Genomic DNA, 52174 nt, shown 5'->3' on the forward strand with positions numbered 1-52174 from the left:
GTGGCCTTCCGTGCGGAAGGCCACCGGCCGCCGTCGTGCGGTCTGGAAAACCGCGGGCCGGACCCCGCCCCGTGGGTCCCGCGGGCCCGGGAACCCGGCAGGCGCTAGCCCGCGTAGCCGCGGAGGGCCTCCAGCTGCCCCTTGAGCGCGTCCAGCTGCGCGGCGACGGCGGACGGCGCGGTGCCGCCCTGCGCGCTGCGGGCGTTCAGCGACCCCTCGGTGCTGAGCACGGTGCGGACCTCGGGGGTCAGCGCCGCGGAGATTCCCGCATAGTCCTCATCGGTCAGGTCCCACAACTCCACGCCGCGGGACTCGGCCAGCTTCACGGCCGCGCCGGAGAGCTCGTGCGCCTCGCGGAACGGCACGCCCTGGCGGACCAGCCATTCGGCGATGTCGGTGGCCAGCGCGAAGCCCAACGGGGCAAGTTCGGCCATCCGCGCGGTGTTGAACCGCAGCGTCGCGATCATCCCGGAGACGGCCGGAAGCAGCAGCTCCAGCGTGTCCGCCGCGTCGAAGACCGGCTCCTTGTCTTCCTGCAGGTCGCGGTTGTAGGCCAGCGGCAGGCCCTTGAGCGTGGCCAGCAGCCCGGTGAGGTCGCCGATCAGGCGCCCGGCCTTGCCGCGGGCCAGCTCGGCCACGTCGGGGTTCTTCTTCTGCGGCATGATCGAGGACCCCGTGGAGTAGGCGTCGTCGAGCGTGACGAAGGAGAACTCCTTGGTGGCCCAGAGGATGACCTCCTCGGAGACCCGGGAGAGGTCCACGCCGATCATGGCCGCGACCCAGGCGAATTCGGCGAAGACATCCCGCGCGGCGGTGCCGTCGATCGAGTTCCAGACGGCCGAATCAAAGCCCAGGTCCGCGGCCACTGCGTTGGGGTCCAGCCCCAGCGTGGAGCCGGCAAGGGCACCGGAGCCGTACGGGGAGACCGCGGCGCGCCTGTCCCAGTCCGCCAGCCGCTGCACGTCGCGCAGCAGCGCCCACGCGTGGGCCAGCAGGTGGTGGGACAGCAGGACCGGCTGCGCGTGCTGCAGGTGGGTCCGGCCCGGCATCGCCGCGTGCGGGTGCGCCTCGGCCTGCCCGACCAGCGCATCGACCGTGGCCAGCACGCCGCGGGCGATGATCCGCGCGTGGTCGCGCAGGAACATGCGCCCCAGCGTGGCGACCTGGTCGTTGCGGGACCGGCCGGCGCGCAGCTTGCCGCCAAGGGCGGGACCGGCCCGTTCGATCAGGCCGCGTTCCAGCGAACCGTGCACGTCCTCGTCGGACTCCGCCGGAACGTACGCTCCGGAGACGACATCGGCGTCCAGCCGGTCCAGGGCGTCCAGCATCCCGGCCAGTTCGGCGTCATCGAGCAGCCCCGCGGTGTGCAGGACGCGCGCGTGGGCCTTGGAGCCGGCGATGTCGTAGCGGGCCAGCCGCCAGTCGAAGTGGGTCGACTTGCTCAGGGCGGCGAGGGCGTCCGCGGGGCCGCCGGCGAACCGGCCGCCCCACAGCGCGCCCTCATTCGTTCCCGAGCGCGCCGGGCCGTCCGCGGCCACTTACTTGGCCTCTCCGGCCACGCGCTCGTCGCGCTCGGTGGCGACCTTGGAGGTCAGGCCGAAGATGTCGATGAAGCCGCGGGCGCTGGACTGGTCGAACGTGTCGCCGGTGTCGTAGGTCGCCAGGTCGAAGCGGTACAGGCCGGTGTCCGAGCGGCGGCCGTTGACCACCGCGCGGCCGCCGTGCAGCTCCATGCGGATGTCGCCGGAGACGTAGCGCTGGGTGTCCTCGATGAAGGTGTCCAGCGAGCGCTTCAGCGGGGAGAACCACTGGCCGTCGTAGACCAGTTCGGACCAGCGCTGGGAGACGGTGGCCTTGAAGCGGGCCTGCTCGCGCTCGACGGTCACGTTCTCCAGGTGCTTGTGGGCCTCCATGAGGACCATGGCGCCGGGGGCCTCGTAGATCTCGCGGGACTTGATGCCCACCAGGCGGTCCTCCACCATGTCGATGCGGCCGATGCCCTGGGCGCCGCCGCGGCGGTTCAGCTGCTCGATGGCCTGCAGCGGGGTGACCGCGACGCCGTCGATGGCCACCGGGATGCCCTCCTTGAAGGTGATGGTGACCTCGTCGGGGGCCGGCGGGAACTCCGGCGAGTCCGTGTAGCTGTAGATGTCCTTGGTCGGGGCATTCCAGATGTCCTCGAGGTAGCCGGTCTCGATGGCCCGGCCCCAGACGTTCTGGTCGATCGAGTAGGGGTTCTTCTTGGTGGTCTCGATCGGGAGGTTCTTCTCCTCCGCGTAGGCGATGGCCTTGTCGCGGGTCAGCGCCAGGTCGCGGACCGGCGCGATGCACTTCAGGTCCGGACCCAGGGTCTGGATCCCGACTTCGAAACGGACCTGGTCGTTACCCTTGCCGGTGCAGCCGTGGGCGACGGTGGTGGCGCCGAACTGCTTGGCCGCCTTGACCAGGTGCTTGACGATGACCGGGCGGGAGATCGCCGAAATCAGCGGGTAGTGGTTCTGGTACAGCGCGCCGGCCTTCAGGGTGGGCATGCAGTACTCGTTGGCGAACTCGTCGCGGGCGTCGGCCACGTAGGCCTCGACGGCGCCGCAGCCGAGGGCGCGCTGGCGCACCGTCTCCAGGGACTCGCCGCCCTGTCCCACGTCGACGGCCACGGCGATCACCTCGGCGCCAGTGGCGTCGGCGATCCAGCCGATGGCGACGGAGGTGTCCAGGCCGCCCGAATAGGCGAGGACGATGCGTTCCTTCACGGTGTTCTCCTTGCTCAGTAACTGCCTCCCGCGCGCGCGGATGCCCGCGGGACAGTGTCGTTTCTTATTCACAAGTCTACATAAATATGCAGAAAGGGCGATCCGCGGCATGCCGGGGCCGAATTGGGGGGCGGGCGGTACCCTGTTCATCATGACTCAGGATTCCGCCGCTGGCACCCCCGCCCAGGGGGGCGCCCCGCTCGCCGAGACCCCGCCCGCCGAAACCCGGCCCGCCGAGACCCAGCTCACCGACGATGAGCTCGCCTTCCTCCACTCGACCTTCGACATGGCGCGCAACGGAGAGGCCGAGCGCCTGCTCGCCCTGGTCGACCAGGGGCTGCCCGCGGACCTCACCGACTCCAAGGGCGACACCCTGATGATTCTTGCCGCCTACAAGGACCAGGACGCGATCGTCCGCGGGCTCGTCGAGCGCGGCGCGGACGTCAACCGGCTCAACGACAAGGGCCAGGGGGCGCTCACCTGCGCGGTCTTCCGCCAGAACGAGCCCCTGACGCGCTTCCTGCTGGAGCACGGGGCCGACCCGCGGCTGGGGGCGCAGAACGCGCTGGCGGTGACCGACATGTTCGGGCTGCCGGAGCTGCGGAAGGTCATCGGGGAATACCTCTAGCCATGCGCATCACGGTCCGCCGCGGGGACATCACCGTCCAGGACACGGACGCGATCGTCAACGCCGCCAATTCCGCGCTCGCCGGCGGCGGCGGGGTGGACGGAGCCATCCACGCCGCTGCCGGCCCCGAATTGGCCGCCGCCTGCCGCGAACTGCGCCGGACCGTGCTGCCCCGCGGACTGGCCGTGGGCCAGGCCGTGGCCACCACGGCCGGACGGCTGCCCGCGCGCTGGGTCATCCACACCGTGGGACCCAACCGCCATGCCGGCCAGACCGATCCGGCGCTGCTGGCGTCGTGCTTCACCTCCAGCCTGGATGTCGCCGCGGGGCTGGGCGCGCGCAGCATCGCCTTTCCGGCGGTCAGCGCCGGGGTCTACGGGTGGGACGTGGAGGAGGTGGCGCGGATCGCGCTGGACGCGGTGCGCGGCTGGCGCGGGGCGCCCGGCCACGCCCTGCAGGAGCAGGAGGACGGCGGCATCGCCGAGGTGCGGTTCGTGCTGTTCGGCGCCGCGCAGGAGGCCGCTTTCCGGCGCGCCGCCGGCGGATAGGGCCGGCCGCCCCGCCCGGCCGGCGCTGTTCCCGCCCGCCCGGCCCTCCGCCTCCGGAATCCCCGAGCTGCCGGAATCCCCGACGGGTCACTTCCAGGCGGTCAGTCCTCGAGGGGTCAGTCCTCGGCGAGAAGGCTCCACGCGGGGGCCTCGGGGACCGGGCCGCGCTCCAGGAACTGGCGGGCGACGGCCAGTTCGATGATCCACCCCTCGGTGTTGTCCTCGCGGGTGTGCCGGCGGGTCTCCTCCGGGACGGGGAGGGACTCGAAGCCGCTCTCGGAGACGGTGAGCCGCACGGTGCCGTCGCCGCAGTCCTCCAGCTGGAATTCGATCAGCGTCGAGCCCTCGTCCCCTGCCTGCCCTGCCTCCGGCACGGCAGCGTGCGCGGTTTCGGAGGCCGGTTCGAGCGGAAGTCCGCCGGACGCCCGGGGTTCGGGGATGGGCCCGACGGGAAGCCACCGGAACGCCGCACGGTGCGGCTCCTCCAGCGCCACCGTGCGGATCAGGAACGTTCCGTGGTCGGGGTCGGTGACGCGGGCGAGGTCGCCGTCGTGTTCCACCTCGTGCCGGGTGATGCCGCCGTCGTTGATGAACCAGCCGGGTTCGGACACCAGGGCCCAAGCCGCGGCGAGATCCGTGCGGATCAGGATCGAACGTTCAATGCGGTCGGTGGATGCGGACACTGTGGCCTCCCCTGCGTTAGGCGGCACCGTACCCCCTGTGGCACGGCCCGTTCCTGCTACCCCATGCTTGCACCCGGCCCCGCCGGGCGCAAACCCCCTGCCCGGCCGTGCAAGGGACCGGGCCACCCCTGCTTTCCGGGGCGGGAGGTGCCGCTATTGGGGGTCGGCCAGTTCCAGGAACCGGGCTGCCACGTCCTCCCCGCCCCGGGCATCGCGGGTGACCAGCAGGACGGTGTCGTCCCCGGCGATGGTGCCCAGCACGTCGGGCAGGACCGAGTGGTCGATGGCCAGGGCCAGGAAGTTCGCGGCCCCCGGCGGAGTCCGCAGCACCACAATGTTCCCGGAGGCCTCGGCGGTCACCAGCAATTCGGCGCACAGCTTGGCCAGCCGCGCGTCCAGCACCTCCTGGGTGGGCCCGGTGCGCGGGGTGCGGTCCCCGCCCTCGGCGCGCACCGCGTACACCAGCCCGCCGTCGACGCCGCGGACCCTGATCGCCCCCAGCTCCACAAGGTCCCGCGAGAGGGTCGCCTGGGTGACCTGGATGCCCTCCCCCGCCAGCAACGCGGCCAGTTCGGCCTGGGACCGCACCGACGCGGCCCCCAGGATCGCCTTGATGCGCGCCTGCCGGGCGATCTTGGTGCCCGGCTGGGTGGAGCTGGGCTGGGCGGAAGAGACGCTCATCGGTTGCGGGCCGCCGTCGTGCCCTCCAGCTCGGCCAGGCCGGACTCGGCCATCAGCCAGGCCATGAGCGCCTTCTGCGCATGCAGGCGGTTCTCCGCCTCGTCCCACACCACGGACTGCGCGCCGTCTATGACCTCGGCGGCAATCTCATAGCCGCGGTAGGCCGGCAGGCAGTGCAGCACCACCGCGTCCGGCGCGGCCAGCCGCATCGCCGCGGAGTCCACGGCGTAGGCGCGGAAAAGCTGCAGGCGCGCCTCCTTCTCCTCCTCCTGGCCCATGGAGACCCAGGTGTCCGTGGCAACCACGTCCGCCCCGGCCAGCGCGGCCTGGGCATCGGAGGTGACCAGCACCGACCCGCCGGTCTCGGCCGCGCGGGCCTGGGCCGCCGCCACGATGTGTTCGGCAGGCAGGTAGCCCTCGGGACCGGCGATGCGCACGTGCATGCCCGCGGTGGCGCCGGCCAGCAGGTAGGAGTTGGCCATGTTGTTGGCGGCGTCGCCCAGGTACGTCATGGTCAGCCCGGCCAGGGTGCCCTTGTGCTCGCGCACGGTGAGCAGGTCGGCCAGCAGCTGGCAGGGGTGGTAGTCGTCGGAGAGGGCGTTGATGACCGGCACGCCGGAGTTCGCCGCCATCTCCTCCAGCCCGGACTGGGCGTAGGTGCGCCACACGATGGTGGAGACCATCCGCTCCAGGACCTTGGCCGAGTCGGAGATGGACTCTTTGTGGCCCAGCTGGGATTCGCCGGCGTTGATGACCAGCGGCGAGCCGCCCAGTTCGGCGATCCCCGCGGCGAAGGAAACGCGCGTGCGGGTGGAGGTCTTGTCGAAGATGACGGCCACGGTCTGCGGGCCGGCGAACGGCCGGTAACCATAGCGGTCGGCCTTCATGGCCAGGGCCAGGTCCAGTACCTGGGCCTGCTCGACGGGGCTCAGGTCGGTGTCGACCAGGAAGTGGCGGACGGGGCTGGTGCTCACGGGGTCTCCTTGGCGGCGGCATGGATGGCGGGGACGGCGTCGACGAAGCGCATCAGCTGCTCCGCGGTGACGATCAGCGGCGGGGCCAGGCGCACGGTGCGCGGCCCCGGGGCGTTGACGATGAACCCGGCCTCCAGGGCGCGCTGGACGAAGGCGGGGGCGATGTCGGCGTCCAGGTCGAAGCCGACGAGCAGGCCCTGCCCGCGCACCTCGGTGATCACCCCGACGGCGGCCAGCGCGGCGCGGACGGCCTCGCCGGTCTCGGTGACGTGGCGGAGCAGGTCCTGGGACTCGATGGCGTGCAGGGTCGCCAGCGCGGCCGCGGTGGCGACCGGGTTGCCGCCGAAGGTCGTGCCGTGCTGGCCGGCAGCCAGCAGCGTCGAGGCCGCTTCGCCGAAGGTGATCAGGGCCCCGATCGGCAGGCCGCCGCCCAGGCCCTTGGCCAGGGTCATGGCGTCGGGCAGGACCCCTTCGGAGGCGAACCATTTGCCGGTGCGCCCGACGCCCGTCTGGACCTCGTCGAAGACCAGCAGGGCGCCGTGCTCGCGGGTCAGCTGGCGGGCGGTTTCCAGGTAGCCCTCCGGGTAGCCGCGCACGCCGGCCTCGCCCTGGATGGGTTCGATGAAGACCGCCGCGACCGTGTCGTCGACCGCGGCGCGCAGCGCGTCGGCGTCGCCGGCCGGGACCCACTCGACCCCGCCGGGCAGCGGCTCGAACGGCTCGCGGTAGGCCGCCTTCCAGGTCAGGGCCAGGGCACCCATGGTGCGGCCGTGGAAGGAGTTCTCCAGCGCAATGATGCGGGTGCGCGGCTTTGCGGCGGTGCCGGCGTTGCGCCGGGCCAGCTTGAACGCGGCCTCGTTGGCCTCGGCGCCGGAGTTGGCGAAGAAGACCCTGGACCCTTCCGGTGCGCCGGAGAGGGCCAGCAGCTTCTCGGCGAGGGCGATCTGCGTGGGGCTGGTGAAGAAGTTGGAGACGTGGCCCAGGGTGGCCAGCTGGGAGGAGACCACCGAGGTGAGCAGCGGGTGGGCGTGGCCCAGCGCGTTCACGGCAATGCCGCCGAGCAGGTCCAGGTACTCCTTGCCGTCGGCGTCCCAGACCAGGCAGCCCTGGCCGCGCACCAGCACGCGCTGGGGGGTGCCGAAGACACCCATCAGGGAGCGGTTGTAGCGCTTCAGGAGCTCGGGTCCGTGCAGGCCGGCCAGGCCGGCAAGTTCCGCGGTTGCGGCCAGTTCGGTCATTTCTTTTCCTCCGGGACGACTTGGGTGCCGACGCCGGCGGAGGTGAAGACCTCCAGCAGCATCGAATGGGGCTGGCGGCCGTCGACGATGTGGGCGCGGTCCACGCCCTCGTCCACGGCCTTGAGGCAGGCGGCCATCTTCGGGATCATTCCCGACTCCAGGTCCGGGAGCATGGCGCGCAGTTCCCCGGCGGTGAGCGAAGAGATCAGCGAGGACTTGTCCGGCCAGTTCGCGTACAGGCCCTCGACGTCGGTCAGGATCACCAGCTTGCTCGATCCCAGCGCCACCGCGACGGCGGCCGCGGCGGTGTCCGCGTTCACGTTGAGCACCTGGCCGGTGGGGGTGCCCCCGGGGTCGACCTCGGGGGCCACGGTGGAGATGACCGGGATGCGCCCGGCCTCGAGCAGGTCGATGATGGAGCTCGGGTCCACGCCGGTGACCTCGCCGACCAGGCCCAGGTCCACCTCCTCGCCGTTAATGACCGTTCCGGTGCGCTCGGCGCGCAGCAGCGCTCCGTCCTCGCCGGAGAGGCCCACGGCGTAGGGGCCGTGGGAGTTGATCAGCCCGACCAGCTCGCGGCCCACCTGCCCGGTGAGCACCATGCGGACCACGTCCATGGCCTCGGGGGTGGTCACCCGCAGCCCGCCCTTGAACTCGGATTCGATGCCGAGCCGCCCCAGCATGGCGTTGATCTGCGGGCCGCCGCCGTGGACCACCACCGGGCGGATGCCGGCGTGGTGCAGGAAGACGATGTCCTCCGCGAAGGCGCGCCGGAGGTCGTCGTTGACCATGGCATTGCCGCCGTACTTGATCACCATGCGGGAGCCGGCGAAGCGCTGGATCCAGGGCAGGGCCTCGATGAGGGCCTCGGCCTTGCGCTGGGCGGCGTCCGTGGGCGTGGGGGGCGTGCTGCTCATGGGGCGGGCCTTCCTAGCTGGAGTACGCGGAGTTTTCGTGGACGTAGTCGTGGGTAAGGTCGTTGGTCCAAATCGAGGCCTCGGCGCCGCCGGCGGCGAGGTCGATCTCCACCAGGACCTCGCGCCCGGACAGGTCCACCAGGCTGCGGTCTTCGCCCACGCCGCCGGAGCGGCAGACCTGCACGCCGTTCATCCACACGTTCAGGTTCTCCGGCTCGAAGGCGGCCTTGGTGGTGCCGACGGCGGAGAGCACGCGGCCCCAGTTCGGGTCCTGCCCGAAGATGGCGGTCTTGAACAGGTTGGACCGGGCGACGGCGCGTCCGACCTCCTCGGCGTCCGCTTCGCTGGCGGCGTTGAAGGTGCGGATGGTGATGTCGTGGGAGGCGCCCTCGGCGTCGCGGATCAGCTGCAACGCCAGGTCGGTGCACACCGTGGTGAGGCCGGCGGCGAACTCGTCGGGGTCCGGCACGGCGCCGGAGGCCCCGGAGGCGAGCAGGATGACGGTGTCGTTGGTGGACATGCAGCCGTCGGAGTCGGCGCGGTCGAAGCTCACCCGGGTGGCCCCGCGCAGCGCGGCCTCCAGCGCCGCCGGTTCCACGACGGCGTCGGTGGTGAGGACCACCAGCATGGTGGCCAGGCCGGGAGCCAGCATGCCGGCGCCCTTGGCCATGCCGCCAATCGAATAGCCGGTGCCGGCGAAGCCGGACTGCTTGGACACGGTGTCGGTGGTCATGATGGCGGCGGCCGCGGCGGATCCGCCGTCGAACCCGCTGCCGGTGCCCAGCTGCGCGGCCGCCGCGTCGACCCCGGGCAGGAGCTTGTCCATCGGCAGCTGTTCGCCGATCAGCCCGGTGGAGCAGACCAGCACGTCGCCGGAGCTGACGCCGAGCACCTGCGCCACGTGCTCGGCGGTGGCGTGGGTGTTTTGGAAGCCGAGCGCGCCGGTGCAGGCGTTGGCCCCTCCGGAGTTGAGCACCACGGCGTCGGCCCGGCCGTCGCTGACGGCCTGGCGGGACCAGTGCACCGGGGCGGCGGCGACGCGGTTGGAGGTGAAGACGGCGGCGGCGTGCCGGAGCGGGCCGTCGTTGACCACCAGGGCCAGGTCCGGCTTGCCGGAGGCCTTCAGGCCGGCGGCGACGCCGGCGGCGCGGAAGCCGGCGGGGGCGGTGACGCCAAGCGGGGAAGCGGTCACGGGGCGACTCCTTCGATGCCGAGCCCGGCGGTTTCCGGCAGGCCCAGGGCGATGTTCATGGATTGGACGGCACCGCCGGCGGTGCCCTTGGTGAGGTTATCGATGGCGCAGGCAACGATCACGCGTCCGGCGTGCTCGTCGAAGGCCAGCTGGAGGGTGGCGTGGTTGGAGGCCACGACGTGCTTGGTGTGCGGCCACTGGCCGGCCGGCAGCAGGCGCACGAACGGCTCGTCCGCGTAGGCCTGCTCCCAGGCGGCGCGCAGCGCGGCCGCGCCCACGCCCGGCCTGACCCGTGCGGTGGCGGTGGTGAGGATGCCGCGGGACATCGGTGCCAGCGTGGGGGTGAAGGAAACGGAGACCGGCTCCCCGGCGGCGTTGGAGAAGCCCTGCTCCATCTCCGGGGTGTGGCGGTGGGCGCCGCCGACGCCGTAGGGGCTCATCCCGCCCATGACCTCCGAGCCGAGCAGGTGGGTCTTGGCGGACTTGCCGGCGCCGGAGGTTCCCGAGGCGGACACGATGACCACGTCGTGCGGCTCCAGCAGGCCGGCGGCGAAGCCGGGAACCAGGGCCAGCTGGGCGCTGGTCGGGTAGCAGCCGGGAACGGCGATGCGCTTGGCCCCGCGCAGCTTCTCCCGCTGTCCGGGCAGTTCGGGCAGCCCGTAGGGCCAGGTGCCGGCGTGGGCGGAGCCGTAGAACTTCTCCCAGGCGGCGGAGGATTCCAGCCGGTGGTCGGCGCCGGCGTCGATCACCAGCGTGTCTGCGGGCAGCTGGGCGGCGATCTCCGCGCTGGCCCCGTGCGGCAGGGCCAGGAAGACGACGTCGTGCCCGGCCAGGTTCTCCACCGTGGTGTCCACCAGGACGCGGTCGGCGAGCGCGTGCAGGTGCGGCTGCAGGGCCCCCAGGCGCTGGCCGGCGTTGCTGTGCGCCGTGATGGCGCCGATAGTGGTGTTGGGGTGGTGGGCAAGCAGGCGCAGGACCTCGCCGCCGGCGTACCCGCTGGCTCCGGAAACCGCTACTGAGATGGTCATGCCGTCCACTCTAGACCCGTTTATGCATTGTGGCTAATAATTATTCACGCCTTTTTGCCGTCCGGGGCGGCCAGGACCGGCAGCCTTCGTGGGATGCCCCACACTGGCGCCCGGTGGCGTGCTCCATTCATACTCCGTTAACCGCCCGGTCCTACAGTTGTCCAGATTCGCCCGCCCCTTCCCGAGGAGCCCCCATGCCGTACGCCATTTTCGCCCCGCGCCCCGGTGGGCCCGACGTCCTGGAAGCCGCCGAGGTCCCGCGGCCGGTTCCGGGTCCCGGACAGCTGCTGGTGAAGGTTGCGGCCGCCGGGGTGAACTTCATCGACACCTATGAGCGTTCCGGCATCTACCCTGTCGACTTCCCCTTCTGCCCCGGCCAGGAGGCGGCCGGCACCGTGGAGGAAGTGGGCCAGGGGGTCTCCGGGTTCGCCCTGGGGGACCGCGTTGCCACCGCCACGGGCGCGCGCACCTACGCCGAGTATGTGGTGCTGGACGCGGACCGGGCGCTGCCGGTTCCGGAGGCACTGGAGCTGGAGACCGCGGCGGCGCTGGCACTGCAGGGCCTTACCGCCCACTATTTGGTCAATTCCAGCTTCAACGTCTCCGCCGGCGACACCGCGCTCACCTACGCCGGAGCCGGCGGGGTGGGCCTGCTGCTCACCCAGCTGCTGAAGCTGCGCGGGGCCACGGTCATCACCACCACCTCCACCCCGGAGAAGGCGGAACTGGCCCGCGCCGCGGGGGCGGACCACGTGCTCGGCTACGCCGACGTGCCGGAGCGCGTGCGCGAACTGACCGGGGGGCGCGGCGTGGAGGTGGTGTACGACGGCGTGGGCCGCGACACGTTCGAGGGCTCGCTGCGTTCGCTGCGCCTGCGCGGCACGCTGGTGCTGTTTGGCGGCGCCTCTGGCCAGGTGCCTCCTCTGGACCTGCAGCGGCTGAACGCCCTGGGATCGCTCACCGTGACCCGCCCGAGGCTGGCGCACTTCCTGAGCACCCCGGAGGAGCGCAGCTGGCGCTCCGGGGAGATCTTCGGGCTGGCCGCGGAAGGCACCCTCAAGGTGCGCATCGGCGGGCGCTACCCCCTGCGCGATGCCGCCCGGGCCCATGCCGACCTCGAGTCGCGCGCCACCACCGGCAAGCTGATCCTGGTCCCGTGACGCAGGAGCCCGCAGCACCCCACGCGCAGCACCGCGGCCTGCTGGATCCCCGCCTGCCGGGTCCCCGCCGCGAAACCTACCTGCCGCAGCTGCCCGGAGGCGCGCTCGCCGCCGGGCCGCGCACGCTGGTCGACATCCTCGCGGCCAGCGCCGCATCCCACCCCGACTCCCCCGCGCTCGACGACGGCACTGCCTCGCTCAGCTACGCCGAACTGCTGGAAGCCGTGCGGGACAAGGCCCGCGCGCTGCACGGGGCCGGGTTCGGGCCGGGCGACCGGATCGGCATCCGCATCGCCTCCGGTACGCGCGAGCTGTACATCGCCATCCTGGCCACGCTGTCCATTGGCGCCGCCTACGTTCCGGTGGATGCCGACGATCCCGACGAGCGCGCCCGGCTGGTCTTCGCCGAGGCGAAGGTCGCCGCCGTCCTGCAGGACGGGGGCAGGATTGTCCCCGCCCCCCAGGGCGGCGGACGGAAGCGGCCCGCCCCGCACCCGGCCCCGCGGGGCCCGCTCCCCCAGGACGACGCCTGGATCATCTTCACTTCCGGCTCCACCGGGACCCCCAAGGGGGTGGCCGTTTCCCACCGTTCCGCGGCCGCGTTCGTGGACGCCGAGGCCCGCCTGTTCCTGCAGGCCGAGCCGCTGGGACCGCAGGACCGCGTGCTCGCGGGGCTGTCCGTGGCCTTCGACGCTTCCTGCGAGGAGATGTGGCTGGCCTGGCGCCACGGCGCCTGCCTGGTCCCGGCCCCGCGCGCCCTGGTGCGCTCCGGCATGGACCTGGGCCCGTGGTTGGTCACCCGCGGCATTACGGCCGTCTCCACGGTCCCCACGCTGGCCGCGCTGTGGCCGGCCGAGGCGCTGGAGAACGTGCGGCTGCTGATTTTCGGGGGCGAGGCGTGCCCGCCCGAACTGGCCGCTCGCCTGGCCGTGCCCGGCCGCGAGGTCTGGAACACCTACGGGCCCACCGAGGCGACGGTGGTGGCCTGCGCCGCGCCGATGGACGGGAAGGGGCCGGTGCGGATCGGCCTGCCGCTGGACGGCTGGGACCTGGCCGTCGTGGACGAGGCCGGCGTTCCGGTTGCCGCGGGCGAGACCGGGCAGCTGATCATCGGCGGCGTCGGCCTGGCCCGCTACCTGGACCCGGCCAAGGACGCGGAGAAGTACGCGCCAATGGAGACCCTGGGATGGGACCGCGCCTACCGCTCCGGGGACCTGGTGGTCTTCGATCCGGAGGGCCTGCTCTTCGTGGGACGCGCGGACGAGCAGGTCAAGCTCGGCGGGCGGCGGATCGAGCTGGGCGAGATCGACGCCGCCCTGCAGTCCCTGCCGGACGTCGCCGGTGCGGCCGCGGCCGTGAAGACGACCGCCGCGGGGAACCAGGTCCTGGTGGGCTACCTCGCCGCTCCCGAAGGGTACGACACCGCCGCCGCGCGCGGCCTGCTGGCGGGCCAGCTGCCGGCTCCGCTGATCCCGCTGCTGGCCGTGGTGGACACGCTGCCGACCAAGACCAGCGGCAAGGTGGACCGCAATGCGCTGCCCTGGCCGCTTCCCGGCGCCGGCGCCGAGCCCGAGGGCGCCCTGCCGGACCTGGACCCGGAGGCCCGCTGGGTGGTGGAGCAGTGGGGCTCCGTGCTCGGAGCCCCCGCCGGCAGCCTCGACGCGGACTTTTTCGCCGCCGGGGGCGGGTCGCTCTCCGCCGCGCAGCTGGTTTCCGCCCTCCGGGCCAAGTACCCCACCGTCACGGTGGCCGACGTCTACTCCCACCCGCGCATCGGCGCCCTCATCGAGCACCTGGGCGGCACCGCCGCCGCCGGGCCCGTCTCCGCGCGCGAGGTCGCCCGCACCACCCGCCGCGCCCAGGTCTTTCAGACCCTGATGGGCATCCCGCTGTTCATCCTCGCCGGCATGCGCTGGCTGACCTACCTGATGGCGCTGAACAACGTGCTGGCCGCGCTGGGGCTGCTCACCGGAGCGCCCGCCGTGTCCTGGTGGTGGGTCGCGGCCGCGTGGCTGGTCTTCGTCAGCCCGCTGGGACGGATGGGCCTGTCCGTGGCCGCCGCCCGGGTACTGCTGCGCGGGCTGCGCCCGGGCTCCTACCCGCGCTCGGGCAAGGTGCACCTGAGGCTGTGGCTGGCACAGCACATCGCCGACCTGGTGGACCCCGTCAGCCTCGCCAGCGCCCCCTGGGTCCAGTACTACGCGCGGGCACTCGGGGCCCGGATCGGCCGCGGCGCGACCCTGCACTCAGTGCCCCCGGTCACCGGCATGCTCACCCTGGGCCCCGGTGCCTCGGTGGAGCCGGAAGTTGACCTCTCCGGGTACTGGATCGACGGAGACCGGGTGCACGTCGGCCCCGTGGAGGTGGGCGCCGGAGCCACGGTGGGCTCACGCAGCACGCTGCTGCCGGGGGCCGCGGTGGCCGATCGCGCCGACGTCGCCCCGGGTTCGTCCATTGTCGGGCAAACCAGGGCAGGCACGGCCTATTCCGGATCCCCCGCCCAACGCACCGGTAAGGCCAAGCCGGCCTGGCCCCAGGAGTTCCCCCACCGCGGCCGCTGGAGCGCGTTCTGGTTCGGGACGGCCTCCGCGGCCCTGTCGCTGCTGCCCTACGGCGGCATGCTGGCGGCCGTGGCGGTGCTCGGCGTGGCGGCGCGCGGCCACGGCAGCCTGGGGCAGGCCCTGCCGGATTTGCTGTTGGCGGTCCCGCTGGCGGCCCTGGCCTGGTTCGTGGTCAATGCGGCGCTGATCGTGCTGATCGTGCGCCTGCTTGGCGTGGGCATCACCGAGGGCTGGCATCCGGTGCGCGGCCGGGTCGGCTGGCAGGTGTGGGCCACCGAACGGGTGCTCGACATGGCCCGGGACCGCCTGTTCCCGATCTACGCCAGCCTGTTCACCCCGGTGTGGCTGCGGCTGCTGGGGGCAAAGGTGGGCCGCAACGTGGAGGCCTCGACGGTCCTGCTGCTGCCCAAGATGACCACGATCGGCAGCGGGGCGTTCCTGGCCGATGACACCATGGTCGCCTCCTACGAACTCGGCGGCGGTTGGATGCGGGTGGGCCGGGCGAAAATCGGCAAGCGCGCGTTCCTGGGCAACTCCGGCATGGCCGGCGCCGGCCGGCGGGTTCCCAAGGACGGGCTGGTGGCCGTGCTCTCCGCCACCCCGGCGAAAGCCAAAAGCGGGTCCTCCTGGCTGGGCAGCCCGCCCGTGCGCCTGCGCCGGACCGCCGTCGCCGCCGACGAGTCCCGCACCTTCGAGCCGCCGCGGCGCCTGAAGGCCGCCCGCATGCTGTGGGAGCTGTGCCGGTTCGTGCCGGTGGCCGTCACCGTGGCCATCGCCGTCCTGGTGTTCGCGGCCCTGGATGCGCTGGCCGGGTCCTTCGGCTACGCGGCGGCGGCCGCGGCCAGCGGCGCCGTGCTGCTGGCCGCCGGCGCCCTCGCCGCCGCGGTCTCGGTGCTCGCCAAGTGGGCCCTGGTGGGACGGATCCGCGCGGGCGAGCACCCGCTGTGGAGTTCGTTCATCTGGCGCAACGAGGTCGTGGACACCTTTGTCGAAATGGTCAGCGCCCCCTGGTTCGCCCGGCTCGCCTCCGGCACCCCCGCACTGGTGTGGTGGCTGCGCGCGCTCGGTGCCCGGATCGGGCACGGCGCCTGGTGCGAAAGCTACTGGCTGCCCGAGGCCGACCTGGTCACCCTCGGCGATGCCTCGACCGTCAACCGCGGCTGCGTGGTCCAGACCCACCTGTTCCACGACCGGGTCATGTCCATTGATACGGTGGAAATCGCCGACGGAGCCACCCTGGGTCCACAAGGCGTGATCCTTCCCGCAGCGGTGCTGGGGGCCGGGGCCACCGTGGGCCCGGCGTCCCTGGTCATGCGCGGCGAAAACCTCCCGCCATCCTCCTACTGGATGGGCAACCCCGTGCAACCCTGGAGCCGGCCCGCCGCATGAGTCCCAAAAACCGACCCACCCGCCAGAAGAACGAGCCCGTGATCCCGGACCCCTACCTCCCCGGGGCCGGCAGCGCGGATTACACCGTGGCCCACTACGACCTGGACCTCGAGTACAAGCTGGCCACCAACCGGCTGGACGGCCGGGCCCTGCTCCGGGCAACGGCCCTGGTCCCGCTGCAGCGCCTGGAACTGGACCTCGGAGACCTGCAGGTGGTCCGGGTCGGCGTGGAGGGCAAGCGGGCCCGCTTCACCCACCGGCAGGGCCGCCTGTCCGTGGTTCTGCCCGGCCCCGTCGCCGCGGGCGTCCGCGTGGAACTGGACATCCGTTATGGCGGGTATCCGCATCCGCTGGACGGGACCTGGGGGGAGGTCGGCTGGGAGGAACTCACGGACGGGGTGCTCGTCGCCGGCCAGCCCAACGGGGCGCCGTCGTGGTTCCCCTGCAACGACCACCCCAGCCAGAAGTCCACCTACCGCATCCGCGTCAGCACCGATGCCGGCTACCGCGCGCTCTGCAACGGGGAACTGGTGGAGCACGCCCGGCGGGCCAGCCGGGAAAGCTGGACGTACGTGCAGCGCGAACCGATGGCCACCTACCTGGCCACGGTGCAGATCGGCCGCTACAACCTGCACCGCCTCCCCGAGCCCGCCGGCGGCGGGTCGGGCGCCCGGCACGCCGCCCCGCTCCGGATCCCGGCGCAGTTCGTGGCGGTGGGCGCGCACCTGGCCCCGGCGGCGCACGCCGCGCTGACCCGGATGCCGGAGATGATGCAAGCGTTCATTGAGGCGTTCGGCCCCTACCCGTTCGAGTCCTACGGCGTGGTGGTCGCCGACGACGACCTGGAGATCCCGCTGGAGGCGCAGACGCTGTGCATCCTGGGACGCAACCACCTCTCGCTGGAATGGGAGTCCCAGCGCCTGATCGCCCACGAACTGAGCCACCAGTGGTTCGGCAATTCGCTCACCGTGGCCCGGTGGGACGACATCTGGATGCACGAGGGCTTCGCCTGCTATGCGGAATGGATCTGGTCCGAAGCCTCCGGGGGCGCCGCCGCCCAGGCCCACGCCCGGGAGGCCTGGACCAGGCTGGGGCGGCTGCCCCAGGACCTGTGCGTGGGCGACCCGGGCCCGGAGAAGATGTTCGACGACCGCGTCTACAAGCGCGGCGCGCTGGCCCTGCATGCCCTGCGCGTGGGGTTGGGCGACCAGCGGTTCTTCGGCATGCTCAAGGACTGGACCCGGCGCAAGCGGCACGACAGCATCACCTACCGCCAGTTCGTGGCACACGTGGAGGCCCACGCCCCGGAAGGTTTCAGGGCCAAGGCGTTCCTGAAACCCTGGCTGTTCCAGGAGGGGCTCCCGGACTTCCCGGCGCCCGTCACCGCCGCCGGCCTCCCCTCCGGGGCCGGCGGCGCAGGTGCGGCTCAGCCGACCCAGACGTAGGAGAGTTCCTCGATGGCCCGGTGGACAGCCACGGTGGCCCAGTTGCCCACGGCCAGCTCGGTCACCCGCTCCTGAGGGGTGGCGTCGAGTTCCCTGTGCAGGAGGCCCGCTGCCCGGCACAGCGCCACCAGGGTCGCATCCCCGGGGGCGGGGTCGGCGGTGCCGTCCAGGACGGCGAGCAGCCGGGTGCGCAGCCGCCTTTCCGGAGCGGGATCGGCCTCCGGGAACCGTTCGGACGGAAAGATCCCCAGCACGCGGACCTCCTCGGCCCGCACCTCGCCCTGCTGCACCAGTTCGCGCAGGACGGCCTCGCGCAGGCCCACGCTGCCCAGCCGCAGCACCCACCACACGGGGTACCGCGGTTTGCCTTCGGCCTTGATGCGCTCCAGGGCCCGGTCCGGCAGCGCGGCGCCCAACGGAGAGCCGTCCAGCACCACGACGCGGCCGTCCTTCAGCCCGATCCGCCCCGCGGCGTTCAGTTCCGCCAGCAGTGCCCCGGCGAGGCCGCAGTCGAACGCCGCCGCGGAGACGGCCAGCCGGCCGTCCCTGCGCAGCCCCAGCAGCGCGAAGGAATGGACGAGGTGAAGCTGGCTGTCGGTCATGGCGAACCTTCCGTTGCTTTGCCTGCCCCCACTTCACCAAGGCGGGAACGGCACGTCAATTCCGGCCCGGTCCCGGTCCCGGCGCCCCGGGCGGACGCCTTCCGTTCACGGCCGGTTAACCGGCATTCACTAGGTTGGACAAATGAATCTGCTGGACCTTGCCTTCGCCGGCTACACCGTAATCGACGATGAAGACGATCCCATTCTGGTGACCCCGGACGGGCAGCGCGTGGATACCTGGCGCGAAGGCTACCCCTACGCGGAACGGCTCTCCCGCGAGCAGTACGACGCCGAAAAGCGGCTGCTGCAGATAGAACTCCTGAAACTGCAGCGCTGGGTCAAGGAGACCGGCCGGCGGGTCCTCCTGGTCTTCGAGGGCCGCGACGCCGCCGGCAAGGGCGGCACCATCAAGCGGTTCACCGAACACCTGAATCCGCGCGGGGCCCGCATCGTGGCGCTGGAAAAGCCCACCCACCGCGAGGAAACCCAGTGGTACTACCAGCGGTACATCGGGCATTTCCCCAGCGCGGGCGAGATCGTGCTCTTCGACCGGTCCTGGTACAACCGCACCGGCGTCGAACGGGTCATGGGCTTTTGCACCAAGGAGCAGTACGACGGGTTTGTGCAGCAGACCCCCGCGTTCGAGAAACTGCTGGTGGAGGACGGGATCGACCTGGTCAAGTTCTGGTTCTCCGTGTCCCGCTCGGAGCAGCTCACGCGCTTCATCATCCGCCAGGTCGACCCGGTCCGGCAGTGGAAGCTCTCCCCCATGGACCTGGCCTCGCTGGACAAGTGGGACGGGTACACCGCGGCCAAGGAGGAGATGTTTAAGCAAACGGACACGGAGTGGGCGCCGTGGACCGTGGTGAAGTCCAACGACAAGAAGCGCGCCCGCCTCGCGGCGATGCGCCACGTGCTCAGCCTGTTCGAGTACACGGGCAAGGACCGTGACCTGGTTGGCTGCCCCGACCCGCTGCTGGTGGGCCCGGCCGCCGCGGTCATGGCCGAGGGCGAGGAATTCTGAGCGGGGCCGCTCCCGAACGGAGCTGATTCCCGAACGGGGCTGATTCCCCGCGCGGCGCGTGCCCAACGGCGGCGGGCCCGCACCCTTCACATGGAAAGGTGCGGGCCCGCCGGAAGCTGCGCCGCGGGCGCAGGGTGCAGGATGCAGTGCGGCCGCGTCCTACCGCTGCACGGCCCCGAAGCGCTCGGCCGCGAGGGCGACCGCCCCGGCGCGGGCCTCGGAGGCCTCGTCCGCGGTCAGCGTGCGGTCGCTGGCGCGGAAGCGCAGGCCGAAGGCCAGGGACTTCCGGCCTTCCCCGATGCCGGGTCCGGCGTAGACGTCGAACAGCGCCACGTCTTCGAGCAGCTCGCCCGCGCCTTCGCGCAGGGCCTCCAGCACGTCGGCGGCCGCGATGTCCGCATCCACGACCAGGGCCACGTCCTGCGTGGTGACCGGGAAGGTGGAGATCGGCTTGGCCACGACTACGTCGGGGGCGGCCGCGCACAGCGCGTCCACGTCGATCTCCATCGCCACGGTGCGCGCCGGAAGGTCCAGCTCGGCCAGCAGCTTCGGGTGCAGTTCGCCGGCGTAGCCGACGGCCCGGCCCGAGCGCAGCGACAGCACAGCGGTGCGGCCCGGGTGGAACGCCTGGTGCGAGCCCTGGGACACCACCAGTTCGACGCCGAGCACGTCGCCGGCCAGGCGGGCCGTATCCAGCGCGTCGGCCCAGTCGTAGGGGCGCGGGGTGTGCGCCGGGGCGGCCGGGGAATCGTGGCCGGTCAGCACCGCGCCAAGGCGCAGCGGCTGGTCCGGCAGCCCGTTGTAGAGCTCCTCCAGGACCTCTTCGGAGGGCTTGGCCCCCAGCGGCGGAATGGTGGCGGTGCCCAGCGTCTCGCCGGGCAGGAACACCAGCCCCGCCTCGTACAGGGCCAGGTCGCGGAAGCCGCGGCCGTGGTTGCGCCGGGCGGTTTCCAGCAGGCCCGGCAGCACGGAGGTGCGCAGGAAGCCGAACTCGTGGCTGATCGGGTTGGCCAGCTTTACGGCCCTGACCTCGGCGCCGGCCTCGGCCGTGCCGAACGTGTTGTTCTGCGCGGCGGAAACGAACGGGTAGGACAGCACCTCGACCAGCCCGGCGTCCGCCAGGGCCTGCAGCACGCGGCGGCGCTGGACCTGGGCCCGGCTCAGGCCGCGGCCGGGGGGCGCCACCGGCAGGGTTGCCGGAATCTGGTCGTAGCCGACCAGGCGGGCGATCTCCTCGGTGAGGTCCTCGCGGGTTTCCAGGTCCGGTCGCCAGCTCGGTGCCGTGACCAGGTAGCCGCCGTCGACGGCCTCCACCGCGGCACCGAGCTCGGTGAGGGTGCCTTCGATCTGCTCCGCGGTGAAGTCGATGCCGATGCGGGTGGCCGGGTAGCCGGCGGGCAGTTCGATGGCCTTCGGCTCCGGACGGGTTCCGACGTCGGTGGCCGTGGTGTCGGCGGTCCCGCCGGCCAGCTCCACGAGCAGGTCCACGGCGCGCTGGGCGGCCTCGTCGGCGATTTCCCAGTCGACGCCGCGCTCGAAGCGCTTGGAGGCCTCGGAGGGCAGGCGGTGGCGGCGGCGGGAGCGGGCGATCGAGACTTCTTCGAAGTGGGCGGCCTCGATGAGGACATCCTTCGTGGTGTCCGAAACCTCGGTGGCGGCCCCGCCCATCACCCCGGCGATGCCGATGGGTCCGGAAGCATCGGTGATCAGGAGGTCCTCGGGGTCGAGGGCGCGCTCCCTGCCGTCCAGGGTGGTCAGCTTTTCGCCGGCCGCGGCGCGGCGGACCACGATCTCGCCCTGCAGCTTGTCCAGGTCATAGAAGTGCAGCGGCTGTCCCAGCTCAAGCATCACGTAGTTGGAGATGTCCACGACCAGAGAGATGGAACGGATGCCGGCCAGGCGCAGACGCTGGGCCATCCACGGCGGGGTGGGCCGGGAGGGGTCCACCCCGCGGACGGTGCGCGCGACGAAGCGGTCGCAGCCGGGCTTGCCGTAGATGCCGGCCGTGTCCTCCAGCCGCACTCCGTAGCCCGGGCCGGTCGGCTCGGCCACCACGACGCCGGCGGCCGGGTCCGTGAACACGGTGCCGGTGGCGTGGGCGTATTCGCGGGCCACGCCGCGGATGGAGAAGCAGTAGCTGCGGTCCGGGGTCACGTTGATCTCGGCGGCCTCGTCATAGAGGCCCAGCAGGGCCATCGCGTCGGAGCCGACCTCGGGGTCCAGGCCCAGCTCGGAGAGCACGATGATCCCGTCGTGGTCATCGCCCAGGCCCAGTTCGCGGGCCGAGGCGATCATGCCGGCGGAGAGGTGCCCGTAGGTCTTGCGGGCGCTGATGGCGAAGTTGCCGGGCAGCACGGCGCCGGGCAGGGTGACGACGACCTTGTCGCCTTCGACGAAGTTGTGCGCCCCGCAGACGATGCCCTGCACGCCGGAGGGGTCGATCCCCTTGCCGGTCAGGGTCTGTTCCTGCCCTTCGGGCACGACGCGGACCTGGCACCAGTTGATGGTCTTGCCGTTGGACTGGGGTTCCTTGACCAGGGACAGCACCTGGCCGACGACGACCGGGCCGGTCAGCGTGTCGGAGGGACGGTGCACGTCCTCTTCTTCGAGACCGACCTTGACCAGTTCCGCCATGACGTCTTCGGCCGTGGCGTCGGCCGGTACCTGCGCGTACTCGCGCAGCCAAGAAAGGGGAATACGCATTGGGTTAGATCTCCATCCCGAAGTGTTCGCTGAAGCGCACGTCGCCCTCGATCATGTCGTGCATGTCGGGAACCTCGTTGCGGAACATGAGCGTGCGCTCGATGCCCATGCCGAAGGCAAAGCCGGAGTACACCTCCGGGTCGATGCCCGCGGCGCGCAGCACGTTCGGGTGCACCATGCCGCAGCCGCCCCACTCGATCCAGCGCGGGCCGCCCTTGGCGCCCGGGTGCCAGATGTCCAGTTCGGCGGAGGGTTCGGTGAAGGGGAAGTAGTTCGGGCGCAGCCGGATGGAGGCCTCCTCGCCGAACATCTGGCGGGCGAAGTGCTCCAGCGTCCCGCGCAGGTCCGCCATGGACAGGTTCCTGTCGATGGCCAGTCCCTCGAACTGGTGGAAGACCGGGGTGTGGGTGGCGTCGAGTTCGTCGGTGCGGAACACCTTGCCCGGGCACAATACGTACACCGGCAGGTCGCGCTCGAGCATGGAGCGGATCTGCACCGGGGAGGTGTGCGTGCGCAGCAGCAGGTGCGCTTCGGGTGGCTCCACGAAGAAAGTGTCCTGCATTTCGCGGGCCGGGTGGTCCGGCTTGAAGTTCAGGGCGTTGAAGTTGAACCACTCGGACTCGACCTCGGGGCCCTCGGCGATTTCCCAGCCCATGCCCACGAAGATGTCGGAGACGCGTTCCTGCAGCGTGGAGAGGGGGTGGCGGGCCCCGGCCCGGCGCCGGCGCGGGGCAGCGGTGACGTCCACGGCCTCTTCGACGAGGATGCGGGCGGCGTGCTCGGCCTCGAGCACGCCGGTGCGCTCGGCGAGCGCCTTGTTCACCCGGCCGCGGGCGGCACCCATGAGCTTGCCGGCGGTGGCCTTCTCCGACTTGTCCAGCCGGCCGATCTCGCGGTTGGCCAGGCTCAGCGGGGACTTCTCCCCGGTGTGCGCCAGGCGGGCTGCCTTGAGCTGGTCCAGGTCGGTGGCGGCGGCGAAGGCCTGCAGGGCCTGCTCGACCGCGGCGTCGAGCGCGGCACCGTCCGTGGGCTGGGGGACGGCCGGTTCCGCCGCGCCGGGGGCGACGTCAACCGGTGACGTGGGTTCAGACATGGGTGTTTTCGGCCCTTTTCACTGTGGTTCGGGAGTCCTTTTGTTCCGCGGCTAAGTCTACCGGGCGAGGGACCCGCCCCGAGCGCAGCGAGGGAAGAGAGCGGCCAGGGGTCCCCGCGCGCGAAGCGTGTGGGGCAGGCCGCGAACGGGGAGCCCGGTGGACGCTACCGGGCGAGGGAAGAGAGCAGCCAGGGGTCCCCGCGCGCGAAGCGTGTGGGGCAGGCCGCGAACGGGGAGCCCGGTGGACGCTACCGAAGCGACGGCGGCTGGGCCGCCGTCGGAGGCTGGTGCTCCCCGCCGGCGTGGGTGGCGGGCTTTGCCGGGCGCAGCGCCAGGGCCAGCGCGAAGATGCCGCCGGCCAGGATGATGGCCCCGGCCAGCAGCCACAGCGGCCCGCTGATGCCCGTGGCGGAATCCTCGGCCACCGCCGTCATCCGCGTCCCGGGGTTGTCCAGCAGGTTGAAGTTGACCTTGTTTCCCTCGATCACCGCACCGGGGGAAGCCTCCAGGACCTGGCCCGGGAAGGTGACGCTCACCCGTGCCTCGCTGTACAGGGCGCGGGCCTGCTGGTCCTGCATCCCCAGGGCGGCGCCGTCGGCGGTGAAGTAGAACCTGCCGTCGAGGTGGTCCAGCGACCAGCCCCCCGTGGCCCGGGAGAACTCCGCGTTGGGCACCTGGTCCGCCATGGTGAACCGGTAGCCCGCGTATTCGGCGTCCTCGTAGTCCGCCCGCGCGGTCGCGGCGGGCATGCCGGCGAACGGGTCGGAACCGTTGCCGACCAGCGCGAACATTTCCTCGACGCTCCGGCCGCCGAGCGCTTCCTTGCTCACGGCGATGACCATTGAGGAGTCGGCTGACTCGGCAGAGTTCACCACGAGGTCGACGTTGAGCTTCACGCAACCGGTCAGCGCCAGCAGGAGGGCAAACAGCAAGGGTACGGCGGTGAAAACCTTTTTCATGGGAACCCCATCCGGGACGTGTGCTCCATCACTTTGAGACTACCGGGCCGGGCTCTTCAGCGGACCACTTATGGCTACACTATGGCCATGACCGGGTTGCCGGCCGGGCGCCTGCTCCCCGGGAAACAAATGCGCACCGGAAAACAGGTGCGCCCCGGAGAACGGCTGCGCACCGGGGAACGGCTGCGCACCGGGGAACGGCTGCGCGCCGTGGCCAATTGGGCCAACCTCAGCACGCCGGCCGGCCTGGTCCTGGCGCGGATCACCGGATGCCGGGTCCGCCGCGGCGCCGGGGGCCTGCGCTACGCGCTCGGCTACCGCCCGCCGCTTCCCGCCGCGGGAGCATTCACGGTGGGCAACGTGGTCTTCTTCCGCCCCGCCCTCGCCCGCCCGGAGTCCCACCCCGTCCTGCTGGCCCATGAAGGACGGCACTGTACCCAGTACGCGCTCTGCCTGGGCCTGCCGTTCCTGCCGCTGTACTTCGCCGCGGCCGGGTGGTCCTGGCTGCGTACGGGTGACCCCGCCTCCCGCAACGTCTTCGAGCGCGCGGCCGGTTTGGAGGCCGGCGGGTACGCCGAACGCCCGCCGCGCCCCCTGGCGGCACTGTGGCGGAGTCGACGGCCGGGACCGCCGGACCACCCCAAACGGCCGGAACGCTCCCAACGCCCCCTTGGATGATCATTCGAAGATGTGTTCTAATCGGGGGGTGAGATGGGAAGCTCAGCCGCCCCGGCCCACACCGGGCGGAGAAGCACCGCTTGGGGAAGCACCGCTTGGGGAAACACCGCCTGGAGAAGCACCGCTGGTGATGAACCGACCCGGTGACGAACCCAGCCGGTAACGAACCGCCCGGTGCACGCCGGAAGCGGCCGGGGGCGGGGGCCTGGCGGACCGCATGGTCCGTCAGGTCCCCGCCCCCGCACTTCCCCTCCCGATCCGCTTCCGGCCCGGACCGCTCCCGGCCCGATCCGCGCCTATCCCGGACCGTTCCCGGTCCGGCCGGCCTCGCCCTTCGTTACCTCGCGGTTGCGGCCGCCGCCTCCAGCAGGGCTTCCACGATGGGGCGGTCTGCCGGGATCCAGGCCAGGGCCTCCAGCGCCACGGCGTCCAGCTCCACCCAGCGCAGCTCGTCGTGGTCCTGCAGCGGCGCCGGCTCGCCGGAGATGACCTCGGCCATCCACACGCGCATGGCAGCGGTACCGTTCAGCGCCCAACCCTGTTCCAGCGGACCGGGGACCTCGGCGCCCAGGCGGGCCTCCACCCCGAGTTCCTCGTCGAGCTCGCGGAGCAGGGCCTCCTGGCAGGACTCCCCCGGCTCCACCTTGCCGCCGGGAAACTCCCACATCCCGGCATACTGCTCCGGCTTGGTGCGCCGCGCCACCAGGAGCCGGGTCGGGCTGCGCAGTGAGTCCACGATCGCGGCGCCGACAATCTGCTTGAGCGCGCTCACGCGCCGCTCCCGGCCGGGGCGCTGCCCGGAGCGGCCGCGGTGTGGGGCTCGCGGTAGATGTCGGGCTCGATGTAGATGACCTGGGCGATCGGGACGGCCTCGCGCACGCGCGCCTCGGCGGCGTCGATCGTCTGGGCGATCCGTTCGCTGCTGATTCCGGGCTCCACGGACATCTTGGCCGCCACGAGCAGCTCGTCCGGTCCCAGGTGCAGCGTCTTGAGGTGGATGATGCGACCGCCGCCGGCGGTCAGGGCGTCCTCGATCAGCCGGACGTGCTCCCTGGTGGCGGACTCGCCCAGCAGCAGCGACTTGGTCTCGACGGCCAGGACCACCGCGATGGCCACGAGCAGCAGGCCGATCATGGCGGTGCCGAGCGCGTCGAAGAAGCCGTTGCCGGTGATCAGGGTCAGCGAGACGCCGAAGAGCGCGAAGATCAGGCCCAGCAGCGCACCCAGGTCCTCCAGCAGGATCACCGGCAGCTCCGGGGCCTTCGCGTGGCGGATGAAGGAGACCCAGGACTGCTTGCCGCGCACGAGGTTCGATTCCCGGATTGCGGTGCGGAAGGACAGCGTTTCGGCGATGATCGCACCCACCAGGACGGCCACCGGCACCCACCACCAGGGACCTTCAATGGCATGCGGGTGCAGGAACTTCTCGTACGCCTCGTATAGGGCGAACAGGCCGCCGACGCTGAAGAGGACGATCGAGACGATGAATGAGTAGATGTAGCGTTCGCGTCCGTAGCCGAAGGGGTGCTCCCGGCTGGCCTGCCGCTGGGCGCGCTTGCCGCCCACCAGCAACAGGACCTGGTTTCCCGAGTCGGCCACGGAGTGGATCGACTCCGCCAGCATCGAGGAGGAGTGCGTGACCATCCACGCAATGAACTTGAAGACCGCAATGGTCAGGTTCGCCGCCAGCGCGGCGACCACTGCTTTGGTGCCCCCGGAGGCTGCCATGTGTTTCCCCTCTGGTCGGGTGCCCGTGCGGGCAGGTGGTTGTCCCCGCCCCACGCTATACCGGGCTCGCGCGGCGCTCCGAGCCCTGCCCCGCCGCGCCGGCGCGGGCCCTCTTTTGCGGACGTTCCTTTCCGGACCCGTTCAGGCGCGGCGCTGGGCGCGCGCGGAGGCGTAGAGGCAGACGGTCGCGGCGGTGCCCACGTTCAGCGATTCGGCCACCCCGTACAGCGGGACGGCGACGCGGCAGTCGGCGGCGGCCAGTTCCTCCCGGTCCAGGCCCTGGGCCTCGTTGCCGAACAGCCAGGCGCTGGGCGCTTCCAGGAGCACGACGCCGGCGGCCGGGTCAGGGACGGCCTGCGGGTCCGTTCCGGACCCCGCCCCGGCGAGGCGGCGGGCGGCCGAGGCGTCCTGCAGGGCATCGAGGTCGGTGTCCCCGTACCCGTCGGCGGCGAGCACGGCCAGGCCCGCTCCGCGCAGCGCCGCGGAGAGGTCACCGAAAGGCACGCCGGAGACGATGGGCAGGTGGAAGATGGACCCCGCCGTGGAGCGCACGGCCTTGGGGTTGTAGATGTCGACGCTGCCTTCGGTGAGCACCACCGCGTCGGCGCCGGCGGCGTCCGCCGCGCGCAGGATGGTGCCGGCGTTGCCCGGGTCCTGGACGCGGCACATCACCGCGACCAGCCGGGGCCTGCCGGCCAGGACTTCCTCCAGGGTCGTGGCGGGCAGGTGGCAGACGGCGAGGATGCCCTGCGGCGAGACGGTGTCCGCCATCGCGGCGAGGACCTCTTCGGTGGCCACCCGCAGCCGGGTGCCGGCGGCCACCTCGGCCAGTTCGGCCAGTTCGGGGCTGCGCTCCAGGAAGTCGGCGGTCGCGTACACGGATTCCACGACCGGGGCCCCGCTGGCGGCAAGGCGCTCGCGGTGCAGGGCCAGCGCCTCACGGACCGCCTGCGGCCCCTCGGCCAGGAACAGCCCGCGCTTGGCCCGCCCCGCGCGCGTGGCCAGCCGGGCGACATCGCGGACACGCTCGGCCCGGGGGTTGGACATCACGTCGGGTACGGAGAAACTCATGGCACGACTCTAGCCCCGAACGCGGAAAGGGGCGGAATTGCGCGGGAGTGGGCCTCCGCCCGGGCACAGGCCGGGCACAGGCCGGGCACAGTCCGGGCACAGTCCGGGGACACCCGTCCGGGAATGCCGCACATCCCCGGCAGGCCGGCCGGCGTTCGGTGCGCGAAGGGTCTTCCGTCCCGGGCCCGGGAGGCGTACCGTGGGACCACCTGCCGGCAGTAACCATGGACTCCGGCGGACGAAAAGGAAGGCCTGCGGCCGGGGAAGACCGCAGGCCTTCCTGATGCCCGCGCTCAGGCCCGCCCCAAGCGGCCCCTGGCCCCTGGCAGGCGAGGCCCTGGCCCCTGGCAGGCGAGGCCCTGGCCCCTGGCAGGCGAGGCCCGCCGGCGAGCCCGCACCCGCAGCGCAAGGGGCGGAACCTTGGATGGGTTCCGCCCCTGGCCCGGGGACGGGAGGCTGCCGGGCAGGCAGCGCGCAACGGGGCGCCTTCCTGCCCGGCGGGTCCGGTCAGGTGACGGTGCGTGCGGTGGCGGTGGCGCCGGTGATCTCTCCGCCTTCGGTGACGGTCAGCTGGAAGTCGACGGTCAGCTCACCCAGCTCCTGGCACACATCGCCCGGCCGGACAGGGTTGGGCGGGGCGGCGAAGGGGTAGGTGCCGGTGAACGGATCCGTGGCGGTGTCCAGGGTGAACTGCTGCGCGCCGCGGGCATGGCAGGTGACCTGGTCATTGGACGCGGTCACCCGGGACAGGTTGGTTTCGACCCGGATGGGGTTCGAGGGAATGATCGGGCTGGGGGGAAGGACGATGTGGACGGTGCCGCTGAGTGCGAGCGGGCCGGCGCTGGAGGAAAGAGTCCCGGCCAGGGGAATGCGCACGGTGACCGCCCCGGCAGCATGGGAGGGAACAGCCACCGCTCCGGCCAGGAGGGCGGCACACAGGGCGGCCAGGAACAGGCGGAACAGGCTCGTGGTTTTCATGGGTCCTCGCTTGGAATGTGAGCGTGGGAGCAGGCACCCAACCGCCCCGTGCGGGCGAAGGGAGACTGCGGGCCTTGCGGGTACACGGGGCGCCTTCAGGTACGGGGATGCCTTGTTCGAATACGGGCCAGGGCCCTGACAGCGGCTTCGGCGCAGGCCGCTCACCTGCTGGTCGACGCTGACCAACTGCGCCGAGCATAACGCCGGCATCCCATGCGGCACCACAAGAAATACCCGGACTTTTCCGGCGGCGGGGCACGGCCGGAACCCCCGCCCCCACCTCCCCGGAACGGCCGCCCTCAGCGGTCCTTCTCGGGGCCGGTGCGCCGGGCTGGCCGGGATCCGCTGCGAAGGCTCGCCCTGAGGCCGCGCCCAAGGTGGCGCGACCGGAAGGCGTGACTCGCGCGAACATCTGGACCTGATCCTGGAACCGGCCGGTGAGGGGCGCCCGTCACGGGCGCCGTCACAGATTTCGTGCCCCGGTCACTGATTTGGTCACAGATTATCCGGGGCATCACGGCCTCAGGCGAGGATCCCAGGACATGGGGCGTCCGGAAAATCCCCAGAAAGCGGCGGGTTTTTCGCGGAATGGCGGGGCACAAAAAAAGGAAGGGGGCGGAACCCCGTGGGGTTCCGCCCCCTTCACGGGTGCGTGCCAGTCATGGCGAGCCGGTCTTCGAAAAGACGATCCTGCTGGAGGGTCCTGCCCTCCAGGGGACTAGGCTTTCAGAGGACTAGGCTTCCTTGATCTGCTGGCGAGCCTCGCCACCGGCCGGCTCGAAGCCGGCGGCCTTGGCGGCCTCGACGGAGTCGAACCAGTACTCGGCGGTGGTCTGCTCGTACCAGGTGGAGCCCGGCACGTGGTACTTCTTGGACTGGTTGCCCTTGATCACGAAGCCCTCGGGGGCGTCCTGGCCCTCGATGGCCTTGATGGCGCCGGGAACCTGGGCGGTGGACGGGGCAGCGGCCGGGGCGGCGGCCGGAGCGGCGGCCTTCGGGGCGTTCACGTCGGCCGGCAGGGCGGCCTTGGCCACGTTCACCAGGGCCACGAAGGCGTTGTTGTCGGAGATGGCCAGCTCGGCCAGCATGCGGCGGTCGACCTCGACCTGGGCAGCCTTCAGGCCCTGGATCAGGCGGTTGTAGGTCATGCCGTTGGCGCGGGAAGCAGCGTTGATGCGCTGGATCCACAGGCGGCGGAAGTTGCCCTTGCGCTTGCGGCGGTCGCCGTAGCTGTACACGAACGAGTGCAGCAGCTGCTCCTTGGCCTTGCGGTACAGGCGCGAGCGCTGGCCGCGGTAACCGGACGCGCGGCTCAGGATGGTCCGACGCTTCTTGTGGGCGTTTACCGCCCGCTTCACACGTGCCACGTGTGTACTCCTTCTTTTCTGCCCCCGGCGCCTCGGCAACCGTTCACGCGGTGCGGGCGGGGGAAAACTTGGTAATGGGTGGGGACGCAGGCCCCCGGGGGGAATGCTTAGAGGCCCAGCATCCGCTTGATGGTCTTGGTGTCCGCCTTCGAAACGATGCGGTCACCGGCCAGGCGGCGGGTCAGCGTGGAGGACTTGTGCTCCAGGTAGTGGCGGCGGTTGGCCTGCTGGCGCTTGAGCTTGCCGCTACCGGTCAGCTTGAAGCGCTTCTTGGCGCCACTGTGGGTCTTGAACTTCGGCATGTCCGCCGTTCTCCTTACGTGCTCCCGAAACCCTTCCGGGCCGGGGATCTTTGTCGTGCTTCCGGTACCGGAAGCACGTGGTGTGCGGTTCGGTGCCCCATCTCGGGGCAAGCCTCGCCGGGTCCTGCTGGGCAGGGCCTTACGGGGCGGGTCCTACTTGGCCGTCTACTTGGCAGGGCGCGGTGCCGGCCTGGGGGCCGGCCTCGGGATGCCCGGCTTCGGAGCCGCGGCCGCCGGCTTCGGTGCTGCCACCGGCTTGGGCGCCTCGGCCGCCGGCTTCGGAGCCGCAGCCTTCGGAGCCTCAGCCACAGGCTTGGGCGCCTCGGCCTTCGGGGCCGCAGCCTTCGGAGCCTCGGCCACGGGCTCGGGTGCCTCCACCGCCGGAGCGGCTTCCTCGACAGCCTCAACCACGGGGGCCTCGGCCGCCGGAGCAGCTTCCTCCACCTCAGGGGCCTCGGCTGCCGCCGCGGCCTCGGCCGCCTCGGCGGCTTCCCGCGCCTGGACCAGCTTGGCCTGCAGGTCGTCCCCAAGCGCATCGCCCAGGGACTGGGTCATGGCCGGCTGCTCCGAGGTGTCGACGCGCGCCTTGGCCTCGGCGGCCTTCGCACGGTCGGTTTCCCGCTGGGCCTGGCGACGGGCCTCGGCCTTCGCCTCCGCCTTGTTCTTCAGCGGCCCGACGACCATGACCATGTTGCGGCCGTCGATGCGCGGGGCGGACTCGACGATGCCGACCTCGGCAACGTCCTCCGCAAACTTGTTGAGCAGGCGGATGCCCATCTCCGGGCGCTGCTGCTCGCGGCCGCGGAACTGGATCATTGCCTTGACCTTGTCGCCCGCCGCGAGGAAGCGCAGGGCGTGGCCCGTCTTCGTCTCGTAGTCGTGCTTGTCGATCTTGAGGCGGAAACGGATTTCCTTCAGGACCGTGTTGGTCTGGTTCTTACGGGCCTCACGAGCCTTCACCGCGGCTTCGTACTTGTACTTGCCGAAGTCCATCAGCTTGCAAACCGGAGGCTTGGCCGTGGGCGCCACCTCGACGAGATCAAGATCGGATTCGAGGGCGAGGCGCAGCGCGTCTTCAATGCGGACAATGCCGACCTGCTCGCCGTTCGGTCCGACCAGCCGCACCTCGGGGACGCGGATTCGATCATTAATGCGTGGATCGCTGATGTGTAGCTCCTGTTGACTCGGGGTCCGTAAGCCCCCGCAACATGAGAAGGCCTCCGGTTGCGGGGCAAACGGAGGCCTGGTTTTTTTCGGTGCGGACCATGCCGCGTGCCCGGGACGCTGGTCCCGTGCAACCGAAGTGACCCGGCGGCCTGAGGCGGCTGCAGCGGGTGGGAGTTAGGCCTCCACTTGCATACCGGACCCGCTACGCTTGCTCTCCCCCGGCGTGCCGGGAGGCGCAACCGAATACGCGGATCCAGTCGGTCTATGGAAAGCTTAGCAGCATGAGTACCCCTGAAACCAATCCCGAGTCCCCCGACACCGCGGCCAACCAGGTCCGCGACATTGCCGAGGTTGCCGCGGTGGAGATCATCACGACGGCGGCGGTGCACCTCATGAGCGCCGCGGCGGTCAAGTGCGGGCTCGCCGCCGGCGACGACGCCGAGGAGCTGAAGGACCTGGACGAGGCCCGCAAGCTGATCACGGCCCTGGCCGGCCTGATCACCGCCGCCGCGCCCGAGGTCGGCAGCCAGCATGCCGCTCCGCTGCGCGACGGCCTGCGCTCCCTGCAGCTGGCCTTCCGCGAGGCCTCCCTCATCCCGGACGAGCCGGGCAAGGGCCCGGGAGAGAAGTTCACCGGCCCGGTCAACTAGCTCCCGGCCCGCCAGCTTTCCCGTTCCACCGCCAAGGGGCGGTGCGCCTCCGGCCCCCAGGGGTCCGGACCGCGCACCGCCCCTTGGCATTGGGGGCTGGATGCCGGGTGCCGGATGCAGCGTGGCCGGCTAGTCCGCGGCCGAGGCCTGCCGGGCGGGCTGGCGGCGCCGCGCTGCCTGGGCCGCGAGTGCGGCGAGGCAGACCAGGACGCCCAGCCCGCCCGCCGCCAGGAAACCGGCGGGGGCGCCCCGGGCGTCGATCACCACCCCCACCAGCGGGGCGCCCAGGGCGGTGCCGGCCGTCATGGACGATCCGTACCAGCCCATGGCCTCGCCGCGGCGGCGCTCGTCGACCAGCTCGGTGACGCGCTCGGACGCGGCGGCAAGGGTCGGCGCGCACAGCAGCCCCGAGGGAATGCACAGCAGCGCCAGGGTCGGCGTGTCCGTGGCGAACATCGCCGGGACGGTGAGCACCGACATGGCCAGCAGCAGGAACACCGGCGGCGGCCTCCGGCGCGTGGCCCCGTACAGCAGCCCGCCCACCAGCGAGGCCCCGCACCAGGCCAGGAACACCCAGCCCAGCTCGCCGACGTTGTCCGCGTCCTCCAGCACCGCGACGATCCCCACGTCGGTGCCGGCCAGCAGCAGCCCGGCTCCGGCGGCCGTGGCGAACACGGCGACGACGGCGCCGGTGACCCACCCGAAGCGGCGGCGCAGGCGCCGCCCGCGGTGGCGGATCCGGCGGCGCGGGGCCGGGCCTCCGGCGTCGACCAGTTCGCCCTCGACCTCGGCCAGGTGGGCCGGGGCGGCGGAGACCACCTGGAGGAGCGCCTCGCGCCGCTTCTCCTCGGCGTCGGGCCGGGAGACGGCCCCGGGCTGGTCGGACCGGGTGGGCGGGTTCTGCAGCATCAGCAGCAGGCCGGCGCCGGAGGCCGCGACGCCCACCGCTGTCAGCCCCACGGTGGTGGAGACCTGGGTGGCGACCAGGGCGGCGAGCGCCGGACCGGTCATGAAAATCAGTTCGGTGACGATCGAATCCAGGGCGAACGCCGAACGCCGTTCCTCGCCGTCGGTCATCACGCCCAAGGACTGCCGCAGGACGCTGAAGACCGGCAGCGTGAACACCCCGCCAATGAAGACCACCGGCAGCAGCCACTCGTAGGGCAGGTGCGGGACGGTGCCCCAGACGATGATTTCCGCGACAATCGACGGGACCAGGGCGCGCCGCAGGCCCCGCGCGTCGACCTGGCGCCCGCGCCAGGGGGCGCCCAGGGCGATGCCGACGGTCATCACCGCGGCCGCCGTTCCGGCCGAGGTCCAGTCCCGGCCCAGGGTCAGGACCACGTGCAGGGTCAGCAGCACGCCGGCCGCCGAATGGGGGAAGCGGGCCACCATGCCCACCAGCAGCAGCAGCGTGAGCTCGCGCCGCCTCAGCAGCGCCTTGTAGCGGGCGAAATCCATCCGGGCTCCTCCGGTCGGGGTCTGGGGGCGCGGGAGCGCGGTGCCGGAACTGCCTGAACTGCCGGTGCGGCCGGAGCCTGCCCCGCGCGGCCCCCGGCGGGGCAGGCGCCTCAGGCGGGTGCGGAGGCCAGGGCCAGTTCGATCGAGTCGACGCCTTCAGCAAAGGCACGGTCCGCGCCCAGCGCGGCCTGGATCCGCGACGCGCAGGCCTGCGCGGCGGCGGCGGTGGTGCCGGGACGGAAGGTGAGTTCCAGCCGCAGTTCGGGGCCGGGGCCTCCGCCGGGCAGCACCCGCCCGTCGGCGGCCCGGCTGGCCACGCCGCGGCCGGGGGCCGCGGTGAGGCCCACGAGGGCGGGTTCTCCGGCAGCCAAGGAGCGCAGCAGCGGCAGGTGGGATTCGTCCTTGTAGCTGGGGGTCCATTCGCGCTGCCGGGCCAGCGCCCAGACCGCGGGGCGGCGCAGCACGAAGGTGATGTCCGCGCCGGGGTCCACCACCACCAGCTGGGCTCCGTCGGACACCGCCGAAAGGGCGGCCCGGGCCGCATACACGGCCACCGGGCGCGCTTCGGGGTGCCAGGACTGCAGCCGCGCCACGGAGGTGAAGGCCGGCAGGGCAATGCGTCCGTCCGGGGCGGTGATGGTCACCAGGGCCATGTCCGCCTCCTTGTCCTCCACAAAGCCGTGCTCGCCCATCTGGTCCTCCGCAAGCGAGGCAACGACCGGGATGAACACGCGCGCGGTGGCCAGCGCCCGGTGCACGGCCTCCTCGGAGCCGGTGCCGGCGGCCAGGTCGGCGATGGCCGCCTCGTAGCCGGGGTCGGCCAGTCCGTTGTCGTCGTCGAAGTTGTGCAGCGGGTTGCCCTCCCCGCTCAGGTCGCGGCCTTCCCAGGGCTGGCCGGCGGAGTCGGTGCCGCTGCCGGCGCGCGCCAGCGCAGCGGCGATGTGGCCGGGCAGGTGGCGCGGGGCGCTGGAGCCGTGGGGAGCGTGCGGGTGGTCGGCGTGGTCGTGCTGGGGATGTTCGGCCTTTAGCGGCGGCCGGCCACGTCCAGGGCCTGCGGCAGGGTGAACTTGCCCGCGTACAGCGCCTTGCCGACAATGGCGCCCTCGACGCCGGCCGGGACAAGCTCGCGCAGCACGCGCAGGTCCTCGAGGCTGGAGATGCCGCCGGAGGCGACCACGGGCTTGTCGGTGCGCTCGCACATCTGCTTGAGCAGTTCGACGTTCGGCCCGCGCAGGGTGCCGTCCTTGGTGACGTCGGTAACGACGTAGCGGGCGCAGCCGGCGTCCTCGAGGCGGGCCAGGACTTCCCAGAGGTCGCCGCCCTCCTTGGTCCAGCCGCGGGCGGCCAGGGTGGTGCCGCGCACGTCCAGGCCAACGGCGATGGCGTCGCCGTGGCGCTCGATCGCGCGGGCGGTCCACTCCGGATCCTCCAGGGCGGCGGTGCCCAGGTTGACGCGGGCGGCGCCGAACTCCAGCGCGCGCTCCAGGGACTCGTCGTCGCGGATGCCGCCGGAGAGCTCGACCTTGATCTTGAGCTCGTTGGCGACCCGGCGCAGGACCTCGGTGTTGTTGCCGCGGCCGAAGGCGGCGTCCAGGTCCACCAGGTGTACCCACTCGGCGCCGTCGTTCTGCCAGGCCAGGGCGGCCTCAAGCGGGTCGCCGTAGCCGGTCTCGCTGCCGGCTTCGCCCTGGACCAGGCGCACGGCCTGGCCGTCGGCGACGTCGACGGCGGGAAGGAGTTCGAGGATGGGGGCGGTGTCGTTGGTGCTCATCGCGGGGCTTTCCTGTCGGTGCGGGCGGGGGTCGGCGCGCACCGGGCGGCGCGGGCCGTGGGTGTCACGGGTCAGAGGGTGTCACAGGTCAGAGGATGTCACAGCTCAGAGGGTGGCGGCGTAGGCGGCAAGCAGGGACATCCCGGCCAGGATCCAGCACGTCACGATCCAGCTCTTGTGGGCCTTCTGCTGGCGGAGGGAGATCGCCCCGCCGGCGAGGACGCCGCCGAGGGCCATCAGGAGGATGCTCCACATTTCTAGAGCGTCCCCAGCCAGTTCTTCAGCAGTTGGGCGCCGGCGTCGCCGGACTTTTCCGGGTGGAACTGGACCGCCGAGAGCGGCCCGTTCTCCACGCCGGCAACGAACCGGGCGCCGTGTTCGGCCCAGGTGACGGCCGGCGGCTGCATGCGCGGCTGGGTAACGTCGAACTGCCACTTCTGCACGGCGTAGGAGTGCACGAAGTAGAAGCGTTCGTTCTCGATGCCCTTGAAGAGCCGGGTGTTCTCCGGCGGCTCGACCGTGTTCCACCCCATGTGCGGGACGATCGGGGCCGGCAGCAGCTCCACGGAGCCGGGCCACTCCCCCAGGCCGGGGGTGCGGATGCCGTGCTCGACGCCTTCCTCGAACATGACCTGGTGGCCGACGCAGATGCCCAAAACGGGGCGGTTGCCGGCCACGCGGCGCCCGATCCACTGGAGGGCACCGACGTCCTTGAGCGCCTTCATGACGGCGGCGAACGCACCGACGCCGGGGACCAGGAGGCCCTCGGCCTCAAGCACGTCCTCGGCGCGGCGGCTGAGCGTCACGTCGGCGCCGACGTGCTCCAGGGCCCGGACGGCGGAACGGATGTTCCCGGAGCCGTAGTCCAGGACCGTGACCTTCTTGGGTGTGGCCATCTAAAGCGCCCCCTTCGTGGACGGAATGGCGTCGCCGATGCGCGGGTCCGGCTCGACGGCCGCGCGCAGGGCACGGGCCAGGGCCTTGAACTGGGCTTCGACGATGTGGTGCGGATCGCGCCCGCCCAGTACGCGCATGTGCAGGCAGATGCCGGCGTGCAGGGTGAGCGACTCGAAGATGTGGCGGGTCAGCGAACCGGTGAAGTGCCCCCCGATCAGGTGGTACTCCTGCCCGGCGGGCTCGCCGCCGTGGACCAGGTAGGGGCGGCCGGAGACGTCGACGACGGCGTGGGCCAGCGCCTCGTCCAGCGGCACGGTGGCCTCCCCGAAGCGGCGGATGCCGGCCTTGTTGCCCAGGGCCGTCCGCAGGACCTCGCCGATGGTGATGGCCACGTCCTCCACGGTGTGGTGGACGTCGATGTGCGTGTCGCCGGTGGCCTTGACGGTCAGGTCGACCAGCGAGTGCTTGGACAGCGCGGTGAGCATGTGGTCGTAGAAGGGCACGCTCGTGGAGATGTCCGACTTTCCGGTGCCGTCAAGGTCCATCTCGACGACGACGGAGGATTCACTGGTGATGCGCTCCATGCGGGCGCGGCGGCCACTGAGCAGTTCGGCAGACATACGTGTTCCTTCTGGCCTGGGTGGGGTTCGGGGTCCGGGGCGTCAACCCCACAAATCAAGTTTAGCTGCGGCCGGCCGTGGCGCCGCCGCCGGTCAGCAGCTCTTCGAGGCGGACCAGGAACGCCGTGGTTTCCGCCTCGGTGCCGGCGGTCACCCGCAGGTGTCCCGGAATGCCGACGTCGCGCACCAGCACCCCGGCCTCCAGCAGTCCCTGCCAGATGCGCCGGGGGTCCTCGAGTCCGCCGAAAAAGACGAAGTTGGAGTCGCTGGCCGCGGGCTTCAGGCCCATCCGGGTGAGCTCCTCAACGATCCGGTCGCGCTGGCCCTTGATGTCCTCCACGTTGGCCAGCAGCGCACCCACGTGCTTGAGCGCGGCGTTGGCGGTCGCCTGGGTGACCGCGGAAAGGTGGTAGGGCAGCCGGACCAGGCGCAGCGCGTCGCAGACCTCGGGCGCGGCGGCCAGGTAGCCCAGGCGGGCCCCGGCAAGGGCGAAGGCCTTGCTCATGGTCCGCGACACGATCAGGCGCTCGCGGCCGGGCAGCAGGGACAGCGCCGACGGGGTTCCGGTGTGCGCGAACTCGGCGTAGGCCTCGTCGACGATGACGATGGTGCTGCTGGCTTCGCCGGCCGCGTAGACGGCCTCGACGACGTCCAGGCCCAGCGCGGTGCCGGTCGGGTTGTTGGGGGAACAGAGGAAGACCAGGTTCGGGGCCTGCTCGCGGACCTGGCGGGCCGCGTCGTCCGCGGTCAGCCCGAAGTCCGCGGAGCGGACTCCCGCAAGGTAGGCGGTGTCGGTGCCGCTGGCCAGCAACGGGTACATCGAGTAGGTGGGCGGAAAGCCCATGACGGTGCGGCCGGGGCCGCCGAAGGCCTGGAGGATCTGTTGAAGCACCTCGTTGGAGCCGTTGCCGGCCCAGATGTTCTCTGCCTGGAGCCCGTGGCCCAGGTAGCCGGCGAGGCGTTCGCGCAGTTCGGTGAACTCGCGGTCCGGGTAGCGGTTCAGGCCCATGGCCGCGGCGGAGACCTCGGCGACGATGGCCTGGTGCACCTCCGCCGGAAGCGGGTGGGTGTTCTCATTGACGTTGAGCAGGATGGGGACGTCCAGTTGCGGGGCGCCGTAGGGTTCAAGGCCACGCAGGTTGTCGCGCAGGGGCAGCCGGGACAGTCGCTCTAGCAGATCACTCACCATACAAGTCTAGTTCCGCCGCTGGCCTGACCCTGAATCGGCCGGTCCCGGCGGTAACATTCCCGGCGCGGCCCCCGCAGTGGACCCCATTCCGCAGCGGGCGGGCGTCAGCCTCCGGCGGGGATGAAGATGCGCTGGCCGGGCTCAAGGCGGGAGGTGGCGAGATTGTTGACCTCGATCACCTCGGCCACCACCTCGCGCGGGTCGCGCTCGGGTGCAAGTTCAGCAGCGAGTCCCCACAGCGTCTCGCCGTCCAGGACGGTGACGGTCTGGCCCTGCGCGGCGTCGGCCGGGGCGGTACCACTGGCCATGACCGGGGCGGTGAAGAGGCCCGCCAGCACCAGCAGCGCTGCCACCCCCAGCATCGTCGGCATCCCGATCAGCACGAACCGGCCGCGCCGGGTCAGCCGAAGCCTCGGCGGCGCCGCCTCAGCGCGGCGGACCGGTTCCAGGTGTTCCAGGTCGGGGACCAGGCGCAGGTGGCCCCGGGAGCCGGCCGGCGGGCGGACCGTTCGCGGGCCGGCGGCCCCTGCGGCCGACCTCCCGGAGACAGGGCGGCTGGAGGTGCTGCGAGTGGAGCGGGTACGGCTGGAGGCGCGGGGTGCGGCCAGGGAAGCGCCGGGACGGGCAGAAAGCTGGATAGGGGCGGAAAGCTGGACGGGGGCGGAAAGCTGGACGGGGGCGGAAAGCTGGACGGGGGCGGAAAGCTGGACGGGGGCGGAAAGCTGGACGGGGGCGGAAAGCTGGACGGGGGCGGCGAGTTCGACGTGTGCCAACATCTTGCCTTTCTCCATAGTCCGGCCCGCGGCCTGGAAGGGGGGTGCGGGGCGGAATCGTTTTCGAAAGTATGTTCCGAAAGAATGTTCGAACTTTTCTTATCCATTCTTAGCATCCACCAACGATGGATGTCGAGGCTCTTCGAACAAACCTTTGAACAGACTGCGGTTATCCAGTACCTTTGGAGGGAGCGGGCCCGCGGGACACAGCCCACCAGCCGCCTCCGACGGTTTGGGGCGGCCGGGGCGCCTGCGACGACCAGGACGGAGCAGACCATGAGCACCACGGAGATTTCGGCGGCGAAGAAGACGCCGAAGGGCCTGACCATCCGTCAGAAGAAGATTCTCGAGACCATCCAGCGGGCCGTAGCGAGCCACGGGTACCCGCCCTCAATGCGCGAGATTGGGGACACCGTGGGGCTGGCCAGCCTCTCGAGCGTGACCCACCAGCTTTCCCAGCTGGAGCGGCTGGGCTACATCCGCCGCGACCCGCGCCGGCCCCGCGCCATGGAGATCCTCAAGCCCCTGACCCTGAACGACGCCCCGGTCGTCGAGGCCGCCCACGAGGCACCCGAGCTGTCCGTGGTGACGGAACTGTCCACCTCCGCCGACACCGCCCTGGTGCCGCTGGTGGGCCGCATCGCCGCAGGTGGCCCGATCCTGGCCGAGCAGACCGTGGAAGACGTCATGGCACTGCCGCGCCAGCTGGTGGGCCATGGGGAGCTGTTCATGCTCAAGGTCTCCGGCGATTCCATGGTGGACGCCGCGATCTGCGAGGGCGACTGGGTCGTGGTGCGCCGCCAGCAGACCGCGCAGAACGGGGACATCGTCGCGGCCCTGCTCGACGACGAGGCCACGGTGAAAACTTTCCGCCAGCGCGACGGCCACACCTGGCTGCTCCCGCAGAACAGCCGCTACGAACCCATCCTGGGCGACCACGCCACCCTCATGGGCAAGGTGGTTTCGGTGATGCGCTCGCTCTGAGGCCCCCGCGCCTGGCCCGGCTCCCGGGCCACAACGTAAGGCCTCCGCGCCCTCCCTGTCCGTCAATCGGAGGGTGGCGCGGAGGCCTTACGTATATGCCGGTTCGGGCGGCCACGCGGCTCCGCCGGACGCCACTCCGCCGGACGCCACTTCGCCGGAGCCGCTACGCCGTCTGCAGCGAGGCCAACCGCTCCAGCGCGGCCATGACGGTCGGCTTGTCGGTCGTGGGCCACATTGGCGGCAGCGACGCGCGCAGGAACCCGCCATAGCGTTCGGTTGCCAGCCGGGAGTCCAGCACGGCGACCACGCCGCGGTCCCCGGTGGCGCGGATGAGGCGCCCGGCCCCCTGCGCCAGCCGGACCGCGGCGTGGCTGGCCGAAACGGACATGAACCCGTTCCCCCCGTTGCGTGCGATGTCCCGGCTGCGGGCGGTGGCGAGCGGGTCGTCCGGACGCGGGAAGGGGATGCGGTCGATGATGACCAGCCGGCAGGAGGGCCCTGGCACGTCGACGCCCTGCCAGAGCGTCATCGTGCCGAACAGGCAGGTGTCCCGCTCCTCGGCGAACTGGCGCACCAGGGCGGCCATGCTGGATTCTCCCTGGACAAGGATGTCCTGGTCCAGCCGCGTGCGCAGTACGGCGGCCGCGTCCTCGGCCGCCCTCCGCGAAGAGAAGAGCGCAAGCGCTCCGCCGCCCGAGGCGCGGATCAGGTCCTCGATCTCCTGCAGGCTCTCCTCCGAGACGTTGCGCCCGGGCTTGGGAAGGTGCCGCGCCACGTAGAGCATGCCCTGGCGCGGATAGTCGAAGGGGCTGCCGACGTCGACGCCGGTCCACGGCGGCGCCCCCTCCCCGACCAGCCCCAGGGCCCCGGCGACCGGCTCGAACGCCGCGCCGATCGCCAGCGTGGCCGAGGTCAGCACCACCGTGCGGCCGTCGAAGAGGCCCTCACGCAACCGGCCGGCCACGGAGAGCGGGGCGATGTTCAGGGTGGCCGGGGAAGACTCGTCGGGCTGGACATATCCCTCGCCGGGGGTGAAGCCGCCCTGCCGGGAGGCCCAGACAACCTCGCGCGCCTCCTGGGCCCCGAGCAGGCGCTCGGCCTGGTCGACGAGGTAGCTCAATTGGGAGCGGGCCATCTGCCGCCCGGCGTCGGCAGGCGCGTTGGGTTCGGGCTTCGAGTCGGACAGCGCCACGCGGGCGGCGTCGCGGACCAGTTCGACGGCGGTCGCCTGTTCCTCGTTGAGCCCGTTGGGCATGAGCCCTGCGGGGATCCCTTCCACAGCCTTTTGGAGGGCCTTGGCGCCCTGGTTGAGCGCGTCGACGCTGACCCGGCAGTGCTTGCGCGCCGCGGAGGCCGCCGTCTGCACCAGCGGGACCGACAGCGGACGGGTCACCGAGCCGGTCACCCGGTCCTGCAGCTCGTGGGCCTCGTCGATGATGACGGTGTCGAACTCCGGCAGCACGGCCAGTCCCTCGAACGCCGCCACGGCGAGCATGGCATGGTTGGTGATGATGACGTCCGACTCGGCAGCGCGGGCGCGGGCCTGCTCGCTGAAGCACTCAGCCGCCATCGGGCAGCGCTGGGCCCCCAGGCATTCCATGGCCGACACCGAGACCTGCTGCCACGCCCGGTCGCTGACGCCGGGAACCAGTTCGTCGCGGTCCCCGCTTTCCGTCTCCTCCGCCCATTGGCGCAGCCGCACGACCTCCTGCCCGAGGGCGCTGGACGGGCCGGGAGCGGCGGGACGCGCCCCGGCGTCCTCGGCCAGCGAGAACAGGGCGCCTTCGTCCTCGTCCGGGTAGCCGCCACCCAGTTTGTACCGGCAGACGTAGTTGGAGCGCCCCTTGACCAGGGCAACCTCGATGTCGCGGGGCAGGTCCGGGCGCAGGTTGGCAAGCAGCCGCGGCACGTCGCGGCCGACGATCTGGGCCTGCAGCGCCAGCGTGGCGGTGGAGACCACCACCGGCTTCTCCGCGTCCAGGGCATGCGCGATCGCCGGCACCAGATAGGCCAGTGACTTGCCGGTGCCCGTGCCGGCCTGCACCAGAAGGTGCCGGCCGGATTCGAGTGCCCCGACCACCTCGCGGGCCATCTGGTGCTGGCCCTCGCGGGCCTGCCCGCCCATCCGCTCCACGGCTGCGTCGAGCAGGGCGATGACCTCGGCGACCTCAGCCATGGAGATTGAACGGTGCCAGCTCAGCGGCCAGGCCCTCGCGGACCTTGACCACCAGCCGGGTGCCTTCGGCGACGTGCTCGGTTTCCAGGATCTCCGCATCCTCGTTGTGCAACCGGCTGACGATCTCGCCCCGGTTGTACGGAATAAGCACTTCCATGCGCACATCCGGCCGGGGGATCGCCTCGCTGATCCTTTCCAGCAACTCGGGGATCCCGGCGCCGGTGCGCGCGGAAACCACCACGTGGTTGGGCTCGCGCTGGCGGATGCGCTCGATGACGAACGGGTCGGCGGCATCGGCCTTGTTCAGCACGATGATTTCCGGCACGTTCTGCGCGTCCACCTCGCGGAAGACCTCGCGCACCGCATGGATCTGCCCCTCAGGGTCCGGGTGGGAGACGTCGACGACGTGCAGGATCAGGTCCGCGTCCGCGACCTCCTCCAGCGTCGAGCGGAACGCCTCCACCAGCTGCGTGGGCAGCGAGCGCACGAATCCCACGGTGTCCGCGAGCGTGTATCCGACGCCGTCGGCGGTCTCGGCCTTGCGCACGGTCGGGTCCAGGGTGGCGAACAGGGCGTTCTCCACCAGGACTCCCGCATCCGTGAGGCGGTTCAGCAGCGAGGACTTGCCGGCGTTGGTGTAGCCGGCGATCGCCACCGAAGGCACGGCGTTGCGCTTGCGGTTGGCACGCTTGGTCTCGCGCGCGGGCTTCATCGCCGCGATCTCGCGGCGCAGCTTGGCCATGCGGTTGCGGATGCGGCGGCGGTCCAGCTCGATTTTCGTCTCACCGGGACCGCGGGAACCGATGCCGCCGCCGGCGGCGCCGACCCGGCCACCGGCCTGGCGGGACATGGATTCACCCCAACCGCGCAGGCGCGGCAGCAGGTACTCGAGCTGCGCGAGCTCCACCTGGGCCTTGCCTTCGCGGCTCTTGGCATGCTGGGCAAAGATGTCCAGGATCAGGGCGGTCCGGTCAATGACCTTCACCTTGACGATGTCTTCAAGGCCTCGGCGCTGGGACGGGGACAGCTCGGAGTCCACGACCACCGTATCGGCGCCGGTGGCCGCCACGATGTCCTTGAGCTCCTGGGCCTTGCCCGATCCCAGGAAGGTGCCCGGGTCCGGCTTCAGGCGGCGCTGCAGGACGCCGTCGAGCACCTCGGATCCGGCGGTTTCGGCGAGCGCGGCGAGTTCGCGCAGCGAATTCTCCGCCTCCTCCACGGTGCCCTCGGTCCAGATGCCCGCCAGCACCACGCGCTCCAGGCGCAGCTGGCGGTATTCGACCTCGGTGACGTCCTCGAGTTCGGTGGACAGGCCCGCCACGCGGCGCAGGGCGCGGCGTTCGGCAAGGTCCTGCTGTTCCCCGTCGTAGGCGGAGTGCTCCTCAGAGAGCGCGCTGATTGCTTGGGCACGCCCTCCGGCGAAGGCGCCCTGGGGTCCCGCCTCGACGGGGCGGCCGGCGCCGGCCTTGTTGGCGGCAGCCTGGTCATTGGCCAGGATCCGGTTGATGACGGCTTGGATCTCCCCCTCGTCGAGGGGTCGGTCCTGAGGATTGGGCTGGTTGGTGTTGGTCATGGTCCCCTTCGCGAACTGCTGCATTAAGGATAGGCCCCGGAACCGACAGTTGGCGCCCTGTTTCTCCGCAAGCGGAGCGCCCCGGCCGGCGCCGGGAGCAGGCGGCCCGGGCGGGCCGGATTCGCCCCGCCGCCAAACGGGCGGTTAACCTGCCTGCATGGGTTCCGAGCATTACTTCAGCGCACAGCCGTCGACGCCTGAGAAGCGCAAGACCATCACGGTGGTCCTCGCGGGCGCCGAACGGACGGTGCAGACCGCCGGCGGCATCTTCAGCCCGGACGGGGTGGACAAGGGCACCGCGGTGCTCCTGGCCGGCGTCCCGGCCCCGGCCCCGGCCGGGCACCTGCTGGACATCGGCTGCGGATGGGGGCCGATTGCCCTGAGCATGGCGCTTGCCTCCCCCGGCGCGACGGTCCACGCAGTGGACGTCAACGACCGTTCCATCGGGCTCACCCGGGACAATGCCGCCCGGCTGGGCCTGGACAACGTGGTGGCCGGAACCCCGGACTCGGTGCCCGCCGACGTCGAATTCGACACCATCTGGTCCAACCCGCCGATCCGCATCGGCAAGGAAGCCCTGCATGAGCTGCTGCTGCAGTGGCTGCCGCGCCTGGCCCCGGGCGGACAGGCCTGGCTGGTGGTGCAGAAGAACCTCGGCTCAGACTCCCTGCAGAAGTGGCTGGGCGAAAACCTGCCGGCCGGCTTCCGGGTGTCGCGCGAGTCCACCTCCAAGGCCTTCCGGATCCTCAGGGTGGTCCGGCCCTCCTGATTGGCCGCGGCCGGCCCGCCCCTTCGAAGCCGCGCCCGAGTGTCCTAGACCAGGACGCCGCGGGCGACCAGTTCGGCCGGACCGCTCAGTTCCACGTGCTCGCGGCCCTCGGGGCCGGGGATGAACCGCACCCGGACCGTGCCGCCAGGCACGCGCACCTGCCAGTCGTCCACGGCCTCGTCGCCTGCCCAGTGGCGGGTGGCGGCCGCAGCGGCGCACGCTCCGGTGCCGCAGGAGAGGGTCTCCCCCACCCCCCGTTCGTGCACGCGCATCCGGATATGCCCCACCCCGTCCGTGACCAGCGGCTCGGCCGGCACCACGAACTCGACGTTGGTCCCCTGCGGCGGGACCGGATCCACGCGGGGGGCGCGGTGCAGGTCGGCGGAGAGCAGTTCGTCCTCGTCGGCCAGGGCGACGACGGTGTGGGGGTTGCCCATGCTCACGCTCAGGGCCGGCCGGTCCACTTCCAGACCGTCGGTCTCCACCAGGGAGTCCAGGGCGCGTTCGGCAGCGGCCTCCGGGAAGATGAATTCCCACGGACCCATGTCCACCGCGTATCCGTTGGCCGAGCGGGTGACGACCTTGATGCCGGCCCGGGTGCCGATGGTCAGCGCCTGGCCCTCGGCCAGCGGAACCAGGCCCTCCTCGGCCAGGAAGTGGACGAACGCCCGCACCCCGTTGCCGCACATTTCGGAGACGGAGCCGTCGCCGTTCCGGTAGTCCATGAACCATTCGGCCTCGGGGTGGGACGCCAGCAGGTAACGGCCCTCGGGCAGCGCCGCCGAGCGCACGGCGCGGATCAGGCCGTCGGCGCCGATGCCGCGGTGGCGGTCACAGAGCGCGGCCACCTGCTCCGGGACAATGTCGCGGGCACCGTCCGGATCGGCCACCAGGACGAAGTCATTGCCGGTCCCGTGCCCCTTGGCAAAGGCCATTCCGGCCAGGGAGGCCAGCGGTAAGGAAGTGGTCCGGGGCGAGGTCTGGGGTGCGCTGCTCATGCATATAAGCCTACGGTCCCCACCGGCCCGGGCCGGAATCCGGCTCCGCCCCGCTTTCCCAGGCGCCGGTTTCCGGGCCGCCGGGGTCCGGGCCGCAGCTCAGGCCGCGGCGGCGGCCCGGACGATGGCTTCGGCGGCATCGGCCAGGTCGGGGCGCGTGGCCTCCAGCCAGTGCACGCGCGGGTCGGCGGTGAACCAGGTGGTCTGCCTCCGGGCAAACTGCCGCGTTGCGACCACCGTGCGTTCGGCGGCCTGCGCAACCGTTGCCGTGCCGTCCAGGACGTCGAGGAACTGGGAGTAGCCAATGGCCCGGGACGCGGTCCTGCCCCGGCGCAGTCCGGCGGCATCCAGCCGGCGGACCTCCTCGAGAAGGCCGGCGTCCACCATCCGTCCGACGCGTGCGGCCAGGCGCTCGTGCAGCAGCGCACGGTCGATGGCCAGGCCGATCTGGACCGCCGGTTGCGCGTACTCGCGGCGGGGCATATAGGAGCTGAACGGCCGCCCGGTGATCGCGTGGACCTCCAGGGCCCGGATAATCCGGCGTTCGTCACCCAGCCGCGCGGCGGAGTCGGGGTCCACCCCGCGCAGCCGTTCCAGCAACGGGCCAATGCCGCCCTCCGCGGCTTCCGCCTCCAGCCGCCCGCGGACCTGCGGGTCCGTGGGCGGGAATTCGAGCACATCCAGGGCGGCACGGACGTAGAGCCCGGAGCCGCCGGCCAGGACGGGGACACGCCCGCGGGCGCGGATGTCCGCGAAGAGCGCCCGGGCCTGGACCTGGAACCCGGCAACGCTGGCCTCCTGCGTGACGTCCATGGTGTCCAGCAGGTGGTGCGGTACGCCGCGGCGCTCGGCCACGGGCACCTTGGCGGTCCCGATGTCCATGCCGCGGTAGAACTGCAGGGCGTCGGCGTTGACCACCTCTCCGTTCAACCGCAGGGCCAATTCGATGGCCAGGTCCGACTTGCCCGTCCCGGTGGGTCCGACGACGGCGATGATTGGCAGCACGGTTCCGGCTCTAGTCCCGCGGCGGAAGGGCCGGCATGCCCAGGGACACGCCCTTGCCGCCACCGGGGGCGGGTACCGCGCAGGACTCGGCCTGCGCACGGTCCCAGGCGTCGCCGGCGCGGGAACGGCGCAGCCGGTAGGCGGAGGCGTCGGCCGGGTCCGCGATCAGGTGGAACGGTGCGGCGGCGGTCACCGTGACGGTGACGAGGTCGCCCGGGCGTGGCTGCTCGGCGCCCTCCGGGACGGAGAAGTGCACCAGGCGCTGGTCGGCCGAGCGGCCGGAGAGCCGGTGGGTTTCGTCCGCCTTGCGCCCGGACTGCGCGGTCACCAGGACCTCGACCTCGCGGCCGAGCTGCCTGGCGTTTTCCTCCGCACTGATGCGGTCCTGCAGCGCGGTCAGGCGCTCGTACCGTTCCTGCACGACGGCCTTGGGCAGCTGGTCCGGCAACTCCGCGGCCGGGGTGCCCGGGCGCTTGGAGTACTGGAAGGTGAACGCGCTGGAGAAGCGGGCCTGCTCGACGACGTCGAGGGTCGCCTGGAAGTCCTCCTCGGTCTCCCCCGGGAAGCCGACGATGATGTCCGTGGTGATGGCGGCGTGCGGAATGCGTTCGCGGACCTTGTCGAGAATGCCGAGGAACTTCTTGGAGCGGTAGGAGCGGCGCATGTCCTTGAGGACCCGGTCCGAGCCGGACTGCAGCGGCATGTGGAGCACGGGCATGACGTTGGGGGTCTCGGCCATGGCGTCGATGACGTCGTCGGTGAAGGCGGCAGGGTGCGGACTGGTGAACCGCACCCGCTCCAGGCCCTCGATGCTGCCGCAGGCGCGCAGCAGCTTGCCGAAGGCGAACCGGTCGCCGAACTCGACCCCGTAGGAGTTCACGTTCTGCCCCAGCAGGGTGACCTCGATGGCGCCGTCGGCCACGAGCGCTTCCACCTCGGCCAGGATCTCCCCGGGGCGGCGGTCGCGTTCCTTGCCGCGCAGGGAGGGCACGATGCAGAACGTGCAGGTGTTGTTGCAGCCCACGGAGATGGAGACCCATCCGGAGTGGACGGAATCGCGCCGGGTGGGCAGCGTGGAGGGGAAAACCTCGAGGGCCTCGAGGATTTCCAGTTGGGCCTCCTGGTTGTGGCGGGCGCGCTCCAGCAGGGCGGGCAGGCTTCCGACGTTGTGGGTTCCAAAGACGACGTCCACCCAGGGCGCCTTCTTGAGGATGGTGTCGCGGTCCTTCTGGGCCAGGCAGCCACCGACGGCGATCTGCATGCCGGGGCGGCGTTCCTTGATGGGCGCAAGCCGGCCGAGGTTGCCGTACAGCTTGTTGTCCGCGTTCTCGCGCACCGCGCAGGTGTTGAAGACGACGACGTCGGCCGCCCCTTCCGGAAGCCCGGGTTCGACCCGGGCCAGTCCGGCGTCCTCGAGCAGGCCGGAAAGGCGCTCGGAATCGTGGACGTTCATCTGGCAGCCGAAGGTGCGGACCTCGTAGGTGCGCACGTCGGAGTCCGGGACGGTGGAGGGGGTTTCGGTCGCAAGGCTCACCCATCAAGGGTACCGAACCGGGGCCTGCCCCCGCGCCCGCTATCCGTGCAGCTTGTCCCACTCCTCGCGGATGACCCCCATTGCCAGCGAGGACGAGTAGCCTTTCCGGCCGAGCATGCCCACCAGCCGGCGCATCGCCTTATCCCGGTCCAGCGTCCCGGTGGACCCGGCGAGCTTCTTAGCGACCAGTTCGCGGGCGGTTTCGCGTTCCTGGTCGGAGTCGACCTGTTCGAGGGCGGTGTCAATGGAGGCCTCGTCGACCCCCTTCTGCCCGAGCTCACGGCGCAGCGCCGAGCGGGCCAGGCCCTTTGAGCGGGCGCGCTGGCGCACCCACGATTCCGCGAAGGCAGCGTCGTCAATCAAGTCGACCTCGGTGAACCGGTCCAGGACGAGGGCCGAGACGTGGAGGGGAATGTCCTTCTCGGCGAGCTTCTGTTCCAGCTGGCGGCGCGTCTTCGGCGCGCCAGTGAGCTGGCGCAGCACCAGGGCCCGCGCCGCGGCCTCGGCTGCGGCGTCGTCCTCGTAGACCACCGGCTCGCGCGCCCACGGCGGCACCTGCGGGCTGCGCTTGCGGGGGCGCCGGGACCCGGAGGGCTCCCCGTACGGCTCCTCGTACGGCTCATCCCCGCCGCCACCGAGGTCCTCCGGGGCCGCCTTCCCGCCTCCCGCGGGCGCGCGCCGGCGGGACGGCCGGTCGGGCCGGAATTTTCCACGCGCCACGGCAGCGGCGCCGGGGGCGGAACCCGCCCGGGAGCCGGATGCGGAACCGCGGCCGCCTGAACCCCTAGCGGGAGCGGGCGCGGGGTCCGGGCCCCAGACCGCCCCGACCGCCACCTGTCCCAGGAAATCGGGGAAGGGTCCGTCCCCTGGAAAGGGCTCGTCCCCGGGAAGATCGGTGACGGCAGCCTCTCCGAGGGCTCCGTCTTTGGAGGACCGCTCTTCGGAGGCCCTGTCTTTGAAGGCCCTGTCTCCGGAGGCCCCGTCTCCGAGGGCCCCCTCTCCAGGAGCCCCGCCCAGGGACCCGAGGCCCGAGGCGTCGCCGGCCGCGGCGGCGTCCTCGGCTCCGGCTCCGGCTCCGGCTCCGGCTCCGGCTCCGGCTCCGGCTCCGGCCAGCATGGCACGCAGCCGCTCGATGACGGCTTGGCGCTCGGCCGGATCCTGGGAGCCGACGGCCGAAAGCGGCCCCCCGGCACCGTTTCCGGTGCCGGTGAGGCCGCTCCAGTCAGGGGCTTTCCCCACGGACCTAATCCCTAATACAGGCCAGGATGCCTACGGGCCTAGTCGCCCACGGCCTTCAGCGGGGCCTCGCCCTCCGTGGCAGGCTGCATGCCGATACCCAGCTTCTCCTTGATCCGGCGCTCGATCTCGTTGGCCAGGTCAGGGTTGTCGCGGAGGAACCGGCGGGCGTTCTCCTTGCCCTGGCCCAGCTGGTCGCCGTCGCAGGTGAACCAGGCGCCGGACTTCTTCACGATGCCCTCTTCCACGCCCATGTCGATCAGGCTGCCCTCGCGGGAGATGCCCTGGCCGTAGATGATGTCGAACTCGGCCTGCTTGAAGGGAGGGGCCATCTTGTTCTTGACGATCTTGGCGCGCGTACGGTTCCCCACCGGGTTGGCGCCTTCCTTCAGCGTCTCGATGCGGCGCACGTCGATGCGCACGGAAGCGTAGAACTTCAGCGCCTTACCACCGGTGGTCGTCTCCGGGCTGCCGAAGAACACGCCAATCTTCTCGCGCAGCTGGTTGATGAAGATCGCGGTGGTCTTCGTCTGGTTCAGCCGGCCGGTGATCTTGCGCAGGGCCTGGCTCATCAGGCGGGCCTGGAGGCCGACGTGGCTGTCACCCATCTCGCCCTCGATTTCGGCGCGCGGCACCAGGGCGGCGACGGAGTCGATGACGACGATGTCCAGCGAACCGGAGCCAACGAGCATGTCCATGATCTCCAGGGCCTGCTCACCGGTGTCCGGCTGGGAAACCAGCAGGGCGTCGGTGTCGACCCCAAGCTTGCGCGCATACTCCGGGTCCAGCGCGTGCTCGGCATCGATGAACGCCGCGATGCCACCGTTTTTCTGGGCGTTCGCCACTGCATGCAGGGCCACGGTGGTCTTACCGGAGGATTCCGGTCCGTAGATCTCCACGACGCGTCCGCGCGGCAGGCCGCCGATGCCCAACGCAATGTCCAGCGCCACGGAACCGGTGGGGATGACCTCGATCGGGGCGCGGGTGTCGTCGCCCAGCCGCATGACCGAGCCCTTGCCGAACTGCTTGTCGATCTGCGCGAGTGCCGCTTCCAGAGCCTTCTCGCGGTCGTTTGCTGCAGCCATTGTTCACCTCGGTTGTCTTATGGCCTTTCGGCCTGTGTCCGTCCTACCAACCACGGTAGGTGCCGCTCCTGACACTTTGGCCCGAAACGCATCGGTTGTGGACCGGCGGGGCGAAAAGCCCCGCGGATCGCCTCTGTGGAAAGTATACCCCGATCCGAACAAATTTTCGAATCTTTTGCGGGTGTGCACCGTGCCCGGCCGGGGGGCTCAACGCTTCGGTTCGATGTCCCGGCCGAGGCGCCGGGAGGGCGGGACATCCTGCATCTCGCACACCGCCAGCCACACGTCCCGCGGCTCGATACCCGCCTGCAGGGCCTCGCTGGCGGTGCGCCCTCCCAGGCCGGACAGCACCAGGTCGCCCGCGAGGACGTGCGCGTAGCCCGCCCCGAACTCGTCCTCCATCAGCCGCCAAAAATCACTCAACCGCATCCATCCATTCTCCCATGCCCGGGGCCGGGCCGGGCTCCTGCCCCCGGGCGCGGGCACCGCTGCGGGTCATGCTGCCGACACGGACCGCGGAAGCCCCCCGGCGGGCACCTACACTGGGGGCCATGAGCGAGCAGGCCACCCATTCCGCCCCCGGCCATCTGGCATTTGGCGACGACCGCGAACAGGCCATCCGCATCATGGAGGTCAACCTGGGTGTCCTGTGGCGCCGTACCCGGGCCGATGCGCACCGGGCCGCGCGCCTGGTGCACCCCGACCTGGACCCCGGCGCCTATGTGGTGCTGGGTGCGCTGCAGCGGCGCGGCAGCCTGCGCCTGACCGACCTGGCCGCGGAGATCTGCGCCGGCAAGCCCTCAGCCAGCCGCCAGGTCTCGCAACTGGAAAGCCTCGGCATGGTCCGGCGCGACGCCGACCCGGCGGATGGGCGGGCCCAGTCGATTTCCCTCACCCCGGAGGGGGCCCGCCAGCTCCATGCGGCCCAATCCGCCCGCCAGCGCATCTTCCACGACATGCTGGACGACTGGACCGGGCAGGACCTAGCGTCCTTTGCCGCGCTGCTGGCACGGCTGAATGAGTCCTACGCAAAGGACCGGAACTAGGAGCCGCCCGCCCCTCTGCCGGCAGGCCTGCAGGGGCGGCAGGATACAGGGGCGGCGGGACACAGCGGCGGCCGCACTAGAGCAGGGGTGCCGGCGCGGGGCGGGCCCCCGCGGGGCTGGGGGGCACGGCGCCGGCCGCATTGGCGCTGGGGTCCGGCCTATGGCCGGACCCCTGCTCTAGTGCGGCTCGGGCCGTACCGCTTCCGCTTCCTTCTGAACTGTCGCGTTCGCGGACGCGCGCCGGGTCACGCCGCCTCTCACCCCGCGGCCGGCCGCGGTGCACCCCATAGTGCACCCGGGCACACAGCGTGCCCGGTCCCGCGGCCTGCCACGCCCGGCTGGACGGCGGACCCGCCTAGCGGCTGGTGGCCATGCCCGCGGCAAGCCCTTCGGGGAGCTCGTCGGGGACGGAGAACTGGCTGGCCAGGTCCAACGGAACGGTGTCCGGTATGGTGACACCTTCGGCAATGGCCACTCGGTCGCTGACCTCGCGGAGCATGAGGGACAGCGGCACGTCCAATGCGGAGCAGATGGAGGAGAGCAGCTCCGAAGAAGCTTCCTTCTGCCCACGTTCGACCTCGGACAGGTAGCCGAGGGACACTCGGGCGCTGTGGGACACTTCACGCAGGGTCCGGCCCTGGCGCTGGCGGACGTCGCGCAGGACATCCCCGATCTCATGGCGTAGGACAACCATTTTGCGTTCCTTCTGGTCGTGACGGGCGTTTTCTGTCAGGCCCACATCGCGCCAACGGACCACGCCGTTTACGGATACGGGCTGCTTGACCATCTGTATTGCCTAACTCCTCTGTCCTGAACGCCTCTTTGACGGTCGGTTCCCGGCCCGCCGGTTGTGCGGGCCGTTGAAGGTGTCAACTCCCCGGTAACGCGTTTTGTTCCCGGTTCCCCCACCCTAACCATATGAACGGAGCGGTTCCAGTGGTGTATCCGTACTGGAACCTCAAATATCGGCTTCCCCGGCCGGGGCCGTACCGCCAGGCGCGACCGGTTCGACCAAGTCAAGCAGCAGTCCCAGGGCGGCATCGCGCGAGGCGGCCCGGATCCGCATCCGGTCTCCGTCCAACCTCAATTCGTGTGCACCGCTTCCGTCCGGGCCGGCCCAGCCGATGAACACGGTCCCCACGGGCTGGCCGTCGTGCGCGGCCGGGCCGGCAACCCCGGTGGTGGAGACGGCCAAGTCGGCACCGCAGGCCCGCCGTGCCCCCAAGGCCATCTGCCGGGCGACCTCCCGATCCACCGACCCCACGCTCTCCAGCAGCCCGGCATCGACGCCAAGCACCGCAGCCTTGACCTCGTTGTGGTAGGCCACCACTCCCCCGCGCAACACCGCCGAGGCCCCCGGGACGTCCGCGATTGCCGCGGCCACCTGGCCCGCGGTGAGCGATTCGGCGGTCGCCAGGGTGAGCGAGCGGGCGGCGGCGGCGGCCACCAGCCGCATGGCCGCTGCACCGGGCGGGCCGGCGGAGGTGCCCCCGGCGGCGCCGGGCGGGCCGGCGGAGGTGCCCCCGGCGGCGCCGGACAGG

Annotated in this window: 50 protein-coding genes; 12 read left to right on the forward strand and 38 right to left on the reverse strand. The window is 71.6% G+C overall.

Annotated features, from left to right (window positions below):
- Nucleotides 1-104: 104 nt before the first annotated feature.
- Nucleotides 105-1538: an argininosuccinate lyase gene (gene argH, locus NCCP_RS13375; RefSeq protein ID WP_149957787.1), complete on the reverse strand. Its 1434-nt coding sequence runs from the start codon at nucleotides 1536-1538 to the stop codon at nucleotides 105-107.
- Entirely contained in the window at nucleotides 1539-2750 is a 1212-nt protein-coding gene (locus tag NCCP_RS13380) for an argininosuccinate synthase (protein WP_149957788.1), read from the reverse strand. It lies immediately after the preceding gene.
- A gap of 151 nt (nucleotides 2751-2901) precedes the next feature.
- Here NCCP_RS13380 and NCCP_RS13385 point away from each other — a divergent pair, with 151 nt between their 5' ends.
- Both NCCP_RS13385 and NCCP_RS13390 read left to right on the forward strand, forming a co-directional pair.
- The gene (locus NCCP_RS13385) at nucleotides 2902-3378 is read left to right on the forward strand and encodes an ankyrin repeat domain-containing protein (RefSeq protein WP_149957789.1); all 477 of its coding nucleotides are present in this window, start codon (nucleotides 2902-2904) and stop codon (nucleotides 3376-3378) included.
- A 2-nt stretch (nucleotides 3379-3380) separates the two neighbouring features.
- Nucleotides 3381-3926, forward strand: a complete 546-nt coding sequence (locus NCCP_RS13390) for an O-acetyl-ADP-ribose deacetylase (RefSeq protein ID WP_149957790.1) — start codon at nucleotides 3381-3383, stop codon at nucleotides 3924-3926.
- A 116-nt stretch (nucleotides 3927-4042) separates the two neighbouring features.
- On the opposite strand, the gene NCCP_RS13395 is transcribed toward NCCP_RS13390, so the two are convergent.
- The 7 genes from NCCP_RS13395 to argC all read right to left on the reverse strand — a co-directional run bounded on the left by NCCP_RS13395 (nucleotide 4043) and on the right by argC (nucleotide 10639).
- Nucleotides 4043-4609: an SRPBCC family protein gene (locus tag NCCP_RS13395; protein ID WP_149957791.1), complete on the reverse strand. Its 567-nt coding sequence runs from the start codon at nucleotides 4607-4609 to the stop codon at nucleotides 4043-4045.
- 153 nt (nucleotides 4610-4762) lie between these two features.
- Nucleotides 4763-5290, reverse strand: a complete 528-nt coding sequence (locus NCCP_RS13400) for an arginine repressor (RefSeq protein ID WP_149957792.1) — start codon at nucleotides 5288-5290, stop codon at nucleotides 4763-4765.
- Complete coding sequence (argF, locus tag NCCP_RS13405; RefSeq protein WP_149957793.1) at nucleotides 5287-6264, reverse strand: ornithine carbamoyltransferase; 978 nt, start codon at nucleotides 6262-6264, stop codon at nucleotides 5287-5289. The genes NCCP_RS13400 and argF overlap by 4 nt, the downstream gene beginning before the upstream one ends.
- Nucleotides 6261-7502, reverse strand: a complete 1242-nt coding sequence (locus NCCP_RS13410; RefSeq protein WP_149957794.1) for an acetylornithine transaminase — start codon at nucleotides 7500-7502, stop codon at nucleotides 6261-6263. The genes argF and NCCP_RS13410 overlap by 4 nt, the downstream gene beginning before the upstream one ends.
- Nucleotides 7499-8419 (reverse strand): acetylglutamate kinase, encoded by a 921-nt coding sequence (gene argB, locus NCCP_RS13415; RefSeq protein WP_149957795.1) that lies wholly within the window; start codon nucleotides 8417-8419, stop codon nucleotides 7499-7501. The genes NCCP_RS13410 and argB overlap by 4 nt, the downstream gene beginning before the upstream one ends.
- 13 nt (nucleotides 8420-8432) lie before the next feature.
- Complete coding sequence (gene argJ / locus NCCP_RS13420) at nucleotides 8433-9611, reverse strand: bifunctional glutamate N-acetyltransferase/amino-acid acetyltransferase ArgJ (RefSeq protein ID WP_149957796.1); 1179 nt, start codon at nucleotides 9609-9611, stop codon at nucleotides 8433-8435.
- Entirely contained in the window at nucleotides 9608-10639 is a 1032-nt protein-coding gene (gene argC, locus NCCP_RS13425; RefSeq protein ID WP_149957797.1) for an N-acetyl-gamma-glutamyl-phosphate reductase, read from the reverse strand. Before argC ends, argJ begins: the two co-directional genes overlap by 4 nt.
- Nucleotides 10640-10833: 194 nt before the next feature.
- Between argC and NCCP_RS13430 the strand changes: the two genes are divergently transcribed.
- Genes NCCP_RS13430 through NCCP_RS13440 form a run of 3 tightly spaced genes read left to right on the forward strand, consistent with a single transcriptional unit; the run spans nucleotide 10834 to nucleotide 17194 of the window.
- Entirely contained in the window at nucleotides 10834-11799 is a 966-nt protein-coding gene (locus tag NCCP_RS13430) for a quinone oxidoreductase family protein (RefSeq protein WP_149957798.1), read from the forward strand.
- Nucleotides 11796-15749, forward strand: coding sequence for a Pls/PosA family non-ribosomal peptide synthetase (locus NCCP_RS13435; RefSeq protein WP_172627408.1), 3954 nt, complete (start codon nucleotides 11796-11798; stop codon nucleotides 15747-15749). Before NCCP_RS13430 ends, NCCP_RS13435 begins: the two co-directional genes overlap by 4 nt.
- Entirely contained in the window at nucleotides 15746-17194 is a 1449-nt protein-coding gene (locus NCCP_RS13440) for a M1 family metallopeptidase (RefSeq protein WP_149957799.1), read from the forward strand. The genes NCCP_RS13435 and NCCP_RS13440 overlap by 4 nt, the downstream gene beginning before the upstream one ends.
- Here NCCP_RS13440 and NCCP_RS13445 read toward each other — a convergent pair.
- The gene (locus tag NCCP_RS13445; protein ID WP_149957800.1) at nucleotides 17176-17796 is read right to left on the reverse strand and encodes a GOLPH3/VPS74 family protein; all 621 of its coding nucleotides are present in this window, start codon (nucleotides 17794-17796) and stop codon (nucleotides 17176-17178) included. The two genes, NCCP_RS13440 and NCCP_RS13445, sit on opposite strands and share 19 nt — an antisense overlap.
- A 142-nt stretch (nucleotides 17797-17938) precedes the next feature.
- On the opposite strand from NCCP_RS13445, the gene ppk2 reads away from it, so the two are divergent.
- Nucleotides 17939-18820, forward strand: a complete 882-nt coding sequence (gene ppk2 / locus NCCP_RS13450) for a polyphosphate kinase 2 (protein ID WP_149957801.1) — start codon at nucleotides 17939-17941, stop codon at nucleotides 18818-18820.
- A 159-nt stretch (nucleotides 18821-18979) separates the two neighbouring features.
- On the opposite strand, the gene pheT is transcribed toward ppk2, so the two are convergent.
- From pheT to NCCP_RS13465, 3 genes are all read right to left on the reverse strand, one after another.
- Nucleotides 18980-21523 carry a phenylalanine--tRNA ligase subunit beta gene (gene pheT, locus NCCP_RS13455; protein ID WP_149957802.1) on the reverse strand — a complete coding sequence of 848 codons (2544 nt, stop codon included), beginning with the start codon at nucleotides 21521-21523 and terminating at the stop codon, nucleotides 18980-18982.
- A gap of 4 nt (nucleotides 21524-21527) precedes the next feature.
- Entirely contained in the window at nucleotides 21528-22616 is a 1089-nt protein-coding gene (pheS, locus tag NCCP_RS13460) for a phenylalanine--tRNA ligase subunit alpha (protein WP_149957803.1), read from the reverse strand.
- 248 nt (nucleotides 22617-22864) lie between these two features.
- Nucleotides 22865-23575, reverse strand: a complete 711-nt coding sequence (locus tag NCCP_RS13465; protein WP_149957804.1) for an LppM family (lipo)protein — start codon at nucleotides 23573-23575, stop codon at nucleotides 22865-22867.
- Nucleotides 23576-23662: 87 nt separating this feature from the next.
- Here NCCP_RS13465 and NCCP_RS13470 point away from each other — a divergent pair, with 87 nt between their 5' ends.
- Complete coding sequence (locus NCCP_RS13470) at nucleotides 23663-24253, forward strand: eCIS core domain-containing protein (RefSeq protein WP_308655512.1); 591 nt, start codon at nucleotides 23663-23665, stop codon at nucleotides 24251-24253.
- 337 nt (nucleotides 24254-24590) lie between these two features.
- Here the strand turns inward: NCCP_RS13470 and NCCP_RS13475 are convergent, their stop codons facing one another.
- The 7 genes from NCCP_RS13475 to infC all read right to left on the reverse strand — a co-directional run bounded on the left by NCCP_RS13475 (nucleotide 24591) and on the right by infC (nucleotide 30824).
- Nucleotides 24591-25025 carry a (deoxy)nucleoside triphosphate pyrophosphohydrolase gene (locus NCCP_RS13475; RefSeq protein ID WP_149957805.1) on the reverse strand — a complete coding sequence of 145 codons (435 nt, stop codon included), beginning with the start codon at nucleotides 25023-25025 and terminating at the stop codon, nucleotides 24591-24593.
- Nucleotides 25022-25981, reverse strand: coding sequence for a cation diffusion facilitator family transporter (locus tag NCCP_RS13480; protein WP_149957806.1), 960 nt, complete (start codon nucleotides 25979-25981; stop codon nucleotides 25022-25024). Before NCCP_RS13480 ends, NCCP_RS13475 begins: the two co-directional genes overlap by 4 nt.
- Before the next feature lie 141 nt (nucleotides 25982-26122).
- Nucleotides 26123-27052 carry a TrmH family RNA methyltransferase gene (locus NCCP_RS13485; protein WP_149957807.1) on the reverse strand — a complete coding sequence of 310 codons (930 nt, stop codon included), beginning with the start codon at nucleotides 27050-27052 and terminating at the stop codon, nucleotides 26123-26125.
- Between the two features lie 507 nt (nucleotides 27053-27559).
- A complete protein-coding gene (locus NCCP_RS13490; protein WP_149957808.1) occupies nucleotides 27560-28030 on the reverse strand; it encodes a hypothetical protein in 471 nt (156 codons plus the stop codon).
- 734 nt (nucleotides 28031-28764) lie between these two features.
- The gene (rplT, locus tag NCCP_RS13495; protein WP_149957809.1) at nucleotides 28765-29397 is read right to left on the reverse strand and encodes a 50S ribosomal protein L20, sunset domain variant; all 633 of its coding nucleotides are present in this window, start codon (nucleotides 29395-29397) and stop codon (nucleotides 28765-28767) included.
- A 107-nt stretch (nucleotides 29398-29504) separates the two neighbouring features.
- Entirely contained in the window at nucleotides 29505-29699 is a 195-nt protein-coding gene (gene rpmI / locus NCCP_RS13500; RefSeq protein WP_149957810.1) for a 50S ribosomal protein L35, read from the reverse strand.
- Nucleotides 29700-29864: 165 nt separating this feature from the next.
- Entirely contained in the window at nucleotides 29865-30824 is a 960-nt protein-coding gene (infC, locus tag NCCP_RS13505) for a translation initiation factor IF-3 (RefSeq protein ID WP_414727731.1), read from the reverse strand.
- Nucleotides 30825-31147: 323 nt separating this feature from the next.
- Between infC and NCCP_RS13510 the strand changes: the two genes are divergently transcribed.
- A complete protein-coding gene (locus tag NCCP_RS13510) occupies nucleotides 31148-31516 on the forward strand; it encodes a DUF1844 domain-containing protein (RefSeq protein ID WP_149957812.1) in 369 nt (122 codons plus the stop codon).
- 129 nt (nucleotides 31517-31645) lie between these two features.
- Here NCCP_RS13510 and NCCP_RS13515 read toward each other — a convergent pair whose 3' ends face one another.
- Nucleotides 31646-32977, reverse strand: a complete 1332-nt coding sequence (locus tag NCCP_RS13515) for an MFS transporter (protein ID WP_149957813.1) — start codon at nucleotides 32975-32977, stop codon at nucleotides 31646-31648.
- 110 nt (nucleotides 32978-33087) lie between these two features.
- Complete coding sequence (locus NCCP_RS13520; RefSeq protein ID WP_308655513.1) at nucleotides 33088-33735, reverse strand: SseB family protein; 648 nt, start codon at nucleotides 33733-33735, stop codon at nucleotides 33088-33090.
- Between NCCP_RS13520 and NCCP_RS15535 the strand changes: the two genes are divergently transcribed.
- Complete coding sequence (locus NCCP_RS15535; RefSeq protein ID WP_308655514.1) at nucleotides 33730-34005, forward strand: hypothetical protein; 276 nt, start codon at nucleotides 33730-33732, stop codon at nucleotides 34003-34005. The two genes, NCCP_RS13520 and NCCP_RS15535, sit on opposite strands and share 6 nt — an antisense overlap.
- Here the strand turns inward: NCCP_RS15535 and priA are convergent.
- From priA to NCCP_RS13545, 6 genes are all read right to left on the reverse strand, one after another.
- The gene (gene priA / locus NCCP_RS13525; RefSeq protein ID WP_149957814.1) at nucleotides 34002-34748 is read right to left on the reverse strand and encodes a bifunctional 1-(5-phosphoribosyl)-5-((5-phosphoribosylamino)methylideneamino)imidazole-4-carboxamide isomerase/phosphoribosylanthranilate isomerase PriA; all 747 of its coding nucleotides are present in this window, start codon (nucleotides 34746-34748) and stop codon (nucleotides 34002-34004) included. The genes NCCP_RS15535 and priA overlap by 4 nt on opposite strands.
- A gap of 105 nt (nucleotides 34749-34853) precedes the next feature.
- Nucleotides 34854-35003: a hypothetical protein gene (locus NCCP_RS15055; protein WP_172627409.1), complete on the reverse strand. Its 150-nt coding sequence runs from the start codon at nucleotides 35001-35003 to the stop codon at nucleotides 34854-34856.
- 2 nt (nucleotides 35004-35005) lie between these two features.
- Nucleotides 35006-35644, reverse strand: a complete 639-nt coding sequence (hisH, locus tag NCCP_RS13530; RefSeq protein WP_149957815.1) for an imidazole glycerol phosphate synthase subunit HisH — start codon at nucleotides 35642-35644, stop codon at nucleotides 35006-35008.
- Entirely contained in the window at nucleotides 35645-36265 is a 621-nt protein-coding gene (gene hisB / locus NCCP_RS13535; RefSeq protein ID WP_149957816.1) for an imidazoleglycerol-phosphate dehydratase HisB, read from the reverse strand. It abuts the gene before it with no gap.
- 61 nt (nucleotides 36266-36326) lie between these two features.
- Complete coding sequence (locus NCCP_RS13540; protein ID WP_149957817.1) at nucleotides 36327-37451, reverse strand: histidinol-phosphate transaminase; 1125 nt, start codon at nucleotides 37449-37451, stop codon at nucleotides 36327-36329.
- A 107-nt stretch (nucleotides 37452-37558) separates the two neighbouring features.
- Nucleotides 37559-38230, reverse strand: coding sequence for a LysM peptidoglycan-binding domain-containing protein (locus NCCP_RS13545; protein ID WP_172627410.1), 672 nt, complete (start codon nucleotides 38228-38230; stop codon nucleotides 37559-37561).
- Between the two features lie 273 nt (nucleotides 38231-38503).
- Here NCCP_RS13545 and lexA point away from each other — a divergent pair, with 273 nt between their 5' ends.
- Nucleotides 38504-39211: a transcriptional repressor LexA gene (gene lexA, locus NCCP_RS13550; protein WP_149957819.1), complete on the forward strand. Its 708-nt coding sequence runs from the start codon at nucleotides 38504-38506 to the stop codon at nucleotides 39209-39211.
- 163 nt (nucleotides 39212-39374) lie between these two features.
- Here the strand turns inward: lexA and NCCP_RS13555 are convergent, their stop codons facing one another.
- On the reverse strand, nucleotides 39375-41387 hold the full coding sequence (locus NCCP_RS13555; RefSeq protein WP_149957820.1) for an ATP-dependent DNA helicase: 2013 nt from the start codon (nucleotides 41385-41387) through the stop codon (nucleotides 39375-39377).
- The gene (gene hflX, locus NCCP_RS13560) at nucleotides 41380-42960 is read right to left on the reverse strand and encodes a GTPase HflX (protein ID WP_149957821.1); all 1581 of its coding nucleotides are present in this window, start codon (nucleotides 42958-42960) and stop codon (nucleotides 41380-41382) included. Before hflX ends, NCCP_RS13555 begins: the two co-directional genes overlap by 8 nt.
- A gap of 157 nt (nucleotides 42961-43117) precedes the next feature.
- Between hflX and NCCP_RS13565 the strand changes: the two genes are divergently transcribed.
- Nucleotides 43118-43729 carry a class I SAM-dependent methyltransferase gene (locus NCCP_RS13565; RefSeq protein WP_149957822.1) on the forward strand — a complete coding sequence of 204 codons (612 nt, stop codon included), beginning with the start codon at nucleotides 43118-43120 and terminating at the stop codon, nucleotides 43727-43729.
- 44 nt (nucleotides 43730-43773) lie between these two features.
- Here the strand turns inward: NCCP_RS13565 and dapF are convergent, their stop codons facing one another.
- From dapF to NCCP_RS13595, 6 genes are all read right to left on the reverse strand, one after another.
- A complete protein-coding gene (gene dapF, locus NCCP_RS13570; protein WP_149957823.1) occupies nucleotides 43774-44727 on the reverse strand; it encodes a diaminopimelate epimerase in 954 nt (317 codons plus the stop codon).
- 99 nt (nucleotides 44728-44826) lie between these two features.
- The gene (gene miaA / locus NCCP_RS13575; RefSeq protein WP_149957824.1) at nucleotides 44827-45732 is read right to left on the reverse strand and encodes a tRNA (adenosine(37)-N6)-dimethylallyltransferase MiaA; all 906 of its coding nucleotides are present in this window, start codon (nucleotides 45730-45732) and stop codon (nucleotides 44827-44829) included.
- A gap of 10 nt (nucleotides 45733-45742) precedes the next feature.
- Nucleotides 45743-47266, reverse strand: coding sequence for a tRNA (N6-isopentenyl adenosine(37)-C2)-methylthiotransferase MiaB (miaB, locus tag NCCP_RS13580; RefSeq protein ID WP_149957825.1), 1524 nt, complete (start codon nucleotides 47264-47266; stop codon nucleotides 45743-45745).
- Between the two features lie 39 nt (nucleotides 47267-47305).
- On the reverse strand, nucleotides 47306-48505 hold the full coding sequence (locus tag NCCP_RS13585; protein WP_149957826.1) for a regulatory protein RecX: 1200 nt from the start codon (nucleotides 48503-48505) through the stop codon (nucleotides 47306-47308).
- Between the two features lie 38 nt (nucleotides 48506-48543).
- Nucleotides 48544-49587 carry a recombinase RecA gene (recA, locus tag NCCP_RS13590; protein ID WP_149957827.1) on the reverse strand — a complete coding sequence of 348 codons (1044 nt, stop codon included), beginning with the start codon at nucleotides 49585-49587 and terminating at the stop codon, nucleotides 48544-48546.
- A 207-nt stretch (nucleotides 49588-49794) separates the two neighbouring features.
- Nucleotides 49795-50016, reverse strand: coding sequence for a DUF3046 domain-containing protein (locus NCCP_RS13595; protein WP_149957828.1), 222 nt, complete (start codon nucleotides 50014-50016; stop codon nucleotides 49795-49797).
- Nucleotides 50017-50138: 122 nt separating this feature from the next.
- Between NCCP_RS13595 and NCCP_RS13600 the strand changes: the two genes are divergently transcribed.
- On the forward strand, nucleotides 50139-50633 hold the full coding sequence (locus NCCP_RS13600; protein ID WP_149957829.1) for a MarR family winged helix-turn-helix transcriptional regulator: 495 nt from the start codon (nucleotides 50139-50141) through the stop codon (nucleotides 50631-50633).
- A 355-nt stretch (nucleotides 50634-50988) separates the two neighbouring features.
- Here NCCP_RS13600 and NCCP_RS13605 read toward each other — a convergent pair whose 3' ends face one another.
- Together NCCP_RS13605 and NCCP_RS13610 are read right to left on the reverse strand one after the other, a co-directional pair.
- Nucleotides 50989-51420, reverse strand: a complete 432-nt coding sequence (locus NCCP_RS13605) for a helix-turn-helix domain-containing protein (protein WP_149957830.1) — start codon at nucleotides 51418-51420, stop codon at nucleotides 50989-50991.
- Nucleotides 51421-51591: 171 nt separating this feature from the next.
- Nucleotides 51592-52174, reverse strand: a 583-nt coding sequence (locus NCCP_RS13610) for a CinA family protein (protein WP_414727732.1), incomplete at its 5' end; no start/stop codon positions are given.

The sequence above is a fragment of the Zafaria cholistanensis genome (assembly GCF_008580665.1).
GTDB lineage: Bacteria > Actinomycetota > Actinomycetes > Actinomycetales > Micrococcaceae > Zafaria > Zafaria cholistanensis.

Excerpts from the sequence above, each read along its gene's own strand:
- NCCP_RS13385 (WP_149957789.1), top strand. The coding sequence starts at position 2,902 with ATGACTCAGGATTCCGCCGCTGGCACCCCCGCCCAGGGGGGCGCCCCG.
- NCCP_RS13390 (WP_149957790.1), top strand. The coding sequence starts at position 3,381 with ATGCGCATCACGGTCCGCCGCGGGGACATCACCGTCCAGGACACGGAC.
- NCCP_RS13400 (WP_149957792.1), bottom strand. The coding sequence starts at position 5,290 with ATGAGCGTCTCTTCCGCCCAGCCCAGCTCCACCCAGCCGGGCACCAAG.
- NCCP_RS13410 (WP_149957794.1), bottom strand. The coding sequence starts at position 7,502 with ATGACCGAACTGGCCGCAACCGCGGAACTTGCCGGCCTGGCCGGCCTG.
- argB (WP_149957795.1), bottom strand. The coding sequence starts at position 8,419 with ATGAGCAGCACGCCCCCCACGCCCACGGACGCCGCCCAGCGCAAGGCC.
- argC (WP_149957797.1), bottom strand. The coding sequence starts at position 10,639 with ATGACCATCTCAGTAGCGGTTTCCGGAGCCAGCGGGTACGCCGGCGGC.
- NCCP_RS13430 (WP_149957798.1), top strand. The coding sequence starts at position 10,834 with ATGCCGTACGCCATTTTCGCCCCGCGCCCCGGTGGGCCCGACGTCCTG.
- NCCP_RS13440 (WP_149957799.1), top strand. The coding sequence starts at position 15,746 with ATGAGTCCCAAAAACCGACCCACCCGCCAGAAGAACGAGCCCGTGATC.
- NCCP_RS13445 (WP_149957800.1), bottom strand. The coding sequence starts at position 17,796 with ATGACCGACAGCCAGCTTCACCTCGTCCATTCCTTCGCGCTGCTGGGG.
- ppk2 (WP_149957801.1), top strand. The coding sequence starts at position 17,939 with ATGAATCTGCTGGACCTTGCCTTCGCCGGCTACACCGTAATCGACGAT.
- pheT (WP_149957802.1), bottom strand. The coding sequence starts at position 21,523 with ATGCGTATTCCCCTTTCTTGGCTGCGCGAGTACGCGCAGGTACCGGCC.
- pheS (WP_149957803.1), bottom strand. The coding sequence starts at position 22,616 with ATGTCTGAACCCACGTCACCGGTTGACGTCGCCCCCGGCGCGGCGGAA.
- NCCP_RS13465 (WP_149957804.1), bottom strand. The coding sequence starts at position 23,575 with ATGAAAAAGGTTTTCACCGCCGTACCCTTGCTGTTTGCCCTCCTGCTG.
- NCCP_RS13470 (WP_308655512.1), top strand. The coding sequence starts at position 23,663 with ATGACCGGGTTGCCGGCCGGGCGCCTGCTCCCCGGGAAACAAATGCGC.
- NCCP_RS13480 (WP_149957806.1), bottom strand. The coding sequence starts at position 25,981 with ATGGCAGCCTCCGGGGGCACCAAAGCAGTGGTCGCCGCGCTGGCGGCG.
- NCCP_RS13485 (WP_149957807.1), bottom strand. The coding sequence starts at position 27,052 with ATGAGTTTCTCCGTACCCGACGTGATGTCCAACCCCCGGGCCGAGCGT.
- NCCP_RS13490 (WP_149957808.1), bottom strand. The coding sequence starts at position 28,030 with ATGAAAACCACGAGCCTGTTCCGCCTGTTCCTGGCCGCCCTGTGTGCC.
- rpmI (WP_149957810.1), bottom strand. The coding sequence starts at position 29,699 with ATGCCGAAGTTCAAGACCCACAGTGGCGCCAAGAAGCGCTTCAAGCTG.
- NCCP_RS13510 (WP_149957812.1), top strand. The coding sequence starts at position 31,148 with ATGAGTACCCCTGAAACCAATCCCGAGTCCCCCGACACCGCGGCCAAC.
- NCCP_RS13515 (WP_149957813.1), bottom strand. The coding sequence starts at position 32,977 with ATGGATTTCGCCCGCTACAAGGCGCTGCTGAGGCGGCGCGAGCTCACG.
- priA (WP_149957814.1), bottom strand. The coding sequence starts at position 34,748 with ATGAGCACCAACGACACCGCCCCCATCCTCGAACTCCTTCCCGCCGTC.
- NCCP_RS15055 (WP_172627409.1), bottom strand. The coding sequence starts at position 35,003 with ATGTGGAGCATCCTCCTGATGGCCCTCGGCGGCGTCCTCGCCGGCGGG.
- hisH (WP_149957815.1), bottom strand. The coding sequence starts at position 35,644 with ATGGCCACACCCAAGAAGGTCACGGTCCTGGACTACGGCTCCGGGAAC.
- hisB (WP_149957816.1), bottom strand. The coding sequence starts at position 36,265 with ATGTCTGCCGAACTGCTCAGTGGCCGCCGCGCCCGCATGGAGCGCATC.
- NCCP_RS13545 (WP_172627410.1), bottom strand. The coding sequence starts at position 38,230 with ATGTTGGCACACGTCGAACTCGCCGCCCCCGTCCAGCTTTCCGCCCCC.
- lexA (WP_149957819.1), top strand. The coding sequence starts at position 38,504 with ATGAGCACCACGGAGATTTCGGCGGCGAAGAAGACGCCGAAGGGCCTG.
- NCCP_RS13555 (WP_149957820.1), bottom strand. The coding sequence starts at position 41,387 with ATGGCTGAGGTCGCCGAGGTCATCGCCCTGCTCGACGCAGCCGTGGAG.
- hflX (WP_149957821.1), bottom strand. The coding sequence starts at position 42,960 with ATGACCAACACCAACCAGCCCAATCCTCAGGACCGACCCCTCGACGAG.
- NCCP_RS13565 (WP_149957822.1), top strand. The coding sequence starts at position 43,118 with ATGGGTTCCGAGCATTACTTCAGCGCACAGCCGTCGACGCCTGAGAAG.
- dapF (WP_149957823.1), bottom strand. The coding sequence starts at position 44,727 with ATGAGCAGCGCACCCCAGACCTCGCCCCGGACCACTTCCTTACCGCTG.
- recA (WP_149957827.1), bottom strand. The coding sequence starts at position 49,587 with ATGGCTGCAGCAAACGACCGCGAGAAGGCTCTGGAAGCGGCACTCGCG.
- NCCP_RS13595 (WP_149957828.1), bottom strand. The coding sequence starts at position 50,016 with ATGCGGTTGAGTGATTTTTGGCGGCTGATGGAGGACGAGTTCGGGGCG.
- NCCP_RS13600 (WP_149957829.1), top strand. The coding sequence starts at position 50,139 with ATGAGCGAGCAGGCCACCCATTCCGCCCCCGGCCATCTGGCATTTGGC.
- NCCP_RS13605 (WP_149957830.1), bottom strand. The coding sequence starts at position 51,420 with ATGGTCAAGCAGCCCGTATCCGTAAACGGCGTGGTCCGTTGGCGCGAT.